The sequence below is a fragment of the Jeotgalibaca dankookensis genome, from assembly GCF_002005405.1.
Classification (GTDB): Bacteria; Bacillota; Bacilli; order Lactobacillales; family Aerococcaceae; genus Jeotgalibaca; species Jeotgalibaca dankookensis.
Window position 1 is genome coordinate 288,358 of the sequence record NZ_CP019728.1, and the last position, 57,671, is coordinate 346,028.

General features: G+C 39.5%; 51 protein-coding genes, 12 tRNA genes and 3 rRNA genes (1 of these 66 running past the window's edge). 54 read left to right on the forward strand and 12 right to left on the reverse strand.

Features of this window, described 5'->3' with window-relative positions:
• Window positions 1–5 precede the first annotated feature (5 nt).
• The 5 genes from BW727_RS01355 to BW727_RS01375 all read left to right on the forward strand — a co-directional run bounded on the left by BW727_RS01355 (window position 6) and on the right by BW727_RS01375 (window position 3,901).
• Window positions 6–743: a glycosyltransferase family 2 protein gene (locus BW727_RS01355; RefSeq protein ID WP_062468113.1), complete on the forward strand. Its 738-nt coding sequence runs from the start codon at window positions 6–8 to the stop codon at window positions 741–743.
• Between the two features lie 101 nt (window positions 744–844).
• On the forward strand, window positions 845–1,693 hold the full coding sequence (locus BW727_RS01360; RefSeq protein ID WP_062468116.1) for a nuclease-related domain-containing protein: 849 nt from the start codon (window positions 845–847) through the stop codon (window positions 1,691–1,693).
• A 181-nt stretch (window positions 1,694–1,874) separates the two neighbouring features.
• Entirely contained in the window at window positions 1,875–3,041 is a 1,167-nt protein-coding gene (locus BW727_RS01365; RefSeq protein ID WP_062468118.1) for an AAA family ATPase, read from the forward strand.
• Entirely contained in the window at window positions 3,028–3,642 is a 615-nt protein-coding gene (locus tag BW727_RS01370; protein WP_062468120.1) for an RloB family protein, read from the forward strand. Before BW727_RS01365 ends, BW727_RS01370 begins: the two co-directional genes overlap by 14 nt.
• A 4-nt stretch (window positions 3,643–3,646) precedes the next feature.
• Entirely contained in the window at window positions 3,647–3,901 is a 255-nt protein-coding gene (locus BW727_RS01375; protein ID WP_062468122.1) for a hypothetical protein, read from the forward strand.
• Window positions 3,902–3,947: 46 nt separating this feature from the next.
• Here BW727_RS01375 and BW727_RS01380 read toward each other — a convergent pair whose 3' ends face one another.
• The 4 genes from BW727_RS01380 to BW727_RS01395 form a co-directional block, all read right to left on the reverse strand.
• Window positions 3,948–4,598 carry a LysM peptidoglycan-binding domain-containing protein gene (locus BW727_RS01380; protein WP_062468124.1) on the reverse strand — a complete coding sequence of 217 codons (651 nt, stop codon included), beginning with the start codon at window positions 4,596–4,598 and terminating at the stop codon, window positions 3,948–3,950.
• A 54-nt stretch (window positions 4,599–4,652) separates the two neighbouring features.
• Window positions 4,653–4,886: a DUF2922 domain-containing protein gene (locus tag BW727_RS01385; protein ID WP_062468126.1), complete on the reverse strand. Its 234-nt coding sequence runs from the start codon at window positions 4,884–4,886 to the stop codon at window positions 4,653–4,655.
• A gap of 21 nt (window positions 4,887–4,907) precedes the next feature.
• On the reverse strand, window positions 4,908–5,114 hold the full coding sequence (locus BW727_RS01390) for a DUF1659 domain-containing protein (RefSeq protein ID WP_062468128.1): 207 nt from the start codon (window positions 5,112–5,114) through the stop codon (window positions 4,908–4,910).
• 67 nt (window positions 5,115–5,181) lie between these two features.
• A complete protein-coding gene (locus tag BW727_RS01395; RefSeq protein WP_062468129.1) occupies window positions 5,182–5,685 on the reverse strand; it encodes a sigma-70 family RNA polymerase sigma factor in 504 nt (167 codons plus the stop codon).
• Window positions 5,686–5,928: 243 nt separating this feature from the next.
• Between BW727_RS01395 and BW727_RS01400 the strand changes: the two genes are divergently transcribed.
• From BW727_RS01400 to BW727_RS01435, 8 genes are all read left to right on the forward strand, one after another.
• Entirely contained in the window at window positions 5,929–6,819 is an 891-nt protein-coding gene (locus BW727_RS01400) for a competence protein ComK (protein ID WP_062468131.1), read from the forward strand.
• A 74-nt stretch (window positions 6,820–6,893) separates the two neighbouring features.
• A complete protein-coding gene (locus BW727_RS01405; protein ID WP_062468133.1) occupies window positions 6,894–7,556 on the forward strand; it encodes a general stress protein in 663 nt (220 codons plus the stop codon).
• A 66-nt stretch (window positions 7,557–7,622) separates the two neighbouring features.
• Window positions 7,623–8,426 (forward strand): recombination regulator RecX, encoded by an 804-nt coding sequence (gene recX, locus BW727_RS01410; protein ID WP_062468136.1) that lies wholly within the window; start codon window positions 7,623–7,625, stop codon window positions 8,424–8,426.
• Window positions 8,416–9,489 (forward strand): A/G-specific adenine glycosylase, encoded by a 1,074-nt coding sequence (gene mutY, locus BW727_RS01415; RefSeq protein WP_062468137.1) that lies wholly within the window; start codon window positions 8,416–8,418, stop codon window positions 9,487–9,489. Before recX ends, mutY begins: the two co-directional genes overlap by 11 nt.
• Before the next feature lie 106 nt (window positions 9,490–9,595).
• Window positions 9,596–10,141, forward strand: coding sequence for a nucleoside tri-diphosphate phosphatase (ntdP, locus tag BW727_RS01420; RefSeq protein ID WP_062468138.1), 546 nt, complete (start codon window positions 9,596–9,598; stop codon window positions 10,139–10,141).
• A 137-nt stretch (window positions 10,142–10,278) separates the two neighbouring features.
• The gene (locus BW727_RS01425; RefSeq protein WP_062468140.1) at window positions 10,279–11,553 is read left to right on the forward strand and encodes a hypothetical protein; all 1,275 of its coding nucleotides are present in this window, start codon (window positions 10,279–10,281) and stop codon (window positions 11,551–11,553) included.
• A gap of 170 nt (window positions 11,554–11,723) precedes the next feature.
• The gene (gene pulA, locus BW727_RS01430; protein ID WP_062468142.1) at window positions 11,724–13,679 is read left to right on the forward strand and encodes a type I pullulanase; all 1,956 of its coding nucleotides are present in this window, start codon (window positions 11,724–11,726) and stop codon (window positions 13,677–13,679) included.
• A 40-nt stretch (window positions 13,680–13,719) separates the two neighbouring features.
• Window positions 13,720–14,538 carry a Cof-type HAD-IIB family hydrolase gene (locus BW727_RS01435; protein ID WP_062468144.1) on the forward strand — a complete coding sequence of 273 codons (819 nt, stop codon included), beginning with the start codon at window positions 13,720–13,722 and terminating at the stop codon, window positions 14,536–14,538.
• Window positions 14,539–14,580: 42 nt separating this feature from the next.
• Here BW727_RS01435 and BW727_RS01440 read toward each other — a convergent pair whose 3' ends face one another.
• A complete protein-coding gene (locus tag BW727_RS01440) occupies window positions 14,581–15,663 on the reverse strand; it encodes an FUSC family protein (protein WP_062468146.1) in 1,083 nt (360 codons plus the stop codon).
• A 178-nt stretch (window positions 15,664–15,841) separates the two neighbouring features.
• Here BW727_RS01440 and BW727_RS01445 point away from each other — a divergent pair, with 178 nt between their 5' ends.
• A complete protein-coding gene (locus tag BW727_RS01445; RefSeq protein WP_062468147.1) occupies window positions 15,842–16,276 on the forward strand; it encodes a Fur family transcriptional regulator in 435 nt (144 codons plus the stop codon).
• Between the two features lie 68 nt (window positions 16,277–16,344).
• Window positions 16,345–17,292, forward strand: coding sequence for a LacI family DNA-binding transcriptional regulator (locus tag BW727_RS01450; protein WP_062468148.1), 948 nt, complete (start codon window positions 16,345–16,347; stop codon window positions 17,290–17,292).
• Between the two features lie 196 nt (window positions 17,293–17,488).
• On the opposite strand, the gene proC is transcribed toward BW727_RS01450, so the two are convergent.
• Complete coding sequence (gene proC, locus BW727_RS01455) at window positions 17,489–18,298, reverse strand: pyrroline-5-carboxylate reductase (protein ID WP_062468150.1); 810 nt, start codon at window positions 18,296–18,298, stop codon at window positions 17,489–17,491.
• Window positions 18,299–18,436: 138 nt separating this feature from the next.
• Here proC and BW727_RS01460 point away from each other — a divergent pair, with 138 nt between their 5' ends.
• From BW727_RS01460 to BW727_RS01595, 29 genes are all read left to right on the forward strand, one after another.
• The gene (locus tag BW727_RS01460) at window positions 18,437–20,143 is read left to right on the forward strand and encodes an alpha-glucosidase (protein ID WP_149025706.1); all 1,707 of its coding nucleotides are present in this window, start codon (window positions 18,437–18,439) and stop codon (window positions 20,141–20,143) included.
• Between the two features lie 12 nt (window positions 20,144–20,155).
• Window positions 20,156–21,439 carry an alpha-amylase family glycosyl hydrolase gene (locus tag BW727_RS01465; protein WP_062468155.1) on the forward strand — a complete coding sequence of 428 codons (1,284 nt, stop codon included), beginning with the start codon at window positions 20,156–20,158 and terminating at the stop codon, window positions 21,437–21,439.
• Window positions 21,440–21,469: 30 nt separating this feature from the next.
• Complete coding sequence (locus tag BW727_RS01470) at window positions 21,470–23,746, forward strand: glycoside hydrolase family 65 protein (protein ID WP_062468157.1); 2,277 nt, start codon at window positions 21,470–21,472, stop codon at window positions 23,744–23,746.
• Window positions 23,747–23,798: 52 nt separating this feature from the next.
• Window positions 23,799–24,467: a beta-phosphoglucomutase gene (gene pgmB / locus BW727_RS01475; protein ID WP_062468158.1), complete on the forward strand. Its 669-nt coding sequence runs from the start codon at window positions 23,799–23,801 to the stop codon at window positions 24,465–24,467.
• A 1,040-nt stretch (window positions 24,468–25,507) separates the two neighbouring features.
• Window positions 25,508–27,061 (forward strand): 16S ribosomal RNA (locus BW727_RS01480).
• Between the two features lie 191 nt (window positions 27,062–27,252).
• A 23S ribosomal RNA gene (locus BW727_RS01485) occupies window positions 27,253–30,168 on the forward strand.
• Between the two features lie 103 nt (window positions 30,169–30,271).
• A 5S ribosomal RNA gene (gene rrf, locus BW727_RS01490) occupies window positions 30,272–30,387 on the forward strand.
• The 16S, 23S and 5S rRNA genes sit together here with 12 tRNA genes alongside, the layout of an rRNA operon.
• A gap of 13 nt (window positions 30,388–30,400) precedes the next feature.
• Window positions 30,401–30,473, forward strand: a tRNA-Asn gene (locus tag BW727_RS01495).
• Window positions 30,474–30,508: 35 nt separating this feature from the next.
• Window positions 30,509–30,595: transfer RNA gene (locus BW727_RS01500), tRNA-Ser, on the forward strand.
• A gap of 17 nt (window positions 30,596–30,612) precedes the next feature.
• Window positions 30,613–30,684 (forward strand) — tRNA-Glu (locus tag BW727_RS01505).
• 27 nt (window positions 30,685–30,711) lie between these two features.
• Window positions 30,712–30,784: transfer RNA gene (locus tag BW727_RS01510), tRNA-Val, on the forward strand.
• Between the two features lie 3 nt (window positions 30,785–30,787).
• Window positions 30,788–30,860 (forward strand) — tRNA-Asp (locus tag BW727_RS01515).
• Window positions 30,861–30,872: 12 nt separating this feature from the next.
• Window positions 30,873–30,945: transfer RNA gene (locus BW727_RS01520), tRNA-Phe, on the forward strand.
• A gap of 5 nt (window positions 30,946–30,950) precedes the next feature.
• Window positions 30,951–31,031: transfer RNA gene (locus BW727_RS01525), tRNA-Tyr, on the forward strand.
• An 8-nt stretch (window positions 31,032–31,039) separates the two neighbouring features.
• A tRNA-Trp gene (locus BW727_RS01530) sits at window positions 31,040–31,110 on the forward strand.
• A gap of 16 nt (window positions 31,111–31,126) precedes the next feature.
• Window positions 31,127–31,202, forward strand: a tRNA-His gene (locus BW727_RS01535).
• A gap of 4 nt (window positions 31,203–31,206) precedes the next feature.
• Window positions 31,207–31,277 (forward strand) — tRNA-Gln (locus BW727_RS01540).
• Window positions 31,278–31,284: 7 nt separating this feature from the next.
• Window positions 31,285–31,355: transfer RNA gene (locus BW727_RS01545), tRNA-Cys, on the forward strand.
• Between the two features lie 39 nt (window positions 31,356–31,394).
• A tRNA-Leu gene (locus BW727_RS01550) sits at window positions 31,395–31,478 on the forward strand.
• Window positions 31,479–31,644: 166 nt separating this feature from the next.
• Complete coding sequence (locus BW727_RS01555) at window positions 31,645–32,334, forward strand: DUF969 domain-containing protein (protein WP_062471025.1); 690 nt, start codon at window positions 31,645–31,647, stop codon at window positions 32,332–32,334.
• Window positions 32,331–33,272, forward strand: coding sequence for a DUF979 domain-containing protein (locus BW727_RS01560; protein WP_062471022.1), 942 nt, complete (start codon window positions 32,331–32,333; stop codon window positions 33,270–33,272). The genes BW727_RS01555 and BW727_RS01560 overlap by 4 nt, the downstream gene beginning before the upstream one ends.
• A gap of 19 nt (window positions 33,273–33,291) precedes the next feature.
• Complete coding sequence (gene pcp / locus BW727_RS01565) at window positions 33,292–33,939, forward strand: pyroglutamyl-peptidase I (RefSeq protein WP_062471019.1); 648 nt, start codon at window positions 33,292–33,294, stop codon at window positions 33,937–33,939.
• Window positions 33,940–34,025: 86 nt separating this feature from the next.
• A complete protein-coding gene (locus BW727_RS01570; RefSeq protein ID WP_062471016.1) occupies window positions 34,026–34,856 on the forward strand; it encodes a methyltransferase domain-containing protein in 831 nt (276 codons plus the stop codon).
• Window positions 34,857–35,005: 149 nt separating this feature from the next.
• A complete protein-coding gene (gene queG, locus BW727_RS01575; RefSeq protein ID WP_149025753.1) occupies window positions 35,006–36,148 on the forward strand; it encodes a tRNA epoxyqueuosine(34) reductase QueG in 1,143 nt (380 codons plus the stop codon).
• The gene (trmL, locus tag BW727_RS01580; RefSeq protein ID WP_062471010.1) at window positions 36,149–36,655 is read left to right on the forward strand and encodes a tRNA (uridine(34)/cytosine(34)/5-carboxymethylaminomethyluridine(34)-2'-O)-methyltransferase TrmL; all 507 of its coding nucleotides are present in this window, start codon (window positions 36,149–36,151) and stop codon (window positions 36,653–36,655) included.
• Window positions 36,656–36,706: 51 nt separating this feature from the next.
• A complete protein-coding gene (locus BW727_RS01585; protein ID WP_062471007.1) occupies window positions 36,707–37,609 on the forward strand; it encodes a nuclease-related domain-containing protein in 903 nt (300 codons plus the stop codon).
• Between the two features lie 198 nt (window positions 37,610–37,807).
• Window positions 37,808–39,268 (forward strand): phosphohexomutase domain-containing protein, encoded by a 1,461-nt coding sequence (locus BW727_RS01590; RefSeq protein ID WP_062471004.1) that lies wholly within the window; start codon window positions 37,808–37,810, stop codon window positions 39,266–39,268.
• A 13-nt stretch (window positions 39,269–39,281) separates the two neighbouring features.
• A complete protein-coding gene (locus BW727_RS10870) occupies window positions 39,282–39,416 on the forward strand; it encodes a hypothetical protein (RefSeq protein WP_335617520.1) in 135 nt (44 codons plus the stop codon).
• Window positions 39,370–40,110 (forward strand): aldo/keto reductase, encoded by a 741-nt coding sequence (locus BW727_RS01595; RefSeq protein ID WP_335617521.1) that lies wholly within the window; start codon window positions 39,370–39,372, stop codon window positions 40,108–40,110. The genes BW727_RS10870 and BW727_RS01595 overlap by 47 nt, the downstream gene beginning before the upstream one ends.
• 38 nt (window positions 40,111–40,148) lie before the next feature.
• On the opposite strand, the gene BW727_RS01600 is transcribed toward BW727_RS01595, so the two are convergent.
• Window positions 40,149–41,471 carry a hemolysin family protein gene (locus BW727_RS01600; protein WP_062471000.1) on the reverse strand — a complete coding sequence of 441 codons (1,323 nt, stop codon included), beginning with the start codon at window positions 41,469–41,471 and terminating at the stop codon, window positions 40,149–40,151.
• Between the two features lie 257 nt (window positions 41,472–41,728).
• Here BW727_RS01600 and BW727_RS01605 point away from each other — a divergent pair, with 257 nt between their 5' ends.
• The 5 genes from BW727_RS01605 (at window position 41,729) to BW727_RS01625 (ending at window position 49,402) form a co-directional block, all read left to right on the forward strand.
• Complete coding sequence (locus BW727_RS01605; protein ID WP_062470998.1) at window positions 41,729–43,768, forward strand: PBP1A family penicillin-binding protein; 2,040 nt, start codon at window positions 41,729–41,731, stop codon at window positions 43,766–43,768.
• Between the two features lie 82 nt (window positions 43,769–43,850).
• Entirely contained in the window at window positions 43,851–44,210 is a 360-nt protein-coding gene (locus BW727_RS01610; protein ID WP_062470995.1) for a YlbF family regulator, read from the forward strand.
• 251 nt (window positions 44,211–44,461) lie between these two features.
• Window positions 44,462–45,700: a metallophosphoesterase family protein gene (locus BW727_RS01615; RefSeq protein WP_062470993.1), complete on the forward strand. Its 1,239-nt coding sequence runs from the start codon at window positions 44,462–44,464 to the stop codon at window positions 45,698–45,700.
• Window positions 45,690–48,410, forward strand: coding sequence for an ATP-binding protein (locus tag BW727_RS01620; protein WP_062470990.1), 2,721 nt, complete (start codon window positions 45,690–45,692; stop codon window positions 48,408–48,410). Before BW727_RS01615 ends, BW727_RS01620 begins: the two co-directional genes overlap by 11 nt.
• A 26-nt stretch (window positions 48,411–48,436) precedes the next feature.
• Window positions 48,437–49,402: a 3'-5' exoribonuclease YhaM family protein gene (locus BW727_RS01625; protein WP_062470987.1), complete on the forward strand. Its 966-nt coding sequence runs from the start codon at window positions 48,437–48,439 to the stop codon at window positions 49,400–49,402.
• A 41-nt stretch (window positions 49,403–49,443) separates the two neighbouring features.
• Here BW727_RS01625 and BW727_RS01630 read toward each other — a convergent pair whose 3' ends face one another.
• From BW727_RS01630 to BW727_RS01640, 3 genes are all read right to left on the reverse strand, one after another.
• On the reverse strand, window positions 49,444–50,343 hold the full coding sequence (locus BW727_RS01630; protein ID WP_062470984.1) for a peptidylprolyl isomerase: 900 nt from the start codon (window positions 50,341–50,343) through the stop codon (window positions 49,444–49,446).
• A gap of 159 nt (window positions 50,344–50,502) precedes the next feature.
• Window positions 50,503–50,853: a YtxH domain-containing protein gene (locus tag BW727_RS01635; protein WP_062470981.1), complete on the reverse strand. Its 351-nt coding sequence runs from the start codon at window positions 50,851–50,853 to the stop codon at window positions 50,503–50,505.
• Window positions 50,850–51,290, reverse strand: coding sequence for an HIT family protein (locus tag BW727_RS01640; protein WP_062470978.1), 441 nt, complete (start codon window positions 51,288–51,290; stop codon window positions 50,850–50,852). The genes BW727_RS01635 and BW727_RS01640 overlap by 4 nt, the downstream gene beginning before the upstream one ends.
• A gap of 93 nt (window positions 51,291–51,383) precedes the next feature.
• Here BW727_RS01640 and BW727_RS01645 point away from each other — a divergent pair, with 93 nt between their 5' ends.
• The 4 genes from BW727_RS01645 (at window position 51,384) to trmB (ending at window position 55,139) form a co-directional block, all read left to right on the forward strand.
• Window positions 51,384–52,121, forward strand: coding sequence for an ABC transporter ATP-binding protein (locus BW727_RS01645; protein ID WP_062470975.1), 738 nt, complete (start codon window positions 51,384–51,386; stop codon window positions 52,119–52,121).
• Window positions 52,118–53,323: an ABC transporter permease gene (locus tag BW727_RS01650; protein ID WP_062470973.1), complete on the forward strand. Its 1,206-nt coding sequence runs from the start codon at window positions 52,118–52,120 to the stop codon at window positions 53,321–53,323. Before BW727_RS01645 ends, BW727_RS01650 begins: the two co-directional genes overlap by 4 nt.
• 310 nt (window positions 53,324–53,633) lie before the next feature.
• Window positions 53,634–54,431, forward strand: coding sequence for a phosphotransferase family protein (locus tag BW727_RS01655; protein WP_062470970.1), 798 nt, complete (start codon window positions 53,634–53,636; stop codon window positions 54,429–54,431).
• A gap of 63 nt (window positions 54,432–54,494) precedes the next feature.
• On the forward strand, window positions 54,495–55,139 hold the full coding sequence (gene trmB, locus BW727_RS01660) for a tRNA (guanosine(46)-N7)-methyltransferase TrmB (RefSeq protein ID WP_062470967.1): 645 nt from the start codon (window positions 54,495–54,497) through the stop codon (window positions 55,137–55,139).
• Between the two features lie 97 nt (window positions 55,140–55,236).
• Here trmB and BW727_RS01665 read toward each other — a convergent pair whose 3' ends face one another.
• Both BW727_RS01665 and BW727_RS01670 read right to left on the reverse strand, forming a co-directional pair.
• Window positions 55,237–56,541, reverse strand: a complete 1,305-nt coding sequence (locus BW727_RS01665) for an ISL3 family transposase (protein ID WP_159443124.1) — start codon at window positions 56,539–56,541, stop codon at window positions 55,237–55,239.
• Window positions 56,542–56,704: 163 nt separating this feature from the next.
• Window positions 56,705–57,058 (reverse strand): PepSY domain-containing protein, encoded by a 354-nt coding sequence (locus tag BW727_RS01670; protein WP_227807211.1) that lies wholly within the window; start codon window positions 57,056–57,058, stop codon window positions 56,705–56,707.
• 151 nt (window positions 57,059–57,209) lie between these two features.
• On the opposite strand from BW727_RS01670, the gene pepA reads away from it, so the two are divergent.
• On the forward strand, window positions 57,210–57,671 hold the 5' end (the start) of the coding sequence (gene pepA, locus BW727_RS01675) for a glutamyl aminopeptidase (protein ID WP_062468450.1). 612 nt of this gene lie beyond the right edge of the window; only the first 462 of its 1,074 coding nucleotides appear in the window; the start codon lies at window positions 57,210–57,212; its stop codon lies off the right edge, out of view.

Consider the following 57,671-nt stretch of genomic DNA (forward strand, 5'->3'; position numbering starts at 1 on the left):
ATAAGATGGATAAGGTGCTTGTTGTTATACCTACTCTAAAACCTGATGAACATTTTATAGCATATGTTAATAAATTAATTGCGCATGGATTCGAATCGATCCTTATAGTGAATGATGGTAGTGGGCCGGAGTATGAGGCTGTTTTTGAGGAGCTAGCTCGTCAGCCACAAGTATCTATTTTGAGTCACGCTGTCAATTTGGGAAAAGGGAGAGGCTTGAAAAATGCGCTCAATCATTTTTTGACTATGAAAAATAATGGGCAATATGCTGGTATCATAACCGTTGATTCCGACGGGCAGCACCAGGTTGAGGATGTTATTAAAATAAGAGATGCTATGTTGGCGGATCCTTCCAAACTTTACTTAGGGTCTCGAAATTTCAACCAAAATGGGGTCCCACAAAAGAGTTCTTTTGGAAATAAAGCCATTTCGTTCATTTTTAGAGTGCTCTATGGTAAAAAAATTGCCGATACCCAAACAGGTTTGCGGGGGATTCCCAAGCCGATTGTAGAAAAGTTTGTTGCTTTAAAAGGAGAAGAGTTTGAGTACGAAATGAACATGCTGATTGCTGCTGTCTTGAGTAATATTGAAATTGAAGAGATTACGATCCAGACGGTTTACTTTGATGATAATAGTCAAACAAATTTCCGGCCCGTAACAGATTCAGTTGCTATTATTAGTCTGGTTGTAGCTGCTTTTTTCAAACATCTAGCTGCTTCACTAGGTTCTTTTTTATCTAATTAAAATCAAGCCAAACTCTTCATTTTTAAGAGATTTGGCTTGGTTTTTTGATATTAAAAAAAGATTTTCCAGAGAAAACGCATATCTATAGATGGGGGGATTTTATGCTATTAAAAAAACGTGAACGACCGATTGAGATGAGAAAATTGGAGTCTTTAGAAGGGCGCATGACATTGAATGCAGATTATACACGTCAACTCCATCAAATGCGTCTCGGTTATGCAGGGGAATGTCAATTTGACTGCATGGCAGAAGAGTTGGATGATTATGTCATTCGGATTAATGATTTCATTCTAGCCCGACAGCAACTTTGCCAAATCGATTCAATTTTTATCAGTGAACAAAAAATTTACCTTCTGGATATTAAAAATTGGAGTAAAACTTATACGCTTAATCGGGATGGGTTTGAGAGTTTACATAATGATCCTCTTGATCAATTAAAGCGTGCTCGAAAAATTTTTATCAATATGCTGGAGAGTCATGGGATTAGACTGCCTGTTGAGGCACGTCTGGTTTTTATTAATCCTGAAATTGTTCTCTACGGGATGGATGCAAATTTGCCAATTATTTTGCCGCAACAAATTCCAGACTACTTTAATAAAATCCGCCACTCATCCGGTCCGATAACCAAATGGGAAGAGCAGATTGCCAAAAAAATACTAGCTCAACATACAGATGAAAATCCTTACCGGTTGCAGGTCCCTTATTCGACTGAATCAGTGCAACCGGGTATTTTGTGTTCAACGTGTCGAATTTTAATGACCGAAAAGAGTCATAAATTTTTGTGCTGTCCTAAATGTTTAGAAACAGAATCTAAAGCGCACGCAGTGAGACGGTCTGAACAAGAATTACTACTTTTATTCCCAGATTCTCGGCCGTATATTCATAAACTGTACAAATGGTGTGGCGAAATGGTTTCGAAACAAAGTCTTCATAGCTTAAAAAGCAAGTAGGGTAAGCCGAAATTAGTTTTACTTGATACTTTCCCTGATAAGAGTCAAGTAGAATCAGAAACAACTAGTCCTACTTGACTGTTTAAGCTAAAAGTATCAAGTAGAAGCTTTCCTCATGAGGTCGAGAATGTTTTCTCGGCCTTTTTTTGCTATACTAATTGCGAGAAGAGGGGGGATTAGTATGCTAGTTGAGTTGGTGGTGGATAATTTTTATTCATTTCGAGATGAAATAACATTTTCTATGATTGGGACGCATATTCCTGAGCACCCACACACTCTTGAAGAAACGAATATCTTTCCGTTGAATAAAGTATCAACGATTTATGGAGCCAATGCCAGTGGGAAAAGTAATCTTCTAAAAGCGATTGCTGTGATTCAAGAAGGCTTATTTATTGAGCCCGGCCAAGAAGCAGAGTGGTTCGCTAAAATTAAGCCATTCCATTTGGATGCACAGTCTGAGTTGAAAGAAACCCTGTTAGAAATCAGTTTTCTGTGCGGAGAAAGTTTGTATCGTTATGGTTTCTTTGCAAGTCGAAAAGAGATAACCGAGGAGTACTTATATATCGAAAAGAATGCAAATAAACCAGAAACAATTTTCCATCGTTTAACAAGCGGACCACAGCCACAACGTTTGTGGATGACAGAGCAACTCCTTCAAATGCCTCTTATTAAAAAGTGGTTCCACAATATGCATATTATCTTACAACCACAAAAAAATGAACTTACCATTTCTAAAACGAAGTTCCAGCTTAAAAAAAATAAAGAGCACTTATTGTCTCTCATCCAAATAGCTGACCCTTCCATTTATGATATCGAAATCCGCCAAGAAATGAATGAAGAAGGACATTTTGATGATGCCTTTTATGTGATTAAGCAAAAACGCTTGCTGGACGGAAGCGTCGTGCCCATTCGAGAAGGATTTCTTTTTCAAGATGTTGAATCAACTGGAACCGTCAAACTTCTAGCTCTAGCTGGACCCATTATTGAAGCACTGGAAAAAGGAAGTTTACTCATGGTTGATGAGATGGATCAAAGTTTTCATACCTTGATGACACGCTACATTCTCGAACTCTTTCGAGGAAAAGCGAATAAAAAAGGAGCCCAGCTCGTATTTTCAACCCATGATATCTCGAACTTACGCAGTGAGCTATTCCGCCGCGATCAAGTCTGGTTTGTTGAAAAAGATCGCGAAGGAAATAGTCATTTGGAGTCTCTGGTTGCTTTTAAATTTGATGATAGCGAGCGGAAAAATAGTTATGCTTTTTATCAAAACTACTTAAATGGTAAATACGGAGCCGTTCCTTATCTCCCCCCTGCAGATTGGTGGGCTGATGATGGCCAAACCTAAACCTAGACGGACCAAGCGAAAATACAAACGTGAAGTTGCAACTCGTCAGCCTGAAAAAACATTTTTAATTGTGTGTGAAGGGACGCGAACGGAACCCAATTACTTCAGAAGCTTTCCTGTTTTATCAGCTCGTATAGAGGTGCGCGGAGCAGGCCGGGGTACCTTATCTTTAGTTCATTATGCGGAAAATTTATTAGAAGACCGTCAAGATGAATTCGATGAAATTTGGATTGTTTTTGATAAAGATTCTTTTTCAGCCGTATCTTTTAATAATGCGATTGCTTATTTAGAATCTCGTCATGATGAAGGTTATCGGGCTGCTTATAGTAATGAGGCCTTCGAATTGTGGTATTTATTACACTATGAATTATTTACGCAACCATTGAGTCGCTATCAATTTGGTCCTATGTTATCCAAGCGAATGCACAAGCAGTACAGAAAGAATATGCCTAATATGTATGGGATATTACTAAATAAACAAGCACGAGCCATTGAAAATGCTAAGATATTGTATAGTCGACATTCAAATTCTCCGGCTAAAGATAATCCCTCGACAACTGTTTTTAAATTAGTTGAAGAATTAAATAAGCACGTGAGGTGACAAAATGTATACCAATGCATTTATGGGAATGGAATTTATGGAAGAAGGAAATATAGTAGTCCAGCACTTCCTTTATAGTGATTACTTAGCAGAGGAATATGTTTTTGAAAGTGCGCGCGAAGCGACACATTTTTATATGGCCTGTATTGGTTTTTGCGAAAAAATAGTTGATTTTCCACCCACTATCCAAGAACGGCAATTTCGGAAATTCATTTTGGATGAATTTGGCTATATGAATTACCAAGTTAATATCTATTAAATAAACCTCTTGACGTCGATAATTTCCGACATCAAGAGGCTTTATTTTATTTAATCGTTAACTTTTGACCGATAATAATTAAATCAGTCTTTAAATGATTAAGGCGTTTCAATTCACTAACCGTTGTATGATAGGTCCGGCTCAAACCCCATAAGGTGTCTCCTTTAACGACTTGGTGTTGGTAAGGTAAAACAGCTTGGATGTCTTTTTTGAATTGCACCATTGAGATTCCCCAAGATTTCAAGTAGTCATCGGGATCCGTATGATCCGTACCACCTAACTGTTGGCTGACCCAATGATGTGTTTTAATACCATCGCCACTCGTATTCAGAGTTTTGGGTAGGCCAGCTTGATCAGCCAGAAAACGTAGGAGCCAGACATAAGCAGCATAATCCTTTTTAAAAGTTGCTTTGTCATTGGTTCGAGCTAATTCAACTTGTGCGTAGGCATAAGGATTGGCACGTGGACCCGCTCCCCATTGGACCAGCCCGGTCTGTGCAATTTGGACAATCCGTCCGCCTCCACCAACCCAATGAGAAACGTAAGCATTTTGCCAATTGCTTTTCATATATTGAAGTTCGTTATTTAAACTATTGGGACCCACATTATTAGGGTTACCAGATTCGTGAGCAATAATGTAGCGTTTAGAAGCAAGTGGCAACTGTTTAATCCCTAGTAGCTGTTTATCAATCTTCATAGTAAAACCTCCCTATAGAAAAAGCCGGGATTAACTCCCGGCTTATAAATCTGCTTATATTTCTGAGTTGAATAAATCGGTTGTTGTACGTTTTACATAACGCGCTGAATCGATGAGGCTGTAAGGGTTCGTTCCTTTTACTGCAAAGGCATCTAAGCCGATAATTTTTTGCATAACCGGTTTAATTTCTGCACTTGTTAATCCTTCGGTAGGGTTACGAATAATTAAGTTTTTATTTTTACCATCTGCTGCTCTAAACTTTAATTCAAGTGTCAATGTTGTATCCATTTTTTATTCCTCCTTTTTTAATTAAGCTTGGACAAGACGATATTTTTCAACGACTAGTGCATGAGAAGCAGGGTAGGTGACTAAACCTGCTACGGCTTGTTGAAAGGCGCCGATTGTTTCAGGACTTGCATCTGCTTTTAAGTTGGGAAAGTTCTGCTTCACTTCTTTTTCATTTTCGAAATCATTAAAGTACAACTCCACGCTTGCTTCTTGCCATTCCTTGTTCATTTTAATTCCTCCTAAAAGTTAGTTTGTAGCGGCTACACTTATAACAACGAATTGACTCTCAAAAGTGTTACCCTTTTTTCAAAAATTGTGCTTTTTCTTGGAGGCCTTGTCGCCAAAGGTGAATGGTTTTACGAGAAACACCATGTTTTTTTGCTATGTCAGTCATAGTTAAATTTAAATAAAAACGGTCATAAAGAAAGCGTTGTTCCTTTATGGTTAGTTGGTCCATTAACTGATGATAATTTTCTATGAAGGCAATCTCATCTTCAAAGCCTGTTTCAACGGCTACGACAATGTCGTCACTTTGCTCCTCATGATCTCCTAAATGGCGATCTCGTCGTTTTTGATCTAAAAAAGCCCAACGAATAGATTGACTGGCATAATTAACAAAACGATACCGATTTTCTTCCAGAAGCGCATCACAACTACATGTTTTATAAGTTTCAAATAGTTTAATACAAGCTAATTGAAAATAATCATCATAATCTTGGGAACCAGGGTAGATATGCATTTTCTTTAATTCTGAATAAATAACACCTTGATATTGGTCTAGTAAAGCAGTAAGGGTCATAAGCTATTTTCCTCTCGCATTAAAAGTATGAACTTACTGAGGCCTCAGTGGTGTTCGCCATAACTATAAAGATTGCTAGGAGAGAAAAACAAATGGCAAAAAAACCGCTTGAAATGGCTAAAAAGGAACGATTCGATCGATTTGGAAAGCGCTTGTATTTTTTTGTAAAAGTAAAAAAGAAAACGTTGTCATAACGGAAATAACTGGATATAATATTGTTAAAACACTAAAAGGAGGTCATTTATGGAGGGAAATTACGAATTTCATAAATTCTTCGGTCATCAACCGCCAGATATTATTAGTACCTATCAAAGCCCATATTATTCACACCACTTTATTTACGAAGAAGCGGGGAAAGAGGGTTATCAATCGCACCCTAAGCCCTTTCGAGTCGAGAATAAGCTGGATTTAAAAGCATATATTCAAGATAGTCAATCTACTACTGATGGACCGCTTGATTTTGAACAAATTATTTGTGTCATCAATCCTGAAGAGTTTGATCCAAATTCTGATAAGGAGACACTTATTTTTTATGAAGATGGGTGTATGATTCGCACGAATGAACCATCTGGTGAATTTATGAATCGTTTGTTTAAACATTCTGGAATAAGTTATGATCAAATGCGTGAATTGATGCGTTTAATCAATAGTGGTCAGCCGGTCCACTCGTGTCCTTATGTAAAAGGGCAGCTAGCCTTTATGCCAACTTATGGGCCTAGTAAACAAAATGTTTCCTGGATTAGTTTAGCCCATGCTATAGATTGTCGAAAAATCAGTAAAGATGGCCAACAGACACGTATTGAATTTTTCAATCGGCACTATTTTGATTTCCCGATTCCAACCAAAATACTTGACCACCGAATCGATGTAGCCGCTAAATTATATGCTTTTCAACATCGGCGTTTCCTAGAATCAGCGCACGATTTCGGGATATCGCTCATTCAAGGAGAAAAGCGTTTGACACAAAATATTCTGCATCGGCGTATGGAGAAATTATCAGCACTCCCACAGATTAACAGCTTAGATTTAGTTGAACAAATGATGGGTATTACTTATCGTGAATGGAAGAAAGACAAAGGAAACCTGAAGAAGAGCCCTTATCTAGAAGAGTTAGATGAACTTTTCTTATCTTAAAGGGTTATTTCTTGTTAAAAAGCTGTTACTAACCTAAAATGAGTATAGAAATAAGTTCAGGAGAGGTGACGGTTATGAATAGACGAATAGAAGGTACCTTTAAAGATTATAATAATTTAGTTAATAATATTGAGGATTTAAAAGCAGAAGGCTATCAAGCATCTCAATTATTAGTCATTACAAGAAGCAACTTGGAGGCTAGTTTAACGGAAAAAACAGATGTCCGTGTGGTGATTACGAGTGACGAATCGCTTTGGGACAAAATTGTCTCCTTTTTCACCGTTAATCTAGATGATAATGAAGAAGCAGAAACAGTTGATGAAGAGGAAGTATTTGAAGATTATGGCATCGACGAAGATACTTACGAACGTTTTGTGCAAGCTTTAGATGATGACGAATATTTACTTCTTCTAGACACAGCACCACCTGCAGACACGACCCAGCATGCTGACTTTATGGTGCGGGATGGGATTATTAAAGAAGAAAATGAAAATCCTAAAAAAGTTGAGCCGGATTGGACCGATTCAGATGACAATCCAGGTGACTTATCCGCACATTCTTTAGTAGCAGAAGCTGCTGGTGGAAAAAAGATTGATTCCGCTAGAGAGGAAAAAAATGAAGACCTCCATCCTGAAACAGAAGTCGTGATGGATGAAATACAACATGACGAAATCGAGTATCCAGATGTGGATAAAGTTTCTAAAGATCCTTTTGGTGGCGAAACTAAAAATCAGTAAAAAAATCGGAAATCCGTTATCGGGTTTCCTTTTTTGGTATAATAGAACCCGTGAGGAGAGTCGGTAATGGAAATTACAAAAATTACAGCCCAAAAAAAGCGTAAAGACCGCTTTAATATTTTCGTTGATGGTGAATATGCCTTTCCTGTTTCTGAAGCTGTTTTAATTAAGCTTGGCTTATTTAAAGGGCTAGAGTTAACGCCAGAACGTCGCGAAGAAATTGAAAAAGAAAACAATGCCTATATGGCTTATACCGTTGCCGTAGATTATTTATCTTATGGTTTACGAAGTGAAAAGGAAGTCCGCGATAAATTGTGGGATATTGAAATTTCCCCTGCTTATATCGAACCAACCATTCAGCGTTTACGTGATCAGAAATATTTAGATGATCGTATTTATGGTGAAAGTTATACGCGAACCGCAGCGAATATTAATCGTAAAGGACCAGGCGTTATTGCTCAAGAGCTTAAGCGTAAAGGATTGGATGAGGAAACGATTATTCTATCTCTGGAACAATATCCAGAAGAGACCCAGTTTGAAAATGCCGTTTTTCTAGCCGAAAAAACCTTGCGTAAGCAGAGTCGTCGTTCTTCGCGCGAGTCTGGACAAAAGGTCCGTTTGTTCTTGCAACAAAAAGGTTTTGACCGCGATTTAATTAATCGTGTTTTTGAAGATTTAGATACTGAAAAGAGCGAAGAAGACGAGATGGATGCTTTACGCTCAGAAGGTGACAAAATTTGGCGACGTCATGCGCGTAAAGCAGAAGGGCGTGCCTTGCATCAAAAGGTAAAGGCAAGTCTTTTTCAAAAAGGTTTCCCTGGAGAATTAATAAATGCTTATGTAGAGGAAAAGATAACTAATGACGAATAAAGAACACTTGTTAGAAAAATATGGGATTGAAATGTGGTCAGATGAAAAAATTATCGCCTTTCGTAAAGCCCTCTTGGATTGGTATGATCAAGAAGGACGTGACCATCTGCCATGGCGACTCAATAAAGACCCGTATCGGATTTGGGTGTCTGAAATTATGTTACAGCAAACGCAAGTTAAAACGGTCATTCCTTATTTTTTAAGGTTTGTCTCGCTCTTTCCATCGGTACAAGCATTAGCTGAAGCAGATGAGGAAGTATTGTTAAAGGCATGGGAAGGGTTGGGGTACTACTCGCGTGTCCGGAATATGCAGGTAGCTGCGCAACAAATTATGACTGAGTATAATGGCGTTTTTCCAGATAAACCGGAGGACATCATCCAGTTAAAAGGTATTGGTCCTTATACCTCAGGCGCAATTGCATCGATGGCTTTTGGCTTACCTGAACCTGCGGTAGATGGGAACGTTATGCGCGTTTTCAGTCGCCTGTTTGAAATAGGCGAAGACATCGCTAAACCGGCTACGCGAAAACTATTTGAACTTCTGGTCCGGATTGTTATTGATCCTGACCGTCCTGGTGATTTCAACCAAGCTATTATGGATTTGGGAACGGATATTTGTGGCCCCGTTAACCCACGACCTGAGGAGAGCCCCATTCGTGAATTTAACGCTGCTTATAAAAATGGGACCATGGCGCTTTACCCTTTTAAAAGTAAAGCTAAGAAGCCAGTTCCCATCGATTTGCATGGTCTGGTCGTTCGTCAAGGTGATGCTTATTTAATGGAGAAACGCCCGACTGGTGGGTTACTGGGTGACTTTTGGACTTTTCCTTTAGTCGATACGGTAACAGAAGAAAATAAAATTGGTTCTTTTAAGCATGTTTTTAGTCATCGTAGATGGCAAGTAACGGTGCACTTACTAGAAGACGAAACAAATTTTACACCAGAAGAAAATATGAAATGGGTTTTAGAAGAAGAGTTTGCGGACTATGCGTTTGCGGTGCCGCAACAAAAAATGTGGGAAATTGTGCGCAAATACGATGAGAAAAAATATAAAAGCCTTTGAATCTATATGACAAGAATTTTAATTATGTTATACTATTTTTGTATTGAAATTTTGGTCGAATACGTCTGTATTTTGACCCACATAGATATAGAAAGTTGGGCCCGTGATGCACCATCCAAAAGAAGGAGAATTCATCACTATTAAGAGTTATAAGCATGACGGCAGCCTGCATCGTACTTGGCGTGATACTATGGTATTAAAAACAAGCGATCAATCAATCATTGGATGTAATGATCATACACTCGTGACGGAGTCAGATGGCCGTCGATGGATGACACGTGAACCAGCCTTGCTCTATTATCATAAGCATTACTGGTTTAATATCGTAACGATGATTCGTCAAAAAGGTGTTTCTTATTACTGTAACCTCGCATCTCCATATGTGATAGACGATGAAGCTTTAAAATACATCGACTATGACTTGGATATCAAGGTTTTTCCAGATGGTGAAAAACGCCTGTTGGATGTGGATGAGTATGAATTACACCGTGCTCGTATGAAATATCCAAAAGAGATTGACCACATTCTCAAAGAAAACGTTAAAATTTTGGTGGAGTGGATTAACGAAGAAAAAGGTCCCTTTTCAAAAGAATACGTTGACTTATGGTATGAAAGATATCGTCAGCTGTCGTATCAGAACCATAACAAGTGATGAATACATAAAGAAACAACCTCTGTGCTTTTTGAAGAGGTTGTTTCTTTTTGTATTGTCAGAAATAACCGTGCAAAAGGGGAGAAGTTGTATTATTATAGGAAGGTAGTGATATTGTTAATTAGGAGCGAGATTAATTGAAGAAAAAAGAAATAGCGATTGTAATCTTTCTTGGTATACTCACTCTGTTTGTGATTGTGGCAGGATTGCGTTACCGTGGGGAACAAAGACTAGCACTGGGTAAAAGCGATTATGAAGAAGTTAATCAAACCGAACTTTTTGAAGAACGTCAATTGAAACAAGAAAAGAAGAAACGTGCCAAATTTCTAGCCGCTTTTGATGATAAGCGTGAAGAAAATACCGTAGCTGACTTCTTGCAATATGTTAAATACGCAAAAGGCGACACCAATGTGGCTTTTTATGGGCAGATTGAAGAAGATGCTAAGTGGGCAGTTGATAATATGACGCAACTAGCCAAAGAACGTGCCTTTACTGAAATGGAGACACATTATGTCAGTACTATAGATTCTGAGAACGAAAATAGTTCTGCAGTAGAAAGTTTGGTAGCTTTGAAACCGGACGTTGTTTTTTATCATACCAAGCTCGCAAATACTGATAATGAAATAGACGAAATTTTCGCTACCTATGCCAGTATGAAAGATTCCCTTCCTGAAGCTTTGATTGTTTTGGTAACACAAATACCTGAACCTTCCGAAGCAGAAGAAGATGAATCGATCTATCAAGAAGGTATCAAGGAATTGATGGACTTAAGCTTGGAATACAAGATTCCAGTATTTAATGTTCATGACCAAATAATCGAACAGTTACAAGTTAAAAAAGCGGAAGTGTCCAGTCTTTACGACGAAAGTGGCATACTTAAACCAGAAACAGTGGAATTATTTAAAAATCTTATTCTTACGAATATTAAAGAGTTAAAAATCGATACACGAACTGCTTATATTTTAAACGGTGAACCCGCTGAAGTTGACATTGTCATTGAAGTTTATCCGGATGAAGTGGAAGTAGAGTCCGAAGTGCTACCCGAACCAGAATCAGAAAGCGAAGAAGTAATAGTTCCTGAAATGGAATATCTTCCTCCAGTAGAAGAACCGGCTTACCAAGAAGAGGAAAGCGTTGAAGTTGAAGAAGAGTGGATTGAACAACCGCAAGTTGAAACGTGGGAACCAGAGGTGTCAGATGATTATGAAGAAGATACCTGGACACCACCGGCAAGCGTTCCAGCACCACAACCACAACCAGAATCCAAGCCAGATCCAAAACCTGAACCTGAACCAGTTAAGCCAGTACCACCAGTTCAACCAAGTAATCCAGTCGTACCGGAAGAGCCGGTGGAACCTACAAATCCGGTTCCGCCACCACCACCACTGGAGCCTGATTGGGAATCATATTAGTTATACGAAAACGATAAAAGTACGAGAATCTGGTTTCTGATTCTCGTGCTTTTTTAAATTTATTCAATTGAGTCAAAACTATATAATTGTAAGCGTTTTTAAAGTATAATGTAATTGTAAATAAAGTTTTAGGAAAAGATATATAAAAAAACAAAAAAGGATGAATCCCTATGCAAGTTGAAGTAAGTTTATCACCTATTCACGCGAACAAGGAGCACCCTTACAATTTTAATACTGGTCTTTTGGATATTACCCCAGAATTTGACCAACGCTATGCTACCCAAGAAAAACTTGGGTTTATTTATCATTCTCAAGCAACTCTTTTTCGGCTATGGGCACCAGCTGCCCAAGAAGTAGAACTTATTCTTTTTAAAAAATTATATGAAGACCAAGCTGAAAAAATAATGATGATAGAAGTAAGTCCAGGTACTTTTGAAATAGAAGTTTTTCAAAACTTAGATGAAGTTGCGTATAAATATGGCCTCTATTATCCAAACGGACATTATGCGGAAATTGTCGATCCATATGCTGTAGCAGCTACTAGCAATGGGCAACGATCAGTTGTCGTTGATTTAGAAACAACCAATCCTGATAATTGGGGCGAGAGGATGCCTCCTTTCACCGCATCGACTGATGCGGTTATTTATGAAACAAATATTCGTGACTTTACTATGGCAGAGTCAAGTGGAGTCAGGCATCGCGGGAAATATTTAGGAATGGTTGAAGAAAAGACCAAATCACCACTTGGAAAAGCGACCGGTATTGATTATTTAAAAGAATTAGGTGTGACGCATGTGCAAATCATGCCTATGTATGACTTTGAAACTGTTAATGAAGAGAATCCGACCGATGCTTATAATTGGGGATATGACCCACAAAACTATAATGTTCCAGAAGGTTCATTTGCAACAGATGCTAGAAAACCGAAAGTACGTATAAATGAGATGAAACAGATGATTCAGGGCTTACATGATGCTGGAATTAGAGTCATTATGGATGTGGTTTATAATCATGTTTATGATACCCTAACCCATCCTTTTGAGCTTGCAGCTCCTGGATATTTCTACCGACGCTTAGAAGACGGCCGTATGTCAGATGGGACGGGTGTTGGTAATGATACAGCGTCAGAACGTGCAATGGTCCACAAATATATTTTAGATAGCATTCGCTATTGGACTGAAGAGTATAAACTAGATGGGTTTCGCTTTGATTTAATGGGCATCCATGACATCGATACTATGAATGATATTCGTCATATGTTAGATGAAATCGATCCATCGATTATTGTTTTAGGAGAAGGCTGGAATTTGAATACATCGCTACCAGAAGACCAACGAGCATCCAGCAAAAATGCAGACAAAATGCCACGGATTGCTCACTTTAATGATGCCATGCGAACGGCTATTAAAGGTGGCGACATGGGTGGTGGTTTTGATCCAGGATTTATTACTGGTAAACCTTATATGGAACAATGGATTGCAATTAACCAACAAGGTGGACTTTATTATCCGAGTGATATCGCTGGTTATAAACAACCCAATCAAATGGTGCAATATGTTGAAGCCCATGACAATCATACCCTTTACGATAAATTAGTCATTAATATGCCTCATGATGATGATCGTACCCGTAGTCGGCGGCATCGGTTAGCATCAAGTTTGGCTCTCTTGTCGCAGGGAATTCCTTTTATTCACTCAGGACAAGAGTTTTTACGAACCAAACAAGGACTGGATAATACGTATCGGTCTTCTGATGCTATTAACCAAGTGGATTGGAATCGTCGAGATGAAAAATTAAAAGAAGTCGATTATTTAAAAGGACTGATTGCACTGCGCCAATCTGAACCGCTCTTTCGGATGCAAACCACCCAAGAAATTGCGAAACACATGGAAATTCTTAAAGCAGAATATTATGAAATATTCTGGCAATTAGAGAATGAAACGGATTTATACTATGTGTTTTTCAACGGAAATGGAGATCCACGCTACTTTTCTATCCATGAAGGGGACTTCGAATTGCTTGTTCATGATGGATTTGTGAATATGGAAAACCCCCGGATGTGGATTGATACCAATGATGTTAAAGTAGAGGGCTTTTCGACCACTATCCTTCACAAAAAGAAGTAGTTTGGTACAATGAAAGTAATATTCAGAAAGAGGTGTCTATGTGATCAAGTTAGTAGCAATCGATATAGATGGAACGTTAGTAAATGAAGAAAAAATTATGAGCGAAAAGGTCAAAGCGACGCTTCAAAAAGCAATGAAGCAAGGAACAAAAATTGTATTGTGTACCGGTCGGCCTATAACCGGAATTCTGCCTTATGTAGAAGAGCTGGGAATGGAAAAAGAAGAAGATTTTGTGATCTCTCAAAATGGGGCTGTCATTACGCGCACCGATACACGAGAAATTATTGAAGAATGGCCAATGGAATTAGCTGGTATAAAAGAATGGTATAAATTAAGTAAAAAATTCAAACCACTATTCTTGGTCATGAATGAAGAAGATTTCAATTTAATCGTAGAACCAGAAGAAGATGTAGAACTTGAACCTGCTTTGATTGCGGAAGGAAAAATCATCAGCATGGCTGTAGATGTAAAAACTTTCGAGCAGTTAAATAGCCGTTATGTTAAAGCAGTCTTTTTCGGAGAACCAAATGATTTGGATGAATTAGAAGCAGGCATACCAGAAGCGATGCGCGAAAATTATTCAGTCGTGCGCAGCCAAGTTTATCTTTTAGAAATAGCTGCAAAAGGTATAGATAAAGGCACTGCCTTGAAGCAATTAGCGCAAGACCTAGGATTTGAACGAGAAGAAGTGATGGCAATCGGCGATGGTAACAATGATTATGAGATGATTGAAGCAGCGGGTTTAGGTGTGGTAATGGCGAATGGAACTGAACGCCTAAAAAGTATTGCTGATGAACTAACCCTGTCTAATATTGAAGATGGTGTTGCTCATGCAATTGAAAAATTTGTATTAAATTAAAAAACAAAAAAACTTCCTGGACAGGTGCTCAGGAAGTTTTTCTTAAAAATCATCAATTTGAGAGATATGGTATTTTTTATTTTGATTTCTGAAGTTGGTCACTAACTTGTTAAGTTTAATTAATTCATCTTCGTATTCTAAAATGGCACTCATCAAATGGATGCCACTATACCCTTTTTGGTGAACAAAATCGGCTAGATTACTCTGTTCTTGAGCATGATTGAAGAAACTATCTAATATAATTTTTCGTTCCGAGCGATTAGCGACAAAAAAACGAACTTGATCCGGCGCAACGCGGCCACTGAATTTAAGCATAATTTGTTCGTGACCCGACATTAAAGCTTCCATCCGTTCACGAATACTGGCACGCATTTCAGTTGGGAAATTGAAAAAGCTATTTTCATATTCGTGCATAACCGTGAGGACTTTGAAGGCAGCGCGAGTTGTATAAATCATCCGACGATATATGGCTAATTGTTTTAGTTCATCATATTTGTAGCGCGTAAAGGGAAGCTTACTTTCTTTGAGCAGTTTAAAGAAATAATCGATTCGAGCTAACTGTGTCCGCGACCATTTAAGATCATCGCTCATAATAGAAAACTCGGTATTTTTTCTTAAACTTGAACGAATTCGAACTAGAAATTCGCTATTAGTGTAATCAATAAGATGGTAAAGCTTTTCCCCATATTGAGGGGGATAGATGTAAGTGTTGACTAAAAACGCAATAATAACACCGATGAAGGTTTCTAAAATTCTTATCGCAGTCACTAGAAAAAGGGTGTCACTAGGATTGAGCATAATAATGATAAGTGTCATAACCGACATAGTAATCACATCGCTCAAATGCAAGTAATTTAAAATTGCAATTAACAAAATAGCTGTAAAGCCGATAATAATAACGCTATTACCAACTGCCCACACAATTAAGGTTGCGAGTACCCCACCAATTGTATTGGCTACCATTCGATTTCGCATCGTAATGTAAGATTTTCTAACGGATGGCTGAGTAGAGGGGACGGCGGAAATGCCAGCAATGACGCCAGCATCTGAGTAAATAAGTTGAGCAAGCAGAATGGATAAGGTAATAGAAAGTCCGGTCTTAAATGCACGGGCTCCTAGTTTCATATGTGTTCATCTCCAAAATGATTTTTTGGTTTTTATTGCATTCTAATGATAATCTTATTATAGATGACTAACCCATCAATGGCAACGTAAGTCTTAAGAGATGGTTTTTCCCAAAAAATTTGCTATAATAAAAACAGAACCAGCCTATAAGCAAAACTTAAAGAAAGAGGGTGGCAGCATGACACATCCAATGGTAACTGATTCTATTAACAAATTGCGACAAAGTAAAATTCGACTGACCCCACAAAGGAAAGCAATCTTAGAATATATGGTAGAAAGTCAAAGCCATCCTACTGCTGATGAAATATATAGAGCCTTATCACCCCAATTCCCGAATATGAGTGCCGCAACAGTCTATAATAATTTACATTTATTTGCCAAAATTGGTTTCGTTAAGGAGCTGACGTATGGTGATGCATCGAGTCGTTATGATTTCACTAATACCCATCATTATCATGCCATTTGTGAAAAATGTGGTGCGGTAACCGACTTATATTATCCCGTTTTAGATGACGTGGAATCTGTTGCTGAAGATTTAATTGGTTTTGAAGTGACTAGTCATCGTATGGAAGTCTATGGGATTTGTCCTGATTGTCAGGAGCTAGAAAAATAGCCCTTTCCTAAATAGGAAAAGGTTATTTTTTTATGTATAATAAGAGAAATAATAGATGGAGGAAACGCATGCCAACTTTAACTGATGTTGCTAAATTAGCCAATGTCTCTAAAATGACTGTTTCGCGGGTAATCAATCATCCAGAACAAGTAACCGAAGAATTACGCGAGTTAGTCTTTAAAGCTATGAAAGAGCTCGATTATCGCCCCAATAACGTTGCTAAGGCTCTGGCACAAAATCGAACACTGATTGTAAAGGTGATGGTTTTAGAAGAATTGGATACAACCGAACCTTACTATATGAATTTATTGATTGGGATTGCGAGTGGTTTGGACAAGAAACATTATGCACTCCAATTAGTAACACAAACCAGTGTCAATCAAACAGAATGTGATGGCTTCATTATTATGGGAATGCGTGAAGGAGATTACTCTTTTATAAAAGAACTCAAAAAGCCAGTCGTTTTATTTGGTGAAAACACCTACGGCTTTACGTATGTTGATTCGGATAATTTTGGCGGTACCGCTAAAGCAACAACCTATGCTATTGACCGAGGCTATCAAAAGATTGTTTTCGTTGGCATAGATGTGGAAGCGCCCTTTGAACAATCACGGGAAAATGGTTACATTGAAACGATGCAACAAGCGGGGATGGAAACAGAAATATTGCGTTTTGAAAATTATTCAACGCAAACAAAAGATTATTTCCATACTCACATTAACCGCTATCCTCAGAATACTTGCTTTATATGTAGCTCCGATCGATTAGCTCTAGGAGTCGAACGCGGTATTTTTCAAGGCGGTTATTCGGTCCCTCACGATTATGGTGTTATCGGGTTTGACGGCGTATTGTTAGATCAAGTAGCTGAGCCCAAATTAACCACTGTCAAACAAGAAGTCCGCCAAATGGGAGAGCATTGTGCAGACTTAATTATTAATAAAATCCAACATCCAGACCAAGTAATTAAGAGTATTGAATTAGATACCCAGCTCATTATTCGAGAAAGCACAAAATAAGCCATGAGATTATAATTCTCATGGCTTATTTTCTTTTTTCATCAAAGTATACAAATTCATAAGTGCTAGTGATGAAAAAGTTAGTGTTTTCATCACTAGCTCCCTTAAAAAAGTTTTTTATGATGAAATAAAGCAAAATATCATCATAAGAAGTAAGATTGGCTTCACTAGTGATGAACTCTAACTAATAGGCCAATTATTTTTGCGTTAATTGAATAGATTTAGTAATAGCGGCGTCAACTGAAGCTAAGATAGAGGCACGCAATCCTTTTTCTTCTGCTTTTGTGACCATCTCAATAGTAGTCCCACCTGGAGAACAAACGGCATCTTTTAATTGACCAGGATGCTCACCTGTTTCTAAAACCATTTTAGCTGAACCCAACATGGCTTGTGCTGCAAATTGATAGGCTTGCTGGCGTGGCATACCCGCTTTAACTGCTCCATCGGCCACGGCTTCAATAACCATGTATAAAATTGCTGGCGAGGATCCACTAACTCCAATGACAGCGTCGATTAAGGTTTCATCAATTATTTCTACCTTTCCTAAAGAAGCAAATAAATCAGCCACCATCTTTTTATCATCTGCATTTAAAGCATCGTTAAAGCAAAGTCCGGTCATCGCTTGCCCCACCATAGCTGGCGTATTGGGCATCGCTCGAGCAACTTTGATTGGACGGGCAAATGCTGTTTCAATCGTTGCGATTGAAATACCAGCCGCAATATGAACTATAATCACATCATCTTTTACATAATCACGAATCTCTTGCATAATTGAAACGTATATATTTGGTTTAACGGCTAAAATTAAAAGGTCAGCTTGTTTAGCGACAACGCGATTATCTGTCGTAGTTTCGACTCCAAATTTTTCTTCAATTTGAACGAGCGCTTCGGGATTTCGGCGCGATACAATAACCTGATTTGCTGTCGTGAAGCCGTTTGTTAACATCCCTTTTAAAATTGCTTGTCCCATATTACCCAATCCTATAAATCCAATTGTTTTTGTCATTAACTTCTCCTTTTGTACTTTTCTTCTATTATAACAAGTTTATGTCAAATAACTCAAAATGATATCGGTAACACATTGATTTGAGTCCGTTTTCAGAGTAGCATGAGAGTAGACAAAAATATAAAAGGAGGTCACACAATGGAACAAGAAATTCCTTGGTGGCACAAAACAATTCTCTACCAAGTATACCCAATGAGTTTTCAAGATAGTAACTATGATGGCATCGGTGATATTCAAGGCATCATTCGTCGCCTTGATTATATCCAAAGCTTAGGAGTGAATATGCTGTGGATTAATCCCATTTTCGCATCCCCTAAAATAGATAATGGCTACGATGTTTCGGATTATATGGCCATTGATCCACATTTTGGAACGATGGAAGATGTAGAAGAGTTAATCGAAGAAGCCCATAACCGTGGCATTAAAATTATTTTTGATCTTATTTTAAATCATACATCTAACCAACATCCTTGGTTTAAAGAAGCTTCTAAAGGACCAGATAATCCTTACCGCGATTATTATATTTGGAGGGACGGGAAAAATAATGGTCAAGATGCACCCAACAACTGGGAAGGTTTTTTTGGAACGTCTGTATGGGAGCGTGGTCCACAAGAAGATGACCAATATTATTTCCATTTGTTCGCACCAGAAATGCCAGACCTTAACTGGGAAAATCCCGAGGTACACCGTGCTTTAGAAGATGTTTCCTTGTTCTGGTTAGATAAAGGAATTGATGGCTTTCGAGTGGATGCCTTTATTCATATTGCTAAAGAGGAAGGCTACCCAGATTTAGATTTACCAGTTGGTGAAATGGATGTAGCCGAAGAATATTTTGCAAATCTTCCTAAAGTTAATCAATATATGAAACGATTTACCACAACTTTGCGCGAACATTTCCCCGATATTTATATTCTCGGAGAAGCCGCTTCTGCTAATGTTGAACTTGCCCGAACATATTGCGATCCAGACGAGGGTGGTTGTAACTCTGTTATCACTTTCCGTTACTTTACTATGGACGACAGTACAAAAGACAAACGTTTGAACAGTAATTTACAAGATACTAACCTATTATATGGGGCTTTTAAACACAATATGGATCAATGGCAACGTGCTATGTCTGACGTCGGGGGACCAACTTTATATTGGAGTAACCATGATATGGGCCGGGTGGTTACACGAATTGGTGACGATCACGTTTTCCGAGATAATTCTGCTAAAATGCTTGCGACTTTAATGTATCTGCAAAAAGGAATTCCAGTTATTTATAACGGTGAAGAAATCGGTATGAAAAACCTTGAAATTGATGACATAGAAGACTTTAACGCCCCAGAAGCAAAAAGTTTTTATAAAAAAGCGCTTGATCTTGGTTATACTAGAGAATGGGTTCTTCACAATTTGCGCCAAACTTCTAAAGACGCATCACGTGGCGGGATGCAGTGGAACGACAGTGAATTTGCTGGCTTTTCATCTGTGGAACCTTGGAGTGGTGTCAACGTAGAGGAAAAATATAATGTCAAAGCGCAAATGATGGATTCAGAAAGTATCCTCATCCATTACAAAAAAATTCTCGATTTAAAACGAACTGAATTATTTATTTATGGCGATTATCACCTATTACCAACCGATGATAACTTTTATGCCTATAAACGTATTTTAAGAAATAAAGTCGCAACAGTGATTTGCAATGTAACAGAAGACATGCAGTATTATGACTTACCTCACGAACCTGATCACGGATATCGTCGTCCGATTCTTGAAAATGAAGGAGTACGTTTAATCAATGGAGGTAATACGGTTCGTCTCGGCGCTTATGCAGCAGTTGTCTTATTAACAGACTACGAATAGGAGGAATGTAAAGTGGCAAAAACAACCGATATTTCATTACGAAACCAAGTGATGTATAGTATTTACGTCCGTAATCATACAGTTGAAGGAACTTTTGAAGCAATTATTCCAGATCTTCCCCGTATAAAAGCACTAGGGGTCGATATCATTTGGTTGATGCCGATTCATCCAATAGGAGAAGAGAAACGTAAAGGTCAAGCCGGAAGTCCTTATGCGATTCGGGATTATCGTGCTATTAATCCTGAATATGGTGACGAAGCATCCTTTAAAAAACTTGTTGATGCCATTCACCAAACAGGTATGAAATGCATCATTGATGTGGTTTACAACCATACCTCGCCAGATTCAGTTCTTGTTAAAGAACATCCGGAATGGTTTTACCGTCGCCCAGATGGTCAAATGGGAAATAAAGTGGGCGATTGGTACGATATTGTCGATTTAGATTATCAGCACCAAGACTTATGGGATTATCAGATTGAAACTTTAAAAATGTGGGCAAAAATTGTTGACGGTTTCCGTTGCGATGTAGCTAGTCTTTTGCCAATTGATTTTTGGTTACGTGCACGCCAAGAAGTAGCTGAAGTGAATCCAGATACCTTGTGGTTAGCTGAATCTGTTCACCCGCATTTCTTAAGAGAACACCGTGACAATAAAAATATCGGGCTATCTGATAACGAGGTTTTTGAAGCTTTTGATATTACCTATGATTATGATGTGGAAGATTTCTACTCAGCTTATTTAAACGATGAAATTTCTTTGAAAGCTTATTTGGGAATTTTAATGTTCCAAGATGGGATTTACGCGACCAATTATGTGAAACTGCGTTTCCTAGAAAATCATGATCACCCTCGCTTTCGTTCGCGCGTGAGTGACCCACAAGCGGTTCGTAATTGGGTAGGGTTCTTGTATTTCCAAAAAGGAACCACGCTCTTGTATGGTGGGCAAGAAAAAGGGATTGCGCATCTTCCAGATTTATTTAATGTTGATCCGATAAATTGGGAAGAGACCGATATGGACTTAGCACCTTTAATGAAGAAGCTTTATGACATTAAAGGTGACCTAGCTTTTCGCCAAGGTGCTTACCATCTTTATGCACATGAAGGACAAGACGTTGTGATTGGTTCTTATAAAGAGGATGGAAAAACCATTCACGGTATCTTTAATCTCGATGGGCGCCATCATAACGTTGAAGTCACTATCCCAGATGGTCGTTATCAAAATCAACTCGATCAAGAATTTTATGTCATTGAGCATGGTCACCTCCAAACAAGAGGAGAACCAATTATATTTAGCTAAATTTATAATTTAATAGTGAAGGAGTAAGCGATGATGAAACGATTATTTGATATTGATCCTTGGAAATTAAAAACAACGAACTTTAAAGCAGAAGATAAACGGCTCCAAGAAAGTTTAACAGCAATCGGAAATGGTTATATGGGTATGCGAGGGAATTTTGAAGAAGGGTATTCTGGCGATACACATGAAGGAACTTACTTGGCTGGAATTTGGTACCCTGATAAGACGCGCGTAGGTTGGTGGAAAATTGGGTACCCGGATTACTTTGGGAAAGTTATCAATGCCATGAATATTATCAAAGTCGAAATCGAAGTAGACGGGCATGCGATTGATCTAGCTAAAGATTCCTTTAGTGATTTTTACTTAGAATCTGATATGAAAACAGGTGTCTTGAGTCGTCAGTTTGTCTGGACAAATAACAGTAATGATGTAGCCATTCGCTTTGGTTTTAAACGCTTTTTAAGCTTAGTTCAAGAAGAAATTGCCGCGATACAAGTTTCGGCTGAAGTCCTCAAAGGGAACCCAGAAATAACTTTAAGACCCGGTTTAGATAATCGGGTTCATAATGAAGATGCCAATTACGATGAGATGTTCTGGAATCGTATTGCTGAAAATCTGGCACCAGCAAGTGTGACAGTTCAAACGATTCCTAATAATTTTGGTATTGAGCAATTTACAGTGACCGGTGTGATGAGAAATGATGTAACCGGTCTTACTTTGACCGATACAGAACTGGCAAACATGCAAGTAACCGAAACTTACAGCGGAAAAGTCGCCGAAGGAAACAAAGTTGTGCTAAATAAATTTGTTGCTATGGTAACAAGTCGCGATGTGGAACCCGATAACCAAGTAGAGACAGGCGTTTCATTGGTGACGCAAGCGCTCGATAAAGGATTTGAAGCATTACTTCAAGAAAACATTGCTGCTTGGGATTTGCGCTGGCAAAAATCAGATGTCAAAATCGTTGGAGATGATGAAGCCCAACAAGGACTTCGTTTTAACTTGTACGGTTTGTTCTCGACTTACTATGGCGAAGATGAACGTTTAAACGTAGGACCAAAAGGATTCACTGGTGAAAAATACGGTGGGGCTACTTATTGGGATACTGAAGCATTTATTTTACCAATGTACTTATCGGTTGCTGATTCTGATGTTTCCTTAAACTTTTTGAAATATCGTCATAATCAATTGGGCAATGCCTTTATTAATGCGGATAAACAAGGATTAAAAGGCGCTTTATACCCGATGGTTACTTTTACAGGGATTGAATGTCATAACGAATGGGAAATTACCTTTGAAGAAATTCACCGAAATGCGGCAATTGCTTACGCCATTTATAATTATACAAATTACACAGGAGACGATCGTTACCGCTTAGGTGATGGTGCAGATGTCTTAGTTGCGATTTCACGTTTTTGGGCGGACCGTGTACATTTTTCTGAGCGTGCTGGTAAGTATATGTTGCATGGCGTAACAGGTCCTAATGAATATGAAAACAACGTTAATAATAATTTCCATACCAATCGTATGGCAGTGTGGACCCTTGAATATACTTTAGAAACTATAGCGAAACTCTCTGAAGAAAAACGTCAAGAGCTAAAATTGACCGAGCAAGAAGAAGCAAAATGGCAAGAAATCAAAGATAATATGTATTACCCATATGACGAAGAGCTGGGAATTTATGTTCAGCACGATACCTTTTTAGACAAAGATTTACGTCCGGTTAGCGCTTTAGATCCGGCTGACCTCCCGCTCAACCAAAATTGGTCGTGGGATAAAGTATTACGTTCGCCCTTTATTAAACAAGCAGATGTACTACAAAGCATTTATTTTCTCAATGACCGTTTCTCTATGGAAGAGAAGGAAAAGAACTTTGCTTTTTATGAACCAATGACTGTTCATGAGTCTTCGTTATCGCCCAGTATCCATGCGATTTTAGCAGCGGAATTAGGCCGTGAAGAAAAAGCTGTTGAACTCTATTCGCGTACGGCACGGTTAGACTTGGATAACTACAATAATGATACCGAAGACGGATTGCATATCACTTCAATGAGTGGTGCTTGGTTAGCAATTGTGCAGGGATTTGCTGGCATGCGAGTGGTGGACGGGATTCCTATTTTCAAACCTTTCTTACCAAACCAGTGGCAAGCTTATGATTTTAAGATTAACTTCCGAGGACGTTTATTAGCAGTCCATGTGGATGCGCAAGGTGTTTCTTTAAAATTAGAAGAAGGTCAACCACTCAACGTACAACTTTTTGATGAGGTGCTAACCCTTACAGACCAAGTAGAAAAAGCTTTAAAATAAAAATCAGTGACCTGAGAAAAACTCAGGTCCTGTTTTATAAGGAGAAAATGCAATGGCTATTAAAGGAGTTATCTTTGATTTAGATGGTGTTATTACAGATACAGCCGAATTTCATTACCGTGCGTGGCAAGATTTAGGAGAAAAAATTGGAATTACTTTTGATCGTGCCTTTAACGAGAATTTAAAGGGGATTAGTCGCATGGATTCTTTAAATCTTATTTTAGAACATGGTAATAAAGCAGATGACTATTCGGATGCAGAGAAAGAAGCGTTAGCGACTGATAAAAATGATGACTATAAAACATTAATTGAAGAAATCACACCAACAGATATTCTTCCAGGCATTCAAACCTTTCTAGATGCTTGTATTGCTAAGGGAATGAAACTGGCTTTGGCTTCAGCAAGCAAAAATGGTCCGGCTATTCTCGATCGTCTAGAATTAACTGATTATTTCGAAGTGACTGTGGATCCGGCGTCTTTAAAAAATGGGAAACCTGATCCAGAGATATTTTTAAAAGCTGCGAAGCTGCTTCATTTAGAACCGTTTGAATGTATAGGAGTTGAGGATGCTGAAGCAGGAATTCAGTCAATTAATGCAGCAGGAATGTTTTCGGTTGGCGTTGGTAGTCCAGAATCGATGAAGGAAGCAGATATTTTTGTAGAAAATACTCAAGAATTAGATTTAGAAAAAATCATAAATAAATACAAGAAAATGCGCTAAAACTCTTTACAAGTAATCGCTTTCATGGTACTATATGTATGTAGAGAAGGATACAAATTACATTTCCTATTTATATTGTAAAGAAGAGAAGTGTAAACGAATCTTTCTTTATAGAGAATCGTATAGGTTCCAAAACTATCTTTAGCTCTGTTTAATGAGGTGTCACGATTTAGACAAGAAAAGTAAGACATGAAAAAATCAGTAACTAGAGTGGACAAGTAGATTGGAACAAAGAACAATTTAACTGAAAGACTAGTAGCAACATGCAAAATTGGAGCTAGGTTTTGGTTCCTTACGATTCATGTTTCCATAGAACAGTCGTTATGATTGATCTATGAAGAGGAGATTTGCTTCAAAATAAAACATTATAATAGAGTCATATTTTGAAGGGTCAAGAAATCTCCTGATTTATTAGTTTCATCACGTGGCTATGTTCCTTTTGTAAGTAGGAGTGCCGAACGTAATCAATAAAAAACAAACACGGCCCCTTAGTGAAACATGCAACCGGAACAACGCTAGAATACCAATGGCCTGAACGTTGGTACTTGAGTTAAGGATACGGGGCATAGTACACGGATGAGTAAGAAGAGCCGAAACAATGGCTCTTCTTATTTTTTACCTTTTTTAATTGACAGGTTCTATATGAGTATGCTAAAGTTGTTTCTAGCTTCTTAACACCTCTGTTTTATTAGAGAAAGCTGTTAATTAAAATCTTGACAGTGAAAAAAAGAAATGCTATATTGTTAACTGTCGCTATTAGTGATTGATGCAGCATTTGAAAGTTTAAAAAAGAATTTCAAATAAGTGTTGACACATTGAACAGCACATGTTATTATTTAGAAGTTGTCACGAAGAGCAATACACGTAACACGTGATAATCTATTGACCTTTGAAAACTGAACAAAGAATGAACGAACCAAACGTGCAGGGCATCCTTCGGGATGCACAATTAGTCGACAGGTAACTGTCGCAACACAAGTAAGTCAGCAACAAATGAGCAATTAAACGTATCATTGTGGATCTCTGTACAAGAATCCATTATTAATGAGAGTTTGATCCTGGCTCAGGACGAACGCTGGCGGCGTGCCTAATACATGCAAGTCGAACGAACGGAAGAAGAGCTTGCTCTTTGGAAGTGAGTGGCGGACGGGTGAGTAACACGTGGGTAACCTGCCCTTCAGTGGGGGATAACATCCGGAAACGGGTGCTAATACCGCATAGGTTCTCTTTCCACATGGAAAGAGAAGGAAAGACGGCCTTTGTGCTGTCGCTGAGGGATGGACCCGCGGCGTATTAGTTAGTTGGTGGGGTAAAGGCCTACCAAGACCATGATACGTAGCCGACCTGAGAGGGTGATCGGCCACATTGGGACTGAGACACGGCCCAAACTCCTACGGGAGGCAGCAGTAGGGAATCTTCCGCAATGGACGCAAGTCTGACGGAGCAACGCCGCGTGAGTGAAGAAGGTTTTCGGATCGTAAAACTCTGTTGTCGGAGAAGAACACGTAAGCGAGTAACTGCGCTTACCATGACGGTACCCGACCAGAAAGCCACGGCTAACTACGTGCCAGCAGCCGCGGTAATACGTAGGTGGCAAGCGTTGTCCGGATTTATTGGGCGTAAAGCGAGCGCAGGCGGTTCTTTAAGTCTGATGTGAAAGCCCACGGCTCAACCGTGGAAGGTCATTGGAAACTGGGGAACTTGAATGCAGAAGAGGAGAGTGGAATTCCATGTGTAGCGGTGAAATGCGTAGATATATGGAGGAACACCAGTGGCGAAGGCGACTCTCTGGTCTGTTATTGACGCTGAGGCTCGAAAGCGTGGGGAGCAAACAGGATTAGATACCCTGGTAGTCCACGCCGTAAACGATGAGTGCTAAGTGTTGGAGGGCTTCCACCCTTCAGTGCTGCAGTTAACGCATTAAGCACTCCGCCTGGGGAGTACGGCCGCAAGGCTGAAACTCAAAGGAATTGACGGGGACCCGCACAAGCGGTGGAGCATGTGGTTTAATTCGAAGCAACGCGAAGAACCTTACCAGGTCTTGACATCCCTTGACACGCCTAGAGATAGGCCGTTCCCTTCGGGGACAAGGTGACAGGTGGTGCATGGTTGTCGTCAGCTCGTGTCGTGAGATGTTGGGTTAAGTCCCGTAACGAGCGCAACCCTTATTGTTAGTTGCCAGCATTTAGTTGGGCACTCTAATGAGACTGCCGGTGATAAACCGGAGGAAGGTGGGGATGACGTCAAATCATCATGCCCCTTATGACCTGGGCTACACACGTGCTACAATGGATGGTACAACGAGCCGCTAACCCGCGAGGGCATGCGAATCTCTTAAAGCCATTCTCAGTTCGGATTGCAGGCTGCAACTCGCCTGCATGAAGCCGGAATCGCTAGTAATCGCGGATCAGAACGCCGCGGTGAATACGTTCCCGGGTCTTGTACACACCGCCCGTCACACCACGAGAGTTTGTAACACCCGAAGTCGGTGGGGTAACCCTTAGGGGAACCAGCCGCCTAAGGTGGGACGGATGATTGGGGTGAAGTCGTAACAAGGTAGCCGTATCGGAAGGTGCGGCTGGATCACCTCCTTTCTAAGGAAAAATCGGAACCTGCCGGTTCGTTCATTCTTGTTCAGTTTTGAGAGGTCAACTCTCATTTTACACTTGTTCCTTGAAAACTGAATACCATAACATGAAAGTAACAAAGAAAGACCAAAACATTTATACCGCGTTCATAGAGGATTATTCCCTATGATGGCCAGCAATGGCCGAAACTTGACTCAGGTTAAGTGAATAAGGGCGCACGGTGGATGCCTTGGCACTAGGAGCCGATGAAGGACGGGACTAACACCGATATGCTCCGGGGAGCTGTAAGTAAGCTGTGATCCGGAGATTTCCGAATGGGGGAACCCCATATCTGTTATAGGATATGACGTAGACGTGAATACATAGCGTGTACGAGGTAGACGCAGGGAACTGAAACATCTCATTACCTGCAGGAAGAGAAAGAAAAATCGATTCCCTGAGTAGCGGCGAGCGAAACGGGAAAAGCCCAAACCAAAGAGCTTGCTCTTTGGGGTTGTAGGACTGGGACATGGGATGACGTGAGATAGCAGAAGCCAACTGGAAAGTTGCGCGATAAAGGGTAAAAGCCCCGTATGCGAAATTGACCGTCACCCTACCAGTATCCTGAGTACGGCGGAACACGCGAAATTCCGTCGGAATCCGGGAGGACCATCTCCCAAGGCTAAATACTCCCTAGTGACCGATAGTGAACCAGTACCGTGAGGGAAAGGTGAAAAGCACCCCGGAAGGGGAGTGAAAGAGTACCTGAAACCGTGTGCTTACAAGTAGTCAGAGCCCGTTAATGGGTGATGGCGTACCTTTTGTAGAATGGACCGGCGAGTTACGATCCCATGCGAGGTTAAGCTGAAAAGGCGGAGCCGTAGCGAAAGCGAGTCTGAATAGGGCGAAGAAGTATGTGGTCGTAGACCCGAAACCAGGTGACCTACCCATGTCCAGGTTGAAGGTGCGGTAATACGCACTGGAGGACCGAACCCACGTATGTTGAAAAATGCGGGGATGAGGTGTGGGTAGCGGAGAAATTCCAATCGAACCTGGAGATAGCTGGTTCTCTCCGAAATAGCTTTAGGGCTAGCCTCGGACGTATAAATCATGGAGGTAGAGCACTGTTTGGACTAGGGGCCCTTCTCGGGTTACCGAATTCAGATAAACTCCGAATGCCATTGATTTAAGTCCGGGAGTCAGACTGCGAGTGATAAGATCCGTAGTCGAAAGGGAAACAGCCCAGACCACCAGCTAAGGTCCCAAAGTATCTGTTAAGTGGAAAAGGATGTGGGGTTGCATAGACAACTAGGATGTTGGCTCAGAAGCAGCCATCATTTAAAGAGTGCGTAATAGCTCACTAGTCGAGTGACCCTGCGCCGAAAATTTACCGGGGCTAAACAGATCACCGAAGCTGTGGACAGAACCATTGGTTCTGTGGTAGGAGAGCGTTCTAAGGGCGTTGAAGCTGGACCGTGAGGACTGGTGGAGCGCTTAGAAGTGAGAATGCCGGTATGAGTAGCGAAAGACGGGTGAGAATCCCGTCCACCGTATGACTAAGGTTTCCTGGGGAAGGCTCGTCCTCCCAGGGTTAGTCGGGACCTAAGCCGAGGCCGATAGGCGTAGGCGATGGACAACAGGTTGATATTCCTGTACCAGTTGATTTTGTTTGACCAATGGAGGGACGCAGGAGGCTAAGGAAAGCGTGCGATCGGAAGAGCACGCCCAAGCAACACGTCTAGTGGTGAGTCAAATGCTTACCGCTGTGAAGGACAAGTTGTGATGGGGAGGGAAATCAAGTACCGAAGTTCCCAATGTCACACTGCCAAGAAAAGCTTCTAGTTAGAAATCAACTGCCCGTACCGCAAACCGACACAGGTAGTCGAGGAGAGCATCCTAAGGTGAGCGAGCGAACTCTCGTTAAGGAACTCGGCAAAATGACCCCGTAACTTCGGGAGAAGGGGTGCTGACCACATGGTCAGCCGCAGTGAATAGGCCCAAGCGACTGTTTATCAAAAACACAGGTCTCTGCTAAATCGAAAGATGACGTATAGGGGCTGACGCCTGCCCGGTGCTGGAAGGTTAAGAGGAGAGGTTAGCCGCAAGGCGACGCTTTGAATTGAAGCCCCAGTAAACGGCGGCCGTAACTATAACGGTCCTAAGGTAGCGAAATTCCTTGTCGGGTAAGTTCCGACCCGCACGAAAGGCGTAACGATTTGGGCACTGTCTCAACGAGAGACTCGGTGAAATTATAGTACCAGTGAAGATGCTGGTTACCCGCGACAGGACGGAAAGACCCCATGGAGCTTTACTGCAAGTTGATATTGATTGTTTCTGCTACACGTACAGGATAGGTAGGAGCCGTAGAAGTCGGGACGCTAGTTTCGATGGAGGCATCATTGGGATACTACCCTTGTAGCAGGACCAGTCTAACCCGCCACCCTAATCGGGTGGGGAGACAGTGTCAGTTGGGCAGTTTGACTGGGGCGGTCGCCTCCTAAAGAGTAACGGAGGCGCCCAAAGGTTCCCTCAGAATGGTTGGAAATCATTCGTAGAGTGCAAAGGCAGAAGGGAGCTTGACTGCGAGACAGACAAGTCGAGCAGGGACGAAAGTCGGGCTTAGTGATCCGGTGGTACCGCATGGAAGGGCCATCGCTCAACGGATAAAAGCTACCCTGGGGATAACAGGCTTATCTCCCCCAAGAGTTCACATCGACGGGGAGGTTTGGCACCTCGATGTCGGCTCGTCGCATCCTGGGGCTGTAGTCGGTCCCAAGGGTTGGGCTGTTCGCCCATTAAAGCGGCACGCGAGCTGGGTTCAGAACGTCGTGAGACAGTTCGGTCCCTATCCGTCGCGGGCGTTGGAAATTTGAGAGGAGCTGTCCTTAGTACGAGAGGACCGGGATGGACACACCTCTGGTGTACCAGTTGTTCTGCCAAGAGCATCGCTGGGTAGCTATGTGTGGAAGGGATAAACGCTGAAAGCATCTAAGCGTGAAGCCCCCCTCGAGATGAGATTTCCCATCATCTAGAATGAGTAAGACCCCTGAGAGACGATCAGGTAGATAGGCTAGGAGTGGAAGTACAGCGATGTATGGAGCGGACTAGTACTAATCGGTCGAGGACTTAACCACGAATAAAACAAGGTGGTTGTAATGGCTTTGGTCAGCTGTTCATTGTTGTGTTATGGATTCAGTTTTGAGGGAACGCAATGTTTCTTCAATTAAATAGAAAATGTGCGGTGGCAAGGGCAAGAAGGTCACACCTGTTCCCATCCCGAACACAGAAGTTAAGCTTCTTAGCGCCGATTGTAGTGAAGGGTTTCCCTTTGTGAGAGTAGGACGCTGCCGCGCATTTTTACATTATTCCGCAATAGCTCAGTCGGTAGAGCGCTTGACTGTTAATCAAGATGTCGTAGGTTCGAGTCCTACTTGCGGAGTTCTCTTTTTTTGAGAGTAAACCTAATAGTAGTCTGGAGAGTTGTCCGAGAGGCTGAAGGAGCACGGTTGGAAACCGTGTAGGCGGGTAACCGTCTCAAGGGTTCGAATCCCTTACTCTCCGTTCCAGAATATTAGCATGGCCCGTTGGTCAAGCGGTTAAGACACCGCCCTTTCACGGCGGTAACACGGGTTCGAGTCCCGTACGGGTCATAATATCGATACAATTAGCTTTAAATTGGAGGTTTAGCTCAGCTGGGAGAGCGTCTGCCTTACAAGCAGAATGTCGGCGGTTCGATCCCGTCAACCTCCATTTGGTTCCGTGGTGTAGGGGTCAACATGCCTGCCTGTCACGCAGGAGATCGCGGGTTCAAATCCCGTCGGGACCGTTTTTAATTTATGGCTTGGTAGCTCAGTTGGTAGAGCACTTGATTGAAGCTCAAGGTGTCGGCGGTTCGATTCCGTCCCAAGCCACCTTTGGAGGGATAGCGAAGTGGCTAAACGCGGCGGACTGTAAATCCGCTCCTTCGGGTTCGGCAGTTCGAATCTGCCTCCCTCCATTCTTTTTAGGGGTATAGTTTAATGGTAGAACTACGGTCTCCAAAACCGTCAGTGTGGGTTCGAATCCTACTACCCCTGTTAAATGGATATTTTGGCGATTGTGGCGAAGGGGTTAACGCACCGGTTTGTGGATCCGGCATTCGTGGGTTCAAGTCCCATCAGTCGCCCCATTTTTGGGCTATAGCCAAGCGGTAAGGCAACGGACTTTGACTCCGTCATCGTTGGTTCGAATCCAGCTAGCCCAGTTTTAATGGCGGTATAGCCAAGTGGTAAGGCATAGGTCTGCAACACCTTCATCACCGGTTCAAATCCGGTTACCGCCTTATTTATTATCAAAGTAAAAAGTTGTAAGTTCTTATATTGCCGGCGTGGCGGAACTGGCAGACGCGCAGGACTCAAAATCCTGTGCCCGCGAGGGCGTGCCGGTTCGATCCCGGCCGCCGGTATATCTATCATGCGAGTCACCTTTTTAGAGGGTGGCTTTTTTGTTTGTAATTTTTAGACGAAAACGTCTAAAATGTTCTTTTATCATATTATTTCTCTTCTATATTTGTTATAATTAGAAAACCCTCATTTTATGATCGGTAAATAAAACTAATAGGAGTGAAAAAGATGGAATGGATTCGCTTAATAGGAATTGTCATTATTGTAATTGGCTTTGTCATGAAACTAGATACCATCGCAGTTGTTTTGATTGCAGCTGTTGTAACGGGCTTAGTTTCAGGGATATCTTTTGTAGAAATACTTGAAATACTTGGAACCGCCTTTGTTAATAACCGTTTGGTTACTTTATTTTTTTTGACACTGCCTATGATTGGCTTGTCAGAACGTTTTGGACTAAAGGAGCAAGCTACGAATTTAATTAAAAAAATGAAAGGACTCACTTCGGGAAGAATGTTGACACTTTATCAGTTTATTCGTGAAGTCGCTGCTTTTTTCTCTATCCGGGTTCAAGGACAAACTCAGTTTGTTCGTCCTATTGTTGATCCCATGGTCCAAGCTTCCTCACAAATTAAATATGGCGATATTGACGATGATGATGTTGAGATGCTAAAGGCTAAATCTGCTGCTTCGGAAAACTTCGGAAATTTCTTTGCACAAAATACTTTTATTGCTGCTTCTGGAGTTTTATTAATTGCGGGAACAATGGAATCCTTAGGTTATGATGTTTCCCCAGTAGCTATTGCCTCAGCCTCTATTCCAGTGGCTTTGATTGCCTTATTGATTTCAGCGATAAGTAATTACTTAACTGATAAAAAATTAGACCGTAAGTACGGTAATAAGGGAGGGCGTCGCTCATGAATGAAACGTTTATAACAGAAACCCTTGTACCGGCAATATTAGAATTTTTCTATTTATTGATTGGTTTACAGTTACTCTATACAAGTTACCGAATTTTTAGACAAAAAGATCATCCGACACGTTTAGGAACCGCTCTATTTTGGCTCTTGTTGGGGTTGATTTTTGGAGGCGGGAACTTACTACCACCTGCATTAAATGGGTTATTCCTGTTGATTATGGGTCTTCTAACTTTATTTAAACAAGTGAAAATAGGCAAAATTGAGATGAATACCGTTGAAGAACAGGCGGAGCATGCAGAACGTTTTGGAAATAAAATTTTCATACCTGCAATTAGTTTAGCATTAATTGCTGTATTGATTGCACAGTTAACACCGTTTGGCGGGCAAGTAGGAATTGGAACGGCCGCTGTTTTGTCCCTTTTGCTAGCTTTAGCAATCTTCAAGACATCACCAAAGCAAGCTCTTAAAGAATCAGATCGGATGGTTCAACAGGTCGGCACAACAGGAATTTTACCACAGCTACTTGCTGCCTTAGGTGTTCTCTTTACAACAGCCGGCGTTGGGGATGTGATTGCTGATATTATATCGGGAATCGTTCCTCAGGGAAATCGTTTGATTGGCGTTATCGCTTATATCTTTGGTATGGTAATATTCACAATGATTATGGGAAATGCTTTTGCAGCCTTTACAGTTATAACAGCTGGAATAGGTATTCCTTTTGTAATTGCGCTAGGAGCAGATCCAGTCATTGCTGGAGCGTTAGCGATGACAGCCGGCTTTTGTGGGACTTTATTAACGCCAATGGCAGCAAACTTTAACGCTTTACCAGTTGCTTTATTGGAAATGAAAAATCCAAATGGTGTTATTAAAGCTCAAGCTCCAATGGCATTGATATTAATTCTTGTCCATATTGGTTTAATGTATTTCTGGGCATTTTAAAAAAGAAAGGAAGATTTAGATGAAAATATTAGTAGCAGCTTTTGATTCTTTTGGTGGAGAAAAAATTAATCCTGCTTTAGAAGCAGTTAAATTACTAGCAGATGAAATTGCTGGAGCAGAGATTGTGAAGTTGGAAATTCCCACTGTTTTTCATAAATCAGCAGAAACTTTACGTGAAAAAGCTCTAGAGGTAAAACCAGATATGATTTTATGTGTCGGCCAAGCTGGTGGACGCTTTGCGATAACACCTGAACGTGTGGCCATCAATCAAGATGATGCGCGTATTCCAGATAATGAAGACAATCAACCCATTGATGTTTCCATTCAAGAAGATGGGGCACCTGCTTATTTTGCAACCTTACCGATTAAAGCCATGGTTGAAAAAATCAAAGCAGCGGGTGTTCCAGCTGCCGTTTCTAACTCAGCAGGGACGTTTGTATGTAATCATATTATGTACCAAGCTCTCTACTTAGCTGAAAAAGAATTAGACAATATCCAAGCAGGTTTTATCCATGTGCCTTTTATTCCTGAGCAAGTCGTTGATAAACCTGAAAAACCGGCTATGAGTTTAGAAGATATTGCCAAAGGTTTAACAGCTGCTCTTGAAGCGATGGTTGAATACCATGGTAAAGAAGATATTAAAAAAATTGGTGGAACAACCCACTAAAAAGATTAGGAAAAGACATGAGGATAATCCCATGTCTTTTTTGTTTTAATGGCTCTCTATGCTAAAATAACAAAGGAGGTTAACCCATGAAAAAAATTGATTATAGTCGCCAGTTTTTAATAGATCATTTAGCTTTATTCCAGTGTCCTATTTGCAAGGAAGATTTTTACCAAGTAGAGGGAAATGGGCTTGTTTGTTCCCAACATCATCGGTTTGATTTAGCCAAAAAAGGGACCCTTCATTTATTATTAAAGGGCGGGCAAAATGACTACGATAAGGCTATGTTATCCAGTCGCAAGTCGTTAGCAGATACCGGTTTCTTTTATCCCATTCTAGATGCTCTATCATCTGAACTCCCTAAGGAAGGGACTCTTTTGGACGTCGGTTGCGGTGAAGGCTCGCATCTGCATTATTTAACAGACAAAGGTTTAGAAGGTGTCAAAGTTGGATTCGATATATCGAAAGACGCCATTCAACTTGCTGCGGTTCATTTTTTTGAAGATGCATTTTGGTGTGTGGCGGATCTTGCCCACTCGCCATTTGCTAGTCAACAATTTGATAGCATACTAAATATTTTTTCACCTTCTCACTATCAAGAATTTGAACGTCTATTGAAAGAAGGTGGGCGTGTCTATAAGGTGGTACCAGATCCAGACTACTTAATTGAGCTCAGGGACTTACTCTATGATGAGCGTCCTTACAATAACCAACAAGTGGTGGATCGGTTTAAAGAAGTTTACCCAAATAGTAAACACAAACATATTCGTTACCAAGTTGATTTAACTGCAGAAACTTTTCATTGGCTTCTTGATATGACACCGCTGACCTGGGGTGCGACAGAAGTGGATTTAGAGCGAATAAAGAAAAGTCCTCTAGAAAAAATAACAATTGCGGTTTCCTTATTAATTTCTCATTGAAAATCTATTTACAAATTGGAGTTAAATTGCTATACTACTCCTGTCTTATATGATCTTATTCAACGTATTGATTCGCTGTGCTAGCCACCGAATCTGTACGTTTTTTTATGTTATAATTTATTTAAAAGGAGGGGTTTGCGATGGTTGAGATGACATTGAAGGAAGAAGTCATTGCGGCTTGTAAGGAAATCGGGATTGATAAAATTGGCTTTACAACAGCGGAACCTTTTGATGACTTAAAGGAATCTTTGCTAGAACAACAGTCAAATGGGCATAGTTCCGGCTTTGAACATCAAGTTTTAGATGAGCGGTTGTATCCTGAGCTTATTTTTGATCAGCCAAAGTCCATCATTTCAATCGCCTTAGCCTATCCAAGTAAACCCCTAGTAAAAGCTGAACGGGAAAAAGGCGTTCGCCGTGGTTCATTTGCTCGTGCTTCTTGGGGGATTGACTACCATACAATTCTGCGCAATCGGTTAGACCAACTTGTTGCCTTTATGTCCGAAAAAGTACCCACAGCGAGTTTTAAAGCCATGGTAGACACCGGCGAATTAATGGATACGGTTGTGGCGCAACGAGCAGGTATCGGTTTTATTGGCCGAAATGGTCTTTTGATTACGGAGGAATTTGGTTCTTATGTATATTTAGGTGAAATTATTACGGATATTGAATTCGAGCCTGACCAACCCGGTGTGTTTGGTTGTGGCGATTGTACGCGGTGTGTAACGGCTTGTCCAACTGGTGCACTCTTAGGTGATGGTCGATTGAATGCCCAAGTATGCTTGTCTTATCAAACGCAGACCAAGGGAAGTATGCCGCTGGAGTTCCGTCGTAAAATAGGAAGCGTTATTTATGGCTGTGATATTTGCCAGCAAGCCTGTCCCTATAACCGTGGCATAGATTTTCACCATCATCCTGAAATGGAACCAGTACCTGGTCGAGAAACACCCATTTTACAACCAATGCTATCCCTTTCAAATCGAGAGTTTAAAGAAACATTTGGTGTATTAGCCGGTTCTTGGCGTGGCAAAAAACCTTTGCAACGCAATGCAATTATTGCTTTGGCAAATTACCGTGACCGTACAGCTGTCCCCGAACTTCTACGGGTTATGGAAGAAGAGGTTCGACCGGTTATTAGAGGAACGGCAGCTTGGGCAATTGGCCAAATTGTTCGTGATGTTAATCCGGAATTGCTAGCATTCTTTCAGGAGAAAGTTGAAAATGAAGAAGATGACGAAGCAAGAGTTGAAATGGAAATGGCCCTTGCCAAACTTGAAGGAGATACGAAGTAGATGACCAATCACATTGTTTTATTTGAACCACAAATACCAGCTAATACGGGTAACATTGCGCGCACCTGTGCGGCAACTAATTCACCTTTACATTTAATTGAACCACTAGGATTTTCTACTGATGATAAACATTTAAAGCGAGCAGGGCTCGACTATTGGAATGATGTCCAAGTTATTTACCACCAAAATTTAGAAGCTTTTATGGCTTATCTAGGAGAAAAGAAACTGTATTTAGTTTCAAAATTTGCTGAGCAAACGTACTCGGACATTGATTATACTGTTGATGAAGATGTGTTTTTTATTTTTGGGAAGGAAACAACCGGATTGCCAGAAGAATTTATGCGCGCACACGCTGAAGACTGTATTCGAATCCCAATGGATGACACACACGTCCGGTCACTAAACCTATCAAATACCGCTTGTATGATTGTTTATGAGGCTTTGCGTCAACAAGGTTTTCCAAACTTAGAGCGTAGCCACACCTATGAAACAGATAAATTAAAATAATAACGACATAAACTCCTTTTTGCATATTTATATGTAGAAAGGAGTTTTTTTATGCGGAAAAAGAGTGAGGAATATGAAGTTTTAGCGCGTCTAAAAACGCGGATGATACTAGACTATGAGATGCAACACTATTTAGAAAATTTGGAAAAAGGTTGGCAGGGCGAAATTTATTTTGATCAACAGTTAGAAAATTTAACCTGCCAACACATTTTACTGAAGGACGTCCGGTTAAAAATGGATCAACATTATTTTCAAATCGATAGCCTCTTAATAACAGGCAAACAGGTGATTGTTTTTGAAATTAAGAATTGGGGTGGAACCTTTGATTATATTGATAATCAAATAGTAAGTCGCAAATTTAACAAACCTTATAAGAATCCTCTGGAACAATTAAGTCGTTGTACGAATAATTTACAGTATTTAATAAAAAAATGGGGATTCGATTTTGAGGTTCTGGGACGTGTTGTTTTCGTGAATCCGAGTTTCTATTTATATCAAGTTCCACCAGGGTTACCTTTTTTATTTCGTCCTGAGTTAGAGGAGTGGATAAGAGGACTAAACCAATTTAGAGGTCTGGTAGACAATAGCCAACAATCTTTAGCAGACTGGATTGTCAACCATTATCAAAGTGTACAGTTGGACCGAACGTTATTACCTGAATATAATTGGACCGGTATTCAAAAAGGATCACCTTGTAAAATTTGCCATAGTTTTTCGACTCGGATTGTTGGTTATCATCTCTTTTGTGCGGAATGTGGTTATAAAGAAAAAAATAAAGATGCAATTAAACGATTGGCTGATGATTTTAGCTATTTATTCCCAGATTTTAATTTAACAACTGATAAACTCTACCAATTTTGTGGTGAATGCTTCTCAAAAAAACAAATTCAAAGACATCTAGTGGTTTTATTTGAACAGGTAGGCAGTAAAAAAGGTGCTTATTATCGTTTATAACCACTTTCTATTAGTTAAAATTATCAAAGTGGCTATTATTCTTTTTTAATGGCCAGATTTGAACTTTTTAAAAGGTGAAAAAGGAAGTTATCCTCAGATAATGCCCACTTTTAATAAAAAGCACCTAGCATTAGCTATGAAATTACTAAATAGAAAGGTTATAATGAAAATAATACTATCTGAGGAGGAACAAAAAATATGTCAGAAAAAGAGGCACTACTTGCATTGCAAAATGGTTCAGATATTCGAGGCATTGCTATTTCAACATCAGATCAACCAGCAACTTTAACCAACGAAAGAGTCGAAAAAATTGGTCAGGCTTTCGTTAGTTGGTTAAAAGAAAAAATGCCTCATAAAGAATTGAAAATAGCGGTTGGACAAGATAGTCGTTTGTCTGGTCAAAGTTTGAAGGAAGCATTATTCGCTGGGATGGCACACGAACCCATTACGCTAATTGATTGTGGAATGGCAACGACACCAGCTATGTTCATGGCAACAATTTATGATGACTTCAAAGTGGATGGCGCTATTATGATTACAGCTAGTCATTTACCTTACCAATACAATGGTCTTAAGTTTTTTACCGCTGAAGGCGGTGCTGAGCATGAAGATATTGAGGCCATTTTAGAACGAGCAAACCAAGCTCAAGTGCAAACAGGTAAAAAAGCAAAGATTATTGAGAAAGACTTATTATCTGTTTATGCTGCCGATCTTGTAGAGAAAATTCGCAAAGGAATCGGTTCAAGCGATAAGCCACTAGCTGGTCAGCATATTGTGGTTGACGCTGGAAATGGCGCTGGTGGATTCTTTGTTGATAAAGTGTTGAATCCTTTAGGTGCCAATACAAAAGGTAGTCAATTTTTAAATCCCGATGGCACATTCCCAAATCATGAATCCAATCCGGATAATAAAGAAGCGATGCAAGCATTGGAGCAGGCAGTGTTAACTCATCAAGCAGACTTAGGGATTATATTCGATACCGATGTTGATCGCTCTGCGTTAGTGGACGCAGAAGGCCAAGCACTTAATCGTAACAATTTGATTGCGCTTATTTCGGCTATTTTGTTAAAAGAAAATCCTGGGGCCACTATTGTGACCAACTCAGCTACATCTCAGCATGTTGAGGACTTTATTGTTGGTTTGGGTGGCAAGCAAGATCGCTACTTAACCGGTTATCGGAATGTGATTAACCGTGCCATGGAACTGGATGCTACGTTAGCGATTGAAACTAGTGGGCATGCTGCACTGAAGGAAAACTACTATTTGGATGACGGTGCTTATTTAGTGGCCAAGCTCCTCATGGCAAATACAGATTTACCAGCTTTAATTAAAGATTTAAAACAACCAAAAGAAACACGGGAATACCGTTTCGTGATTAAAGAAGAGCCTATTTTGGAAAATGGTCAAGCCATTATTGATCGTTTTAAAACTTATGTCGATCAAAAAAAAAATTTATCGCGCTTAGTGGACCATTTAGAAGGTGTGCGTGCTAATTTTTCAACTGGATGGTTTATTCTTCGAATGAGTCTCCATGAGCCACTCCTAGTCTGGACAATTGAAAGTGATAAAGAAAACACTATTAGTCTACTCGTAGAAGAAATAATGCCCTTCTTTATGGAAGAAGCGACACTCGATCGTGACAATGTGATAAAAAAATAAGGAGTTCATAGCGATGATACCAACAAAGACATTAGCAAATGGATTAGAAATACCCCAGGTTGGCCTAGGTCTGTTTTTAATGACGGATGTGGATGAATCCCGTGTCTGCTATCAAACATGCCGCAGAAGTGGGTTATCGCCACTTTGACACAGCTACCGTTTATAAAAATGAACCCATTTTAGCACAAGCTTTAAAGGAAACAGGTTTAGCGCGAGAAGATTTATTTATTACTTCAAAAGTTTGGAACGATATGCAAGGATATGATAAAACCAAACAGGCATTTGAAGAAACTTTACAAAAATTGAAAACAGATTATTTAGACTTATACCTCATTCATTGGTATATGGAAGATGAAAGTGTCAAAGGTTCTTGGCAGGCTTTAGAGGAGTTATACAAAACAGGTAAAGTTAAAGCAATTGGTGTATCAAATTTTAGTATCAATCAGCTTGAGAAAATGAAGGGTTATGCGGAAATAATGCCAATGGTTGTTCAAGTTGAGACGCATCCTTATTTCCCGCAAGATGAATTGCGTAACTATTTAGTAAAAGAAAATATCCAACACGAATCTTGGGGTCCCATTGGACAAGGGAGGTCGGATCTCTTATCAGAACCGATTCTTGTAGCATTAGCTGAAAAATATGACAAGAGTCCCGCACAAATTGTTTTGAGATGGCATATTGAGCGGGGATCGGTTATCATTCCTAAATCCGTTCATCCAGGCCGAATCACGGAAAACAGTGCGCTGTTTGATTTTGAGTTGACCGCTGGAGATATGCAAGCGATTAAAGAAATAAATACCGAGACTCGGTACGGACGTGATCCTGAGAATACCGGTTATTAAAAAAGTTCAGCATCCCGATAAAGGGGTGCTGAACTTTTTTATATATCGTTTCGATTTTCTTGAATGAAAACGTCAATAGCGCCAATGGAGTTATTGTCTTTTTGGATCACTTTAAAAACCACATTTTTATAGGTGACTTCTTCGCCAACTTGAATATCGTATTTCTCGTTTAGAATCCAACCACCAATTGTATCAACGGATTCTTCTTCAAGATTCAATCCGAAGACTTCATTGACATCATCAATTAGCATGCGGCCAATAATGCGGGAATGGCCATCGCCTAAATGGATATAGTCAGGTACTTCTTCTGTTTCATATTCATCCGAAATATCTCCGACAATTTCTTCCACAATATCTTCCATCGATACAATTCCACTTGTACCACCATATTCATCAACAAGAATAGCAATCTGATGACGTTCTTTTTGCATTTTAAAGAGTAAGTCTTTAATAGCGAGTGTTTCAATCACCACAATCATCGGACGCAAATAATCATGAATGTTAAAATCCGTACTGGTATCATTTTTTACTGCTTCAACGTAGGCGCCAAATATTTCTTTGGCGTTGATAATGCCAAGAACAGTATCTTTATCCCCATCCACAACTGGGTAACGAGTATACTTATCCTTTTGAATTAATTCAGCAATATCTTCTAACGTATCATCGGCCCAAACAACCGACATATCGGTTCGTGGCACCATAATTTCACGTGCCAATCGTTCGTCAAATTCAAAAACATTTTCTACAAATTGGTATTCTTCATGGTTGATATCGCCACTTTTCAAACTGTTACTCATAATCATCCGCAATTCTTCTTCAGAAACATGTTCGTCTGATTCAGAAAAAGTTGTCAATCCCATAGCTTTAGAAATTGCCTTGGCTGTTCGGTTAAGGACAAAGACAAAAGGATACATGAGTTTGTACCAGAAGTTGAGTGGTTTGACAATTTTCATACCAATTTCTTCTGTTTTACTGATTGCCAAATGTTTAGGAATCAGCTCCGCCACAATAACGTGAATACTGGTAATAACTAAAAAAGAAAGAACAACCGATAGCGTTAAGGAGAGGGTACGTGAGATGGTTAAATTTTTGAATAGTAAATCTGACGTTCGTCTAAATGTTGATTCGCCCAACCAACCTAAACCTAAAGAAGTTGTGGTAATCCCTAATTGGATAGCAGATAAATAGCTATCTAATTTTATGGTCATTTTTTTAAGGGTTTTGGCTTTTTCATTCCCTGTTTCAATTAAGTAATCAAGGCGGGATGAACGGATACGCACGAGCACATATTCAGACATTACGAAAAATGAAGCGAGTGCTAAAATAATAAAAAATAAAATAAATCCCAACAGTGTTGTCATATGAACCTCCATTCAAAATATCCTGGTATTAAAGTCTTTGGTAAATTTTGCATCTGCTCTATTGAGAATAAAATTGTCCCAAAGACCTCACCGCCCTTTCTTAATAAAAAATTTCCCATAAAAAGACTTATCTATGATAAAATTATAAATCAAAATCCTTATTTTGCAACTAATGGTTAATCAGTCTAAAGACGGTTACGCATTTAGAGGTTTATTTGGTAAGCTGAGGTATAAGTTTTAACTAAAGGGTGATTAATGTGAATGAAAAAACAAAGTTTAAAATAAAAAAATGGCTATCGCGTCAGAAAGTTAACCTGATAAACTTTTGGCGCCGCTATCGAATTAATAAACTCCTTATTTTGTTATCCTTGATCCTTGTTTTTGTGACAAGTAGCTATCTGGTTTATTTAGCAAAAGTAGCTGATGTAGAAAATTTAAAAGCAGGATTGGAACAAACAACGGTCGTTTATGATCGGTATGGTGAAGAAGCAGGTGAGCTTTATTCTCAAAAAGGTACCTATATTAGTATAGATAATATTTCCCCTAACATCCAAGACGCGGTTGTTTCGACCGAGGATAAGCGCTTTTATAGTCACAATGGCTTTGACCCGATTGGAATTGGTCGAGCAGCGGTTGGTTATGTCATAAATCGCGGTGCTATCGTGGGTGGGGGTTCAACACTAACGCAACAACTTGCAAAAAATGCTTACTTAACTTTAGACCAGACGTTAATTCGTAAGGCTAAAGAATTATTTCTGGCTTTAGAAATCGAAACCCAATACGAAAAAGATGAAATTTTAGGGATGTATTTAAATAATGCATATTTTGGTAATGGGGTTTGGGGCGTAGAAGATGCCTCGCAGAAATACTTTGGTGAGAGTGCTGCGGATGTGAGCTTGGCTGAAGGGGCTGTTTTAGCTGCTATGTTAAAAGCTCCTAGCAACTATAACCCAATTGATGACTATCAAGCCAGTATAGAGCGGCGTGACCTCGTTTTACAACTGATGGCAGATAATGGGTACGTCGACCAGGAGACAGCCAATGCAGCTATTTCTGAAGAAATTTACTTAGTGGATAATTTTGATGGCGCAACTCAGTATAACTATCCTTATTATTTTGATGCAGTCATTGATGAAGCGATTTCCCTATACGGTCTCGAAGAAGAAGATCTTTTAAATAAGGGGTATGAAATTTATACTGGATTGGATCAAGATTACCAAGACGAAATGGATGAAACATATGAAAATGCCTATTTTGCAGATGCATACGATGGCACCCTCTTGCAAAGCGCCTCTGTTGCCATTGAACCGCAAACAGGGGACGTCTTAGCTATTATAGGAGGGCGGGGTGAATATACCTTCCGTGGTTTTAATCGTGCGACACAAATGCGAGTACCACCCGCTTCGACCATCAAACCCTTGTCTGTTTACTTACCTGCTTTAGAAAATGGTTATGAAATAGACTCTTTAATTATGGACGATGACACCCTGGTTTACGGAAGTGACGGCGACTATTCTGTTGATAATTTTAATTTCGTTAGCGAGTATACTGAAATACCTATGTATCAGGCGTTAGCAGAAAGTAAAAACACCAGTGCTGTCTACCTATTAGATAAATTAGGGATTGACAAAGGAATTAGACAGCTAGAAGAATTTGGCATTAAATTAGGCGATGCCGGTAAGACTTATGGAAATATCGCATTAGGTGCGATGGATGTTGTCTCACCCTTGCAGATGGCAAGTGCCTATTCGACTTTTGCCAATGAAGGGGTTATGGCAGAATCTCGTTTTATTACCAAAATAGTAGATGCTACGGGTGCTGTCATTGTTGACAATACAAAAGTGAAAAGCAAACGGATTACCTCTGAACAAGTAGCCAATGATATGACTAGCATGATGATGGGTACTTATGCACCAGGCGGAACCGGTTATGGTGCTGGACCTTATAGTGACATCACGATTGCCGGTAAAACCGGTACGTCAGAAACGGATAATGGTTTGGACCGAACTAAATGGATGATTGCTTACACACCGGATATTACCATAGCTACTTGGATTGGTTTTGACCATACCGATGAAGAACATAATTTAAATGAAACCGGAAGTATGTTTTACGATTTGTTTAGTGCCGAAACAACGAACCTGTTGAGCGTTAGTCCGCAAACAGCTTTCACAGTTCCAGAAATTGATTCAAATGGTGATACGGGCGGAAATGAGACCGACTGGTCAGATTCAATAGATGGACTGAAAGATGGAGTTAATAAGTTCTTCGATTGGGCTACTGATTTATTTAGATAAATACGAACATATTTTCTTTTCACTGGTCAACACTTGCTATCAATGTTAAAATAGAGTTAATAAATTGCAAAGGAATGAAATCATGAAAAACATTTACGATATTGCCTATGATTTAGAAAAAGAATTACGCCAACAACCATCTTTTGAAGAACTGAAAGAAGCGTTTGTTGCTGTACAAAAAGATCCTGAAGCAAAAGCTTTGTTTGCAGAGTTTACAGGGATGCAACAAGAAATTCAAATGATGCAAATGACTGGTCAACCTTTGGAAGAAGATTACATTGAGAACGCTCAAGAAATTGCTGGGCGTGCGAGTGAAAATGAACTAATCAAAGGAATGATGACTGCTGAGCAACAATTGAGCACAGTTATTGAAGATATCAATAAAATTATCGTACGTCCTTTACAAGAAATGTACCAAGAAAACACAGAACCTACAGAATAATCGTTAATTAAATAGCGGGCTTTGTCTTTCCTGATAAAAGTTGGTAGTAAGAAGGCCAGCTAATGAGGGAGAGGCAAGGCTTTTTCTGTTTTTTAAAAGGTAATTACCAGAATAAACTTATGAAATTGATAAAAGTGGGGATTATCTATTCATCATAACCATATTTAAAGATTTAAATTTAGCAAAGTGGTAATTAAAACCAGATAATTACCATTTTTAATTAAAAACCTGGTATTAAATGAGGTGAGAGCATGATTCGTTTCATACACGCAGCTGATTTACACTTAGATAGTCCTTTTAAAGGGTTAAAACAGTTGCATCCAGATTTATTTGAATTCATTTACCAAGCAACCTTTCAATCTTTAGCTAATATTGTCACATTAGCTATCGAGGAAAAAGTCGATTTCTTATTAATTTCAGGAGATATCTATGATGGCGACAATCAAAGTGTTAAGGCGCAGGCCTTTTTCCGTGATCAAATGCGGCGCTTAGACCAAGTCGCAATTCCAGTCTTTTTATTACATGGAAATCATGATTATATGGACCAGGATATCTCACGTTTACAACTCCCTAAAAATGTCACCCTATTTGGAGACCAACCTGAAACGCACTCCTTACATTTAGAAGACTCAGTCGCTATTACCGGATTTTCTTACCCTAAACGCTGGGTAAAAGAACGGATGATTGAAAAATATCCTTTGCGCCAACCAGTAGATTTCCATATAGGGATGTTACACGGCTTCTTAGAGGGCTCTCATTCTAAAGAAGATGTTTATGCACCATTTGCCTTAGAAGATCTCTTAAAACGAAACTATGACTATTGGGCGCTTGGGCATATTCATAAGCGGGAAGTATTGCAAACCTATCCGCCTATTGTTTATTCAGGAAATACGCAAGGGCGTAATCCTAACGAAACAGGCGAAAAAGGGGTCTACATGGTAACCTTGCAAAAAGGGATGGATGCGCGGTTACAATTTGTTAATACGGCACCTATTTTCTGGCAAGAAAAAATAGTTTCTCTTAAAAATACGAGAACCCTAGACGGTTTGTATTCGAAACTAACCCAGGTGATGGAACAAGTAAAACAAGACCAAGATCAGATGGTTCTGTTGTCCGTTGTTTTAGAAGATCGGGACGATTTACCAGACGATTTAATTGAACGGATACAAAATGGTGATTTATTAGCGGGTGTAAAACAAGATCCAACGGTTTATCTATACCGGATTGCCTTGGCTGCCCATAAAAGACGATTCATTTTTTCAGCAGATAATCAAATGCAAGAAAGCTTTATGAATAGTAAAAATGAATTAGAAAACGACGACAATTATCGACGTCTTTTACAAGATTTATTTAAACACCCTATTGTTCGAACACGGTTTAGTGATTTAGAAGCAGACCAAGAACTGAAAGAACAAATCATCCAAGCAGCTGAAGAATTATTATTAGAAGACATCGTTTTTGAAGAAGGTGAAATCGCAAGTGAAGATTGAAAAAATAGAAATATATGGGTACGGAAAATGGACACAAAAGAGCTTCTCCAACTTCCAAGAAATGCAAGTTTTTTTAGGACAAAATGAAGCCGGTAAAAGTACCTTAGCGTCCTTTATTCATACCATGTTTTTTGGTTTTCCATCACGTCGTAAAAAGGATACCAATACCTATGAACCTAAAAAAGGAGAGCGCTATGGTGGCCGGTTGACTTTAAGTGGCACACGATATGGAAAAGTCACCATTGAAAGGATTAAGAATCGCGACCGCGACCGGGCGACGCTCACGCATGAGAATGGGAGTCAGGAAGTCGTTGAAAATTTGTCACGTTACCTTTTGGGGGTTGACCGATCAACTTATGATGACTTATACACCTTCCAGATTGATCGTCTGTTAAATTTACGTGATGTCAAAAAAGAAGAGTTAAACCGTTATTTGTTAGGAGTAGGAACAAGTGGGAGTGAACTTCTCTTAAATGTAGCAGATAGTTATCAAAAAGACGCTTTAAAGTCGTTTAAACCAAGTGGTAGAAGGCCCGAACTGAATCAGAAACTGATTCAAGCAGAAGAACTATGGGCGAAATTACAGGTTGCTAAGCAAAAAAATGATAATTACCAAACCTTCCTTTTACAAGCTGCGAAGATAAAAGAAAAATTGGAAATGAACCAAGATAGCTTAACTCATTTAGAAGAGGAAAATCGCTCTTTAAGCGAAGCTATTCGCTTAAATGATTATTACCAAGAGTGGCTTCAACTCAATAAAATTATTGAAGCAGTAGATACTAGTTTTCTACCGGCAGATGCAGCGAAACGGTGGGAAAGATTACAAACACAAATGAGTGATGACTTCAAAAAAATGTCGGCTCTGAATGCCTATTTACAAGAGGAAAAGAAGCATTATGCCTCTTTTGAGCATCTGGAATGGTACCAAACCCATCAACCAGAATGGCAGTCTCTAAAAAACGAAGTCAATAAAGTTTCGAATCTATTTACAAAAGAGTATGCACTGACCAATCAGTTGCATCAAGAAGAAGCAGATCTTGTGGCTTATAAACGGCAACACGGTCTAGGTGATGAGATAAGCATATTAGACGCTGACCAAGAAGCAGAAATCAAACAGTTATTAGAAGAAGAAGAGCACTTACAAGCAGATATAAATCTGGTCAGCCAAGGCATTGCTCAATCAGACGCCGAGTTAGAGACCCTAGAAAAACGTATAAAAGAAGTTGAAGGCAATCAAGAAAATGGAAAAAACAGACCACAAGAAACTAAAAAAATACGGAAGCAACCCATCCTGTGGGGACTTGCTTTACTTGCACTTCTAGTAGCCTTTATGTATCCCGATCTACGAATTTATACCATTGCAGTAGCAGTCTTTATGATTGTTTTATCGGTACTCCCTGTTAAAGAAAAAACGCCGACCGAAGCATATATTGCGCAAGAAACTTTAGCGAGTCGTTTGCGTGATTTGAAAGAAGATGAAGAAGCAGCACAAGAACGCCTCTTGCACTATTTGAACGATCAAGAGCGCTTAGAAATGGAACAGAGTCAAGTACGCCAGTCACAAAAAAGTTGGTTAGAGGCTGCTCACTATCCCAGTGACTTTTCCTTGCGTCGCATATTAGAAGAAAATCCAGCAGCTCATTTAGACAGGCTAGAAAGAAAATTAACGCAAACTGTTACGCAATTAGAAGAAACAGAACTGGCTATTGTTGATTGGTATACCCGTACTGCTTTTATTCGGAAACATTTTCAACTTGAGTATTTGGATTCAAAAGCTTTTTTTGAGCGGTTTGCTGATTTATATGGACGATTGGAAATTGAAGGGACCAAGGCGAAAAATAGTGCTGAAAAAATTTCTGATTTAAAAGCAGAGCAACAAGAGATTCAAAAGCAGTTAGATGCCAACCACGAGAAACGCAATGAACTCTTAGAAAACGCTCATGTTTCCAATGAAGCAGAATTTTACCAGCTGATTCAAGCAAAGGAAGATCAGGTTAAACAAAAACAACGCCGTGATTTCTTAGCTGAACAATTAGAAGGGAAGGAAGCCTTACTAGCTCGCTACCCGGATAAAAAAAGAGCCATAAATAAACTCGAAACCAATAAAGAAAAATTACTAGCCCTACAAACTAAGCGGACCCAGATGCAAGAAGAAGAAGTCAGCTTACGCCATGAAATACTGGTTTTAGAAGAAGGTGGCACTTACAGCAGTTTGCTACAAGAATATGCTATTTTAGAAACGGAACTTCGTGAAATGATTATTGACTGGGGTAAAAAAATGGTAGCGGCTGAGTGGTTAGAAAATACACTTCGACATGGTAAAGAAAATCGTTTGCCGATGATTTTAGAAGATATGAACGATTACTTTTCAAGATTAACGCAAGCAGCTTATAAACAAATTATTTTTCAAAAATCAGGTTTGAAAATTCGTCATCAAGATAATACGGTTTACGAACCTTTCGAGTTATCACAAGGGACCATTGAGCAACTCTATATAGCCATGCGGTTTGCTTTTATTAAAAACACTGCAGATATTGCGAATCTTCCTATTTTAATTGATGATGGATTTGTCAATTTTGACCAAGAACGGAAAAATACGGTTTATCAATTGCTAAATGAGTTGAGTGAAACGGTTCAAGTATTCTTTTTTACTTTTGATCAAAGGATTCGCGAAAAGTTTTCTGAAGATGAAATCAGTATGCTAAACTAATGGAAATGAAAGAGGGGTCGAACAGGATGACAAAGAAAATATATGAACATGAAGTAGATGAACCCGTAGATATTTTTATGTTAATAAAAGGTGCCGATGTTAGAAAAGCTAAAAATAACAAGCCCTATATTGCTTTTACTTTTCAAGATAAAAGTGGGCAAATAGATGGAAAGTTTTGGGACGCCAAGGAAGATGAAATTGAACGTTTTCAAGCGGGGACGGTTGTTAAAGTCACAGGAAAACGCGAAGTTTATCAAAATAACCCACAGTTACGGATCACAAAGCTAAGACCGATTCAAGCGGGTGAACCCTATACACCGGATATGTTTATGGAACGTGCCCCTTTGCGGGCGGAGGAGATGGTAGACGAAATCAATGAGACCTTATTTGAAATTACTAACGCGCCGATTAACCGGATTGTTCGTCATATTTTAAATAAGTATCATAAAGATTTCTTTGAGTTTCCAGCCGCTAAGCGTCATCATCACGCTTTTCCAGGGGGTCTTGGCTTCCACACGATTTCCATGCTTCGCTTAGCTAAAACAATCGTCCGTGACTATCCAGGAATTGACCCATCACTTCTTTACGGTGGTGTTATCCTTCACGATATAGGTAAAACCATTGAACTCACTGGCAGTATGGCAACAGAATATACCTTGAAAGGTAATTTGATTGGTCATATTGTCTTAATGGATGAAGAAATTACAAAAGCATGCGAAACCTTGAAAATAAATGAAGATAACGAATCGGTAATTTTGCTGAAGCATGTTGTGCTTGCTCATCACGGCAAGCTTGAATTTGGATCGCCTGTACTGGCTCATGTCATGGAAGCAGAAATTATTCATCACTTAGATATGTTGGATGCTTCAATCAACATGATTGACACAGCTTTACAACGCACAGAAGAAGGAACCTTCAGTGAACGTATTTTCGGTTTAGGGAACCGTACTTTTTACAAACCTAAAGGCCAAACGAAACCGCAAGAAGATTAAAAAAACACATGGGAATCATTCCCATGTGTTTTTTTGAAAAATTATTCAGCTGATTCAGCTTCTGGTTCCGCAACTTCTTCAGCAGGTTTATAAGCGTCTAGTGCACCTTTTAAATCGTCATCTTTAATTTTAACATCAGCTTCTGCAACAAGTTCAACTAAAACTTCTTGAAGGTAATTAAAGTCAGCTAGTTTTTCTGCCATCATCTTTTCTTTGACAGCTTCGGCATCGAATTCTTCTTTTTCATCTGTTCCGGTTCGTTTAATAATATGGAAACCATATTGTGATTGAACGGGTTCTTTTGTATATTCATCTTTGTCGAGTTCATAAACGGCTGCTTCAAATTCAGGAACCATTTCACCAGGACCAAATGATCCAAGTGCGCCGCCTTCAGCCGCAGATCCATCTGAAGAATGTTCTTTTGCTAGTTCAGCAAAATCCGCACCTTCGTCTAATTGTTTAATTAAATCTTTAGCAAGTTTTTCGTCATCAACTAAAATATGTGAGGCTTGAATTTTTGGCTCTTCATTCTCATAATAAGCTTGTAATTCTTCATCGGTAAATTCAGTACGATTTTCGACCACGTCGACTAAAAGATTATTCATATAGACTTGATCAATATAGTCTTGAACACTAGAAAAACCGGATTGGGAAAGGACATACATAAATTGATCTTCGCCACCATACTCAGCCATGGTTGCACGCGCTTCAGCGTCCGCCTCAGCGTAGTAGTCATTGTCGCCAACTTCTGCTTCTAATAAATCGATGATCAACAAACGTTGTAGTGTTTCTTCACCAATATAATCTTTCATGGTTCCATAAAGCTCTTCTTGAGTAATGTCTCCACCTGGAGCAGTTGCAACTGCTTCGCTCTCATCTGAACAACCAGCTAAAGTCGCTGCTGTTGCAAGTGTAAGGGCTGATAAAACGATTTTATTCATAAAAATTAACACATCCATTTCTATTAAAATAACTTTTTTAACTATATCATAAATAGCTTTTAAATGGGAAGTTTTCGAAGTTTTTACTTGAAAACTTCACTGAAATTTCATAAATAAAAAATGGACTGAGACTTCTGTCTTAGCCCATTTCTTTTCAACTTATTCTGATTTAAGTGCAGCTGTTTCGTTTTCTACCGTTTCAACTAAATCGGTCACTTGTTCCGCAACACGACGGAAGCGAGGTTCATTTTTTTCAGTAAAATCTTGTACCGAAGCAGTGATTTCTTGAGATGCCGTATTCACGACTCCCATACCTTCATCAGCTAAGTGCATGAGCGCGCCTCTTAACTGATTTAAATCATTACTTAATTCTTCAAATGACTCTGTGTTTACTTCGATATATGCTTTTAGTTTCTTTCTATTTTCCATACCACTGCGTGGGGTATTTAAAAGTGCCATCAATCCGCCAACAACTGCTCCAAACATTAAACCTTGCGAAAAGTCTTTCATTTTATTTCCTCCATTTCATTTTTTATTGCTTGAGTAATTTGTTCAAAATCTTCAGGTGAATAGGCATCATTGTGTGTTTCCCATTTTAAACCAAACCCATCTATCTGTGTATCTTCATAACGTGGAATAAGGTGGAAATGCGAATGAAAAACACTTTGCCCGGCAAAAGAGCCGTTATTATTTAAGATATTCATACCTATTATATCAGAATCATGCTCTTTAACAGCACGCGCAATAGCAGGTATTTTTGAAAAAACAGTAGCAGCTAATTCTTGATCATATTCGAATATATCAGCAACGTGTTTTTTAGGAATAACTAACGTATGTCCTTTAGAAACTTGAGAGATATCGAGATAAGCCAATACGTGGTCATCTTCGTAAACCGTGTAGTTTGGAATTTCGTGGTTGACTATTTTACAAAAAATACAATCTGTCATGAAGCATCCCTCTTTCTTCGATTTATATTTACTTTACCATACTAAAATCGCCTGTGCTATAATGAACTCACTAAAACGGAGAGGAAACGTAAAATGACACTTAAAATTACAAACCTAACAGGCGGTTATTCCGCCATACCCGTTCTTGAACAGGTTTCCTTCACTGTCAAACCTGGTGAGCTAACAGGCTTAATTGGACTGAATGGAGCAGGTAAAAGTACGACTATTAAACACATTATTGGTCTGATGCAACCATTCTCTGGAGAGATTCAAATCGAAAGCCAAACCTTAAAGGAAAATCCGGAAGCCTATCGCCGTTCGTTTGCCTTTGTTCCCGAGACGCCTGTTCTATATGAAGAGCTAACTTTAAGAGAACACATCGAAATCACCGCTATGGCTTATGAATTACCAAAAGAAGAGGCGATGACGGCGGCGCTTCGCTTCGTAAAAGCTTTTCGCTTAGAAGATAAAATGGAGTGGTTTCCCGCTTATTTTTCAAAAGGAATGAAACAAAAAGTGATGTTAGTTTGTGCATTTATGATTGATGCACCCGTATATATTATCGACGAGCCTTTTTTAGGGCTGGATCCGTTAGCGATTCGCACGTTTCAAGAAATTGTCAAAGAAAAGAAAGCACAAGGAGCCGCTATTTTAATGTCAACTCATGTTCTAAGTGCTGCTGAACGCGATTGCGATAATTTCGTAGTGCTACACAAGGGCCAAGTTAACGTGACTGGAACATTAAGAGACTTGCAAGCGGCTCTTGAAATGCCGGGAGCTAGCTTAGATGAATTATACTTACAGCTGACTGAGGCAGGGATGCCTTTATGACATTAGAAGCTATACTGGCACGTCGCCGAAAGGAACATTTTAAGAAGCTGAGTAAGTATTTGAAATATGTCCTTAATGATCATTTTGTATTGATTTTAGTTTTCTTACTAGGTGCTTTAGCCTATCAGTACTCTGAATTTATTAAAGGATTAACAGGAGACTTTTATCTCGGTAAAATAATCGTAGCCCTTTTTTTACCAGCCATTGTTTTTATGGGGAAACTTGCAACTTCAGCAACAGCCGCAGATCCTGTCTTTTTAGCGATTAACGAGAAAGAATGGCAAGCCTCTATTGCTGCTAGTAAAAAGCGAAGTTTATTAATCCCAGCGTCCACACTTTTTTTATTAACAGCTGCTGCGATGCCGATTCTTTTCGTAGGAAAACCCTTATCCTTAAGTGTTTTTTTAACCCTTTTTTCAATTGGCATGGTTTTAAAGTGGTTTGATTTAAAGTTACAAGAAGTTAATTTACGATTTGGCAATCAAAAACAAGTACGAAGTTTTAAGAAAGGTCTCTATTTGTTTGGTGTTCTTGTTTATTTAGTTGCTTTCTTTATTAATCCTTTCCTTGGGCTTTTGTTAGTGGCTTTAGGCCTTATCGGGAGTCAATATAAAATTAAAGAAATGCAACAGGCCTTAATTGATTGGGAGTTAACGGTTAAAACGGAAGAAAATCGTAATGCTAAGATTAATCGCTTGTTGAATCTTTTTATCGATGCTCCAAGTGCAAAAGACCACGCTAAAAGACGTAAATATTTAGATGGCCTTGTAAGACGTTTGTCCGGAGATAATCAGGCCTTTCAATATTTATTTGCACGGCTTTTTATGCGCGGCAATGACTATTTTCCGCTCTTTTTAAGATTGACTGGAATCGGTTTTTTTGTTTTAGTTTTAACTAAACTGCCAGTTATCAGTATATTTTTAAGTTTATTAATTCTTTATTTAACAGGCTTCCAAATCTTACCTTTATACAGTCAATTAAGCGAGAACGCCATGGTTAATCTGTATCCCCAAGATCAAAGTCAAAAATTAGCGAGTTTTTCAAGAGTAATGCGATCACTATTATTGGTAGAAGGATTTATTTTTTCACTAGCTAGTTTTATTAGTTTAGGGCTTGAATTAGGCATCTTCAGCTTGTTGTTGAATGGTATCTTTGCAATTTTATTTGCAGGAATATATACAAAAAAACGTCTTAGAAAATGAGTGTTTGAAACGATTTAACCCTTTTTTTTCTAGAATAGGGATGGTTTCCAATTCAAGATAGAGCTTGACGGAAGCGACAATTGAATCTAAAATGGGAAGTAATATAAGCAGAATAAACAGATTCTGAAATGACTTAAGTTATTGAAATATTTAAAAACGAACATATATAAGCGAAGTGGCTTTTCCTGGAGGGGAAGTCACTTTCCTATCTACTCAATTTGTCAATATACTTGACTCTAAATGTGTCACGCGACAGTTTAGATTGGGAAATTAGGTGTATGAATTAAAGAAAGAGTAAGGACTGAGCAAAATGGACTATAAGATGGATTCGGGGTGGAAACTGCATCCAATTGGCGGAGATACGGGGCATGCATATATGGGCGTTCGGGCTGAGGAGAAAGTGTTTTTAAAACGCAACTCTTCACCTTTTTTAGCTGCCTTATCGGTTGAAGGGATTACACCACGTCTTATTTGGACTAAGCGAATTGGGAATGGTGATATATTAACCGCTCAGGAATGGCTTAATGGTCGCGTTCTGGGCCGCAGCGAAATGGCTGATAAACGCGTGAGTGATATTGTATGCAAAATACATCGTTCTCAGCACTTATTGAGTATGTTGCGCAAGGTCAAAGGTGAAATTTATGATCCTGAAACTTTTTTAGAAGAATATTTTGATGGTTTAGACGAAAACCTCAGAGACAATCCTTTTCTGACCACCATCGTTAATTACCTTCAAGATACACTCCATTATGTAAAAGGTGCAGAATACACCGTCTGCCATGGCGATTTAAACCGTAAAAATTTTTTAGTCACAGAAAAAAAACGTCTTTATTTAGTAGATTGGGAAAGTGTCAAAATAGCCGACCCGCTTGCGGATGTAAGCTTGTTATTGATTCAATACATCCAACCTGATGAGTGGTCTGACTGGTTGGAACAATATGGCTTAGAACCAAGTGAGTCCCATCTGGAGCGATTAGAATGGTATAGTTTAGTCAATTATTTGCTACTGACCAAACGGTTTCAAAACGAAGCAAACTATTATAAAATGAGTTTACAAATGTTAGGGATAAAGAAAATTTTTGAGAACCGAAGACATCCAGAGATTTAATAAACCTATTCCATCCATAATGTTTTGGAATAGGCTTTTCTTTTTGAAATGAAGGAGGATATTATGAGAGTGAGACATAAACCGTGGGCTGCGGAAAAATTAGCTGAATACCCGGAGTACGCGATTACAGATTTAATTGACTTAAAAGGAAAATGGCAAAGTGCCTTTAAAAAGAAAGGACCGCTTCACGTGGAAGTGGGTTCTGGAAAAGGGCAGTTTATCGTAGGAATGGCAAAACAAAATCCGGATATTAATTATATTGGGATTGAATTACAAACGAGCGTAGCCGTTATGGCGCTGGATAAAATCATTGAAGCGGAATTACCGAATGTAAAACTCCTAAATACAGATGGTGGCCTTTTATCTGATTACTTTGAAGATGGAGAAGTAGACCGTATTTATCTGAACTTTTCTGATCCGTGGCCAAAAAACCGCCATGCAAAAAGACGTTTAACACATGAGAACTTTTTGGATACGTATCGTAAAATTTTAATACCAAAAGGTAGCGTCCACTTCAAAACAGACAATCAAGGGCTTTTTGAATACTCATTGGCTAGTTTCTCTCAATTTGGAATGGTTATTGACCAAGTATGGTTAAACTTACATGATTCTGATTTTGAAGGAAACATCCAAACCGAATACGAAGAGAAATTCTCTTCAAAAGGTCAACCAATTTATCGAGTTGAGGCGCATTTCCCTAGTAAATAGTGGCTCTTTGTCAAGAAGTGTTGATAGTGTATTTTTCCGATTGAATGAAGTTTAAAATTCACAATCCATGAAGCAGTAGCTGGGAACCGAACGGTTCCTAAGCTGCTGTTTTTATTTCTAGCAATTTATATTCTATAAAGATGCGGTTACGGAAATTAGAAAAGTTACGATAACCATAGGCTGCCCGCTTAATAACCTTGATTTTGTTATTGATTCCTTCCACTAAGCCGTTCGAGTAATCATAGTTCAGTGCGTTGATAATTGCTTTTTCGGATTGACGGAATGTCTTCAAAGCCTGGTCCATTTTGACCGTCAGCCCCTGTTGTTTTTCATGAACGAAAGAGCTGAACAGCTTTGGTTTCCGGTGATTAACCGTGAAGATGATGGTTTGGTAGGCGTTATAATTAAGGCGCAACCCCTCGTCCAAAGAGAGGAGATAGTCAATGATTCCCCTCTCCGTCACGAGACCCTTAAAAAGCCGGTGATAACGGTATTCGGTGCTATTCAATGTCTCTTCCTTTTTCAGGATTAATTTCCAGTATTTTTTCAGCTTCCTGTAATCTCGATTAGCCTTTAAGTCTTTCGATTTCTTCAGGGTATTCATAAAACTGACACGTGCCATATTGAGAGCTCGGTTCACCTGTGTGACAATGTGAAAACGATCAATGATCAACTCTGCCTGAGGAAAGAGGGCCTGAAACAGTTTTTGATAAGGACCGTAAAGGTCTACTACCACCGTCTTGACCTTCGCTCGTTGTTCTTGTGGAAAACGCATAAAGTAATCCATGATTGATTTGTTACGGCGATCTTCAAGAATATCAAAAATTTTCTTGTTGTCGGAATCACAAATAATCAGGCTCATTGCCCCCTCAGCGCTTTTTACGCTCTTAAATTCATCAATCGCCAAGTTCTCAGGAAGATGGGTATAGACTTGGCGGAATGTATCATAAAAATCTCCAAAAACCCTTTTGACGGTGTTATTGGAAACACGGTGTTCAAGCGCAAGATCCTTTTCAGATATGTTCCTCGTCCCTTGGACGGCGATAGAACGCTTCACATCATTCGTGATATGGCAACGTTTTTTTACGATACACGTTTCCGCAATAAACGTTTGACCACATTCCCGGCATAAGAATCGTTGTTTCTTCAGTTCCAAGTAGGTGGGACATCCCGCCATATCGAGGAGTAGAGGATGAGTCAGTTTTGTCCCATTTTTGACTATCGATCCCTCATTTACGCAGCCGCAGCACTTACAAGCCTCTGGTGTATAGGTCAGCTTGGCGGAGATGATTTTGCAATGCAGGCCATTTCTAACTTCTTCCTTCAGCCAATCCTTATCCATCACTTTAATATTTTTATCTTTTATTCCCAGCAGATTTAATATAGAATGTTTATGAGACAAATGAATTTCCTCCCTAAAATAAAGACTCGATACCTTCATTTTAACGGAAAAATTCATTTGTCTCTTTGTGTTTTCACAAAAGGGCCATGGGCCCATCAACACTTAATATTCTAGAACCTAAATAGTAAGAAAAAGACACAGACATTTCGTCTGCGTCTTTTTTTTATAGTTTATAAATATCTAAAATCGTACCTGTATAGGCATCGGCTATGAATTCGTATTGGATGAGTTGGTCATTTTCCTTGCGAGAGATACCACCATAGTATACTTTTGTTTCAGCAGAAAAACGTGTTAAAGGAACCGGATAAAGTTCAATCCAAGAGCCCTCAATTGGTCCATCGGTTAAAAACATTTCTTTAACCGATTCTAAAACAGCTTCTCCATTTACTTTTTTCTCACGATGCATGAAAAGTACAGTTAAGCTCATACCAATGACAATACCGGATGTTAAGAGAATGCCTGCTAAAATTTTTTCTTTATTGTCCTTATAAAGCATTTGGTTTTTATCGTGAAACATATTAAAACCTCCTTAAACTGACTAGAATTGTTAGGTTAAGTATAGCATAAATAAAATTGATTTGATAACAGCAGTATATTGGATAACATTGCCGGTTTTAAATGATTTAGGTATAATGAATAGAAGAATGACGAGAAGGGCGATGTGACGAGTGCAAGATAAAACATTTCAACTAATTAAACAACTAACTGAATTGCAAGGAACGAGCGGAAATGAGGGACGTGTGCGTCAATTTATGCATGAAAAATTGTCTCCTTTAGTCGATCGTGTTGAAACAGATGGTCTGGGTGGTGTCTTTGGAATTCGTGAAAACAAACAAGCTGATGCCCCACGCATTATGATTGCTGCACACATGGATGAAGTAGGTTTTATGGTGTCACATATTACTGATAATGGCATGTTAACTGTTGTACCTTTAGGTGGTTGGAATCCGTATGTGGTTTCCGCGCAACGTTATACGCTGCAATCGCGTGATCAAGATATTCCCGTCATATCCTCTTCTGTTCCACCACATCTATTACGAGGTGACGGTAAAGCCGAGGTTAATGTTGCGGATATTCTATTTGATGCGGGTTTTGATTCCAAAGAAGAAGCCATGAGTTTTGGTGTTCGC

What these genes read in the sequence shown, in the direction of transcription:
- BW727_RS01355 (WP_062468113.1), top strand. Translation starts at nt 6, where the DNA reads ATGGATAAGGTGCTTGTTGTTATACCTACTCTAAAACCTGATGAACAT.
- BW727_RS01360 (WP_062468116.1), top strand. Translation starts at nt 845, where the DNA reads ATGCTATTAAAAAAACGTGAACGACCGATTGAGATGAGAAAATTGGAG.
- BW727_RS01365 (WP_062468118.1), top strand. Translation starts at nt 1,875, where the DNA reads ATGCTAGTTGAGTTGGTGGTGGATAATTTTTATTCATTTCGAGATGAA.
- BW727_RS01370 (WP_062468120.1), top strand. Translation starts at nt 3,028, where the DNA reads ATGGCCAAACCTAAACCTAGACGGACCAAGCGAAAATACAAACGTGAA.
- BW727_RS01375 (WP_062468122.1), top strand. Translation starts at nt 3,647, where the DNA reads ATGTATACCAATGCATTTATGGGAATGGAATTTATGGAAGAAGGAAAT.
- BW727_RS01380 (WP_062468124.1), bottom strand. Translation starts at nt 4,598, where the DNA reads ATGAAGATTGATAAACAGCTACTAGGGATTAAACAGTTGCCACTTGCT.
- BW727_RS01385 (WP_062468126.1), bottom strand. Translation starts at nt 4,886, where the DNA reads ATGGATACAACATTGACACTTGAATTAAAGTTTAGAGCAGCAGATGGT.
- BW727_RS01390 (WP_062468128.1), bottom strand. Translation starts at nt 5,114, where the DNA reads ATGAACAAGGAATGGCAAGAAGCAAGCGTGGAGTTGTACTTTAATGAT.
- BW727_RS01395 (WP_062468129.1), bottom strand. Translation starts at nt 5,685, where the DNA reads ATGACCCTTACTGCTTTACTAGACCAATATCAAGGTGTTATTTATTCA.
- BW727_RS01400 (WP_062468131.1), top strand. Translation starts at nt 5,929, where the DNA reads ATGGAGGGAAATTACGAATTTCATAAATTCTTCGGTCATCAACCGCCA.
- BW727_RS01405 (WP_062468133.1), top strand. Translation starts at nt 6,894, where the DNA reads ATGAATAGACGAATAGAAGGTACCTTTAAAGATTATAATAATTTAGTT.
- recX (WP_062468136.1), top strand. Translation starts at nt 7,623, where the DNA reads ATGGAAATTACAAAAATTACAGCCCAAAAAAAGCGTAAAGACCGCTTT.
- mutY (WP_062468137.1), top strand. Translation starts at nt 8,416, where the DNA reads ATGACGAATAAAGAACACTTGTTAGAAAAATATGGGATTGAAATGTGG.
- ntdP (WP_062468138.1), top strand. Translation starts at nt 9,596, where the DNA reads ATGCACCATCCAAAAGAAGGAGAATTCATCACTATTAAGAGTTATAAG.
- pulA (WP_062468142.1), top strand. Translation starts at nt 11,724, where the DNA reads ATGCAAGTTGAAGTAAGTTTATCACCTATTCACGCGAACAAGGAGCAC.
- BW727_RS01440 (WP_062468146.1), bottom strand. Translation starts at nt 15,663, where the DNA reads ATGAAACTAGGAGCCCGTGCATTTAAGACCGGACTTTCTATTACCTTA.
- BW727_RS01445 (WP_062468147.1), top strand. Translation starts at nt 15,842, where the DNA reads ATGACACATCCAATGGTAACTGATTCTATTAACAAATTGCGACAAAGT.
- BW727_RS01450 (WP_062468148.1), top strand. Translation starts at nt 16,345, where the DNA reads ATGCCAACTTTAACTGATGTTGCTAAATTAGCCAATGTCTCTAAAATG.
- proC (WP_062468150.1), bottom strand. Translation starts at nt 18,298, where the DNA reads ATGACAAAAACAATTGGATTTATAGGATTGGGTAATATGGGACAAGCA.
- BW727_RS01460 (WP_149025706.1), top strand. Translation starts at nt 18,437, where the DNA reads ATGGAACAAGAAATTCCTTGGTGGCACAAAACAATTCTCTACCAAGTA.
- BW727_RS01470 (WP_062468157.1), top strand. Translation starts at nt 21,470, where the DNA reads ATGATGAAACGATTATTTGATATTGATCCTTGGAAATTAAAAACAACG.
- pgmB (WP_062468158.1), top strand. Translation starts at nt 23,799, where the DNA reads ATGGCTATTAAAGGAGTTATCTTTGATTTAGATGGTGTTATTACAGAT.
- BW727_RS01555 (WP_062471025.1), top strand. Translation starts at nt 31,645, where the DNA reads ATGGAATGGATTCGCTTAATAGGAATTGTCATTATTGTAATTGGCTTT.
- BW727_RS01560 (WP_062471022.1), top strand. Translation starts at nt 32,331, where the DNA reads ATGAATGAAACGTTTATAACAGAAACCCTTGTACCGGCAATATTAGAA.
- pcp (WP_062471019.1), top strand. Translation starts at nt 33,292, where the DNA reads ATGAAAATATTAGTAGCAGCTTTTGATTCTTTTGGTGGAGAAAAAATT.
- BW727_RS01570 (WP_062471016.1), top strand. Translation starts at nt 34,026, where the DNA reads ATGAAAAAAATTGATTATAGTCGCCAGTTTTTAATAGATCATTTAGCT.
- queG (WP_149025753.1), top strand. Translation starts at nt 35,006, where the DNA reads ATGACATTGAAGGAAGAAGTCATTGCGGCTTGTAAGGAAATCGGGATT.
- trmL (WP_062471010.1), top strand. Translation starts at nt 36,149, where the DNA reads ATGACCAATCACATTGTTTTATTTGAACCACAAATACCAGCTAATACG.
- BW727_RS01585 (WP_062471007.1), top strand. Translation starts at nt 36,707, where the DNA reads ATGCGGAAAAAGAGTGAGGAATATGAAGTTTTAGCGCGTCTAAAAACG.
- BW727_RS01590 (WP_062471004.1), top strand. Translation starts at nt 37,808, where the DNA reads ATGTCAGAAAAAGAGGCACTACTTGCATTGCAAAATGGTTCAGATATT.
- BW727_RS10870 (WP_335617520.1), top strand. Translation starts at nt 39,282, where the DNA reads ATGATACCAACAAAGACATTAGCAAATGGATTAGAAATACCCCAGGTT.
- BW727_RS01600 (WP_062471000.1), bottom strand. Translation starts at nt 41,471, where the DNA reads ATGACAACACTGTTGGGATTTATTTTATTTTTTATTATTTTAGCACTC.
- BW727_RS01610 (WP_062470995.1), top strand. Translation starts at nt 43,851, where the DNA reads ATGAAAAACATTTACGATATTGCCTATGATTTAGAAAAAGAATTACGC.
- BW727_RS01615 (WP_062470993.1), top strand. Translation starts at nt 44,462, where the DNA reads ATGATTCGTTTCATACACGCAGCTGATTTACACTTAGATAGTCCTTTT.
- BW727_RS01625 (WP_062470987.1), top strand. Translation starts at nt 48,437, where the DNA reads ATGACAAAGAAAATATATGAACATGAAGTAGATGAACCCGTAGATATT.
- BW727_RS01630 (WP_062470984.1), bottom strand. Translation starts at nt 50,343, where the DNA reads ATGAATAAAATCGTTTTATCAGCCCTTACACTTGCAACAGCAGCGACT.
- BW727_RS01635 (WP_062470981.1), bottom strand. Translation starts at nt 50,853, where the DNA reads ATGAAAGACTTTTCGCAAGGTTTAATGTTTGGAGCAGTTGTTGGCGGA.
- BW727_RS01640 (WP_062470978.1), bottom strand. Translation starts at nt 51,290, where the DNA reads ATGACAGATTGTATTTTTTGTAAAATAGTCAACCACGAAATTCCAAAC.
- BW727_RS01645 (WP_062470975.1), top strand. Translation starts at nt 51,384, where the DNA reads ATGACACTTAAAATTACAAACCTAACAGGCGGTTATTCCGCCATACCC.
- BW727_RS01650 (WP_062470973.1), top strand. Translation starts at nt 52,118, where the DNA reads ATGACATTAGAAGCTATACTGGCACGTCGCCGAAAGGAACATTTTAAG.
- BW727_RS01655 (WP_062470970.1), top strand. Translation starts at nt 53,634, where the DNA reads ATGGACTATAAGATGGATTCGGGGTGGAAACTGCATCCAATTGGCGGA.
- trmB (WP_062470967.1), top strand. Translation starts at nt 54,495, where the DNA reads ATGAGAGTGAGACATAAACCGTGGGCTGCGGAAAAATTAGCTGAATAC.
- BW727_RS01670 (WP_227807211.1), bottom strand. Translation starts at nt 57,058, where the DNA reads ATGTTTCACGATAAAAACCAAATGCTTTATAAGGACAATAAAGAAAAA.